General features: G+C 44.5%; 45 protein-coding genes and 1 tRNA gene (1 of these 46 running past the window's edge). 18 read left to right on the top strand and 28 right to left on the bottom strand.

Annotation, left to right across the window (positions count from 1 at the left end; genetic code table 11):
* Positions 1-828, top strand: the 3' portion of a protein-coding gene (locus DXD65_RS17850) for a carbon-nitrogen hydrolase (protein ID WP_005827821.1). 60 nt of this gene lie to the left of the window's left edge; the window shows 828 of its 888 coding nt (coding positions 61-888); the start codon falls outside the window, past its left edge; the stop codon is at positions 826-828.
* A gap of 26 nt (positions 829-854) precedes the next feature.
* Here DXD65_RS17850 and DXD65_RS17845 read toward each other — a convergent pair whose 3' ends face one another.
* The 3 genes from DXD65_RS17845 to DXD65_RS17835 all read right to left on the bottom strand — a co-directional run bounded on the left by DXD65_RS17845 (position 855) and on the right by DXD65_RS17835 (position 4189).
* On the bottom strand, positions 855-1235 hold the full coding sequence (locus tag DXD65_RS17845) for a GtrA family protein (protein ID WP_005827823.1): 381 nt from the start codon (positions 1233-1235) through the stop codon (positions 855-857).
* Between the two features lie 21 nt (positions 1236-1256).
* Positions 1257-3014: an aspartate--tRNA ligase gene (aspS, locus tag DXD65_RS17840; RefSeq protein WP_117887842.1), complete on the bottom strand. Its 1758-nt coding sequence runs from the start codon at positions 3012-3014 to the stop codon at positions 1257-1259.
* A 131-nt stretch (positions 3015-3145) separates the two neighbouring features.
* Positions 3146-4189 carry a diacylglycerol/lipid kinase family protein gene (locus DXD65_RS17835; protein WP_005827827.1) on the bottom strand — a complete coding sequence of 348 codons (1044 nt, stop codon included), beginning with the start codon at positions 4187-4189 and terminating at the stop codon, positions 3146-3148.
* Between the two features lie 207 nt (positions 4190-4396).
* Here DXD65_RS17835 and spt point away from each other — a divergent pair, with 207 nt between their 5' ends.
* The 3 genes from spt to DXD65_RS17815 all read left to right on the top strand — a co-directional run bounded on the left by spt (position 4397) and on the right by DXD65_RS17815 (position 7520).
* Positions 4397-5584, top strand: coding sequence for a serine palmitoyltransferase (gene spt, locus DXD65_RS17825; RefSeq protein ID WP_005837169.1), 1188 nt, complete (start codon positions 4397-4399; stop codon positions 5582-5584).
* Positions 5585-5683: 99 nt separating this feature from the next.
* The gene (locus tag DXD65_RS17820) at positions 5684-6490 is read left to right on the top strand and encodes a M48 family metallopeptidase (RefSeq protein WP_005827832.1); all 807 of its coding nucleotides are present in this window, start codon (positions 5684-5686) and stop codon (positions 6488-6490) included.
* A 343-nt stretch (positions 6491-6833) separates the two neighbouring features.
* The gene (locus tag DXD65_RS17815; protein WP_005827835.1) at positions 6834-7520 is read left to right on the top strand and encodes a hypothetical protein; all 687 of its coding nucleotides are present in this window, start codon (positions 6834-6836) and stop codon (positions 7518-7520) included.
* Here DXD65_RS17815 and DXD65_RS17810 read toward each other — a convergent pair.
* From DXD65_RS17810 to DXD65_RS17760, 11 genes are all read right to left on the bottom strand, one after another.
* Positions 7498-11850: a hypothetical protein gene (locus DXD65_RS17810; protein WP_117887845.1), complete on the bottom strand. Its 4353-nt coding sequence runs from the start codon at positions 11848-11850 to the stop codon at positions 7498-7500. The genes DXD65_RS17815 and DXD65_RS17810 overlap by 23 nt on opposite strands.
* Positions 11847-13889, bottom strand: coding sequence for a hypothetical protein (locus DXD65_RS17805; protein ID WP_117887841.1), 2043 nt, complete (start codon positions 13887-13889; stop codon positions 11847-11849). The genes DXD65_RS17810 and DXD65_RS17805 overlap by 4 nt, the downstream gene beginning before the upstream one ends.
* A gap of 13 nt (positions 13890-13902) precedes the next feature.
* Positions 13903-14298, bottom strand: coding sequence for a hypothetical protein (locus DXD65_RS17800; protein ID WP_022402415.1), 396 nt, complete (start codon positions 14296-14298; stop codon positions 13903-13905).
* Positions 14299-14322: 24 nt separating this feature from the next.
* Positions 14323-14610 carry a RyR domain-containing protein gene (locus DXD65_RS17795; protein ID WP_005837162.1) on the bottom strand — a complete coding sequence of 96 codons (288 nt, stop codon included), beginning with the start codon at positions 14608-14610 and terminating at the stop codon, positions 14323-14325.
* 159 nt (positions 14611-14769) lie between these two features.
* Positions 14770-15444 carry an ABC transporter ATP-binding protein gene (locus tag DXD65_RS17790; RefSeq protein ID WP_005837161.1) on the bottom strand — a complete coding sequence of 225 codons (675 nt, stop codon included), beginning with the start codon at positions 15442-15444 and terminating at the stop codon, positions 14770-14772.
* Positions 15445-15481: 37 nt separating this feature from the next.
* Positions 15482-17839: an ABC transporter permease gene (locus DXD65_RS17785; RefSeq protein WP_117878577.1), complete on the bottom strand. Its 2358-nt coding sequence runs from the start codon at positions 17837-17839 to the stop codon at positions 15482-15484.
* Between the two features lie 23 nt (positions 17840-17862).
* Entirely contained in the window at positions 17863-20262 is a 2400-nt protein-coding gene (locus DXD65_RS17780; RefSeq protein WP_008664546.1) for an ABC transporter permease, read from the bottom strand.
* Between the two features lie 18 nt (positions 20263-20280).
* A complete protein-coding gene (locus DXD65_RS17775; RefSeq protein ID WP_117887840.1) occupies positions 20281-22656 on the bottom strand; it encodes an ABC transporter permease in 2376 nt (791 codons plus the stop codon).
* 11 nt (positions 22657-22667) lie between these two features.
* Positions 22668-25073, bottom strand: a complete 2406-nt coding sequence (locus DXD65_RS17770) for an ABC transporter permease (protein ID WP_057097904.1) — start codon at positions 25071-25073, stop codon at positions 22668-22670.
* An 11-nt stretch (positions 25074-25084) separates the two neighbouring features.
* Positions 25085-26335, bottom strand: coding sequence for an efflux RND transporter periplasmic adaptor subunit (locus tag DXD65_RS17765; protein ID WP_005837154.1), 1251 nt, complete (start codon positions 26333-26335; stop codon positions 25085-25087).
* A 169-nt stretch (positions 26336-26504) separates the two neighbouring features.
* Entirely contained in the window at positions 26505-27992 is a 1488-nt protein-coding gene (locus DXD65_RS17760; RefSeq protein ID WP_008664553.1) for a TolC family protein, read from the bottom strand.
* A 218-nt stretch (positions 27993-28210) separates the two neighbouring features.
* Between DXD65_RS17760 and DXD65_RS17755 the strand changes: the two genes are divergently transcribed.
* Both DXD65_RS17755 and DXD65_RS17750 read left to right on the top strand, forming a co-directional pair.
* A complete protein-coding gene (locus DXD65_RS17755) occupies positions 28211-29584 on the top strand; it encodes a sigma-54-dependent transcriptional regulator (protein ID WP_034532868.1) in 1374 nt (457 codons plus the stop codon).
* Entirely contained in the window at positions 29581-30546 is a 966-nt protein-coding gene (locus DXD65_RS17750) for a sensor histidine kinase (protein ID WP_057281063.1), read from the top strand. Before DXD65_RS17755 ends, DXD65_RS17750 begins: the two co-directional genes overlap by 4 nt.
* 61 nt (positions 30547-30607) lie before the next feature.
* Here DXD65_RS17750 and DXD65_RS17745 read toward each other — a convergent pair.
* Both DXD65_RS17745 and DXD65_RS17740 read right to left on the bottom strand, forming a co-directional pair.
* A tRNA-Pro gene (locus DXD65_RS17745) sits at positions 30608-30682 on the bottom strand.
* Positions 30683-30768: 86 nt separating this feature from the next.
* Positions 30769-31476 (bottom strand): tRNA1(Val) (adenine(37)-N6)-methyltransferase, encoded by a 708-nt coding sequence (locus DXD65_RS17740; RefSeq protein WP_005825467.1) that lies wholly within the window; start codon positions 31474-31476, stop codon positions 30769-30771.
* Between the two features lie 171 nt (positions 31477-31647).
* Between DXD65_RS17740 and lon the strand changes: the two genes are divergently transcribed.
* The 3 genes from lon to DXD65_RS17725 are packed head-to-tail and all read left to right on the top strand — an operon-like array spanning position 31648 to position 36388.
* Entirely contained in the window at positions 31648-34128 is a 2481-nt protein-coding gene (gene lon / locus DXD65_RS17735; RefSeq protein WP_035448539.1) for an endopeptidase La, read from the top strand.
* A complete protein-coding gene (gene tgt, locus DXD65_RS17730; protein ID WP_005825470.1) occupies positions 34125-35255 on the top strand; it encodes a tRNA guanosine(34) transglycosylase Tgt in 1131 nt (376 codons plus the stop codon). The genes lon and tgt overlap by 4 nt, the downstream gene beginning before the upstream one ends.
* A complete protein-coding gene (locus DXD65_RS17725) occupies positions 35252-36388 on the top strand; it encodes an LptF/LptG family permease (protein WP_005825471.1) in 1137 nt (378 codons plus the stop codon). The genes tgt and DXD65_RS17725 overlap by 4 nt, the downstream gene beginning before the upstream one ends.
* Positions 36389-36661: 273 nt before the next feature.
* On the opposite strand, the gene DXD65_RS17720 is transcribed toward DXD65_RS17725, so the two are convergent.
* Positions 36662-37162 carry a thioredoxin-like domain-containing protein gene (locus DXD65_RS17720; protein WP_005825473.1) on the bottom strand — a complete coding sequence of 167 codons (501 nt, stop codon included), beginning with the start codon at positions 37160-37162 and terminating at the stop codon, positions 36662-36664.
* Between the two features lie 276 nt (positions 37163-37438).
* Here DXD65_RS17720 and serB point away from each other — a divergent pair, with 276 nt between their 5' ends.
* A complete protein-coding gene (serB, locus tag DXD65_RS17710) occupies positions 37439-38665 on the top strand; it encodes a phosphoserine phosphatase SerB (RefSeq protein ID WP_005825474.1) in 1227 nt (408 codons plus the stop codon).
* A 57-nt stretch (positions 38666-38722) separates the two neighbouring features.
* Entirely contained in the window at positions 38723-40012 is a 1290-nt protein-coding gene (locus tag DXD65_RS17705) for a DEAD/DEAH box helicase (protein WP_117887839.1), read from the top strand.
* 36 nt (positions 40013-40048) lie between these two features.
* Here the strand turns inward: DXD65_RS17705 and DXD65_RS17700 are convergent, their stop codons facing one another.
* The 4 genes from DXD65_RS17700 to DXD65_RS17685 are packed head-to-tail and all read right to left on the bottom strand — an operon-like array spanning position 40049 to position 44175.
* Positions 40049-40849: a DUF4738 domain-containing protein gene (locus DXD65_RS17700; RefSeq protein WP_117887838.1), complete on the bottom strand. Its 801-nt coding sequence runs from the start codon at positions 40847-40849 to the stop codon at positions 40049-40051.
* A gap of 37 nt (positions 40850-40886) precedes the next feature.
* Positions 40887-42200 carry a UDP-glucose dehydrogenase family protein gene (locus DXD65_RS17695; RefSeq protein WP_005825480.1) on the bottom strand — a complete coding sequence of 438 codons (1314 nt, stop codon included), beginning with the start codon at positions 42198-42200 and terminating at the stop codon, positions 40887-40889.
* A 3-nt stretch (positions 42201-42203) separates the two neighbouring features.
* Positions 42204-42752, bottom strand: coding sequence for a dTDP-4-dehydrorhamnose 3,5-epimerase (gene rfbC / locus DXD65_RS17690; RefSeq protein ID WP_008664570.1), 549 nt, complete (start codon positions 42750-42752; stop codon positions 42204-42206).
* A gap of 4 nt (positions 42753-42756) precedes the next feature.
* The gene (locus tag DXD65_RS17685) at positions 42757-44175 is read right to left on the bottom strand and encodes a capsule assembly Wzi family protein (RefSeq protein WP_005837139.1); all 1419 of its coding nucleotides are present in this window, start codon (positions 44173-44175) and stop codon (positions 42757-42759) included.
* A gap of 233 nt (positions 44176-44408) precedes the next feature.
* Between DXD65_RS17685 and DXD65_RS17680 the strand changes: the two genes are divergently transcribed.
* Together DXD65_RS17680 and DXD65_RS17675 are read left to right on the top strand one after the other, a co-directional pair.
* The gene (locus DXD65_RS17680) at positions 44409-45563 is read left to right on the top strand and encodes an SPOR domain-containing protein (protein WP_117681603.1); all 1155 of its coding nucleotides are present in this window, start codon (positions 44409-44411) and stop codon (positions 45561-45563) included.
* A 50-nt stretch (positions 45564-45613) separates the two neighbouring features.
* The gene (locus DXD65_RS17675; RefSeq protein ID WP_005825486.1) at positions 45614-46147 is read left to right on the top strand and encodes an FHA domain-containing protein; all 534 of its coding nucleotides are present in this window, start codon (positions 45614-45616) and stop codon (positions 46145-46147) included.
* A 108-nt stretch (positions 46148-46255) separates the two neighbouring features.
* Here the strand turns inward: DXD65_RS17675 and DXD65_RS17670 are convergent, their stop codons facing one another.
* Together DXD65_RS17670 and DXD65_RS17665 are read right to left on the bottom strand one after the other, a co-directional pair.
* Entirely contained in the window at positions 46256-47704 is a 1449-nt protein-coding gene (locus tag DXD65_RS17670) for a tagaturonate reductase (RefSeq protein ID WP_117887837.1), read from the bottom strand.
* Positions 47705-47743: 39 nt separating this feature from the next.
* Positions 47744-48805: a substrate-binding domain-containing protein gene (locus DXD65_RS17665; protein WP_117887836.1), complete on the bottom strand. Its 1062-nt coding sequence runs from the start codon at positions 48803-48805 to the stop codon at positions 47744-47746.
* A gap of 397 nt (positions 48806-49202) precedes the next feature.
* On the opposite strand from DXD65_RS17665, the gene DXD65_RS17660 reads away from it, so the two are divergent.
* Positions 49203-50438: a site-specific integrase gene (locus DXD65_RS17660; RefSeq protein ID WP_002561011.1), complete on the top strand. Its 1236-nt coding sequence runs from the start codon at positions 49203-49205 to the stop codon at positions 50436-50438.
* 12 nt (positions 50439-50450) lie between these two features.
* Entirely contained in the window at positions 50451-50813 is a 363-nt protein-coding gene (locus tag DXD65_RS17655) for a hypothetical protein (protein ID WP_002561010.1), read from the top strand.
* Positions 50814-50915: 102 nt separating this feature from the next.
* Here the strand turns inward: DXD65_RS17655 and DXD65_RS17650 are convergent, their stop codons facing one another.
* The 5 genes from DXD65_RS17650 to DXD65_RS17630 all read right to left on the bottom strand — a co-directional run bounded on the left by DXD65_RS17650 (position 50916) and on the right by DXD65_RS17630 (position 55047).
* Positions 50916-53039 (bottom strand): DEAD/DEAH box helicase, encoded by a 2124-nt coding sequence (locus DXD65_RS17650; protein ID WP_004355287.1) that lies wholly within the window; start codon positions 53037-53039, stop codon positions 50916-50918.
* The gene (locus DXD65_RS17645; protein ID WP_002561007.1) at positions 53023-53964 is read right to left on the bottom strand and encodes a DUF1837 domain-containing protein; all 942 of its coding nucleotides are present in this window, start codon (positions 53962-53964) and stop codon (positions 53023-53025) included. Before DXD65_RS17645 ends, DXD65_RS17650 begins: the two co-directional genes overlap by 17 nt.
* 52 nt (positions 53965-54016) lie before the next feature.
* On the bottom strand, positions 54017-54220 hold the full coding sequence (locus tag DXD65_RS17640; RefSeq protein WP_002561006.1) for a helix-turn-helix transcriptional regulator: 204 nt from the start codon (positions 54218-54220) through the stop codon (positions 54017-54019).
* Positions 54221-54410: 190 nt separating this feature from the next.
* Positions 54411-54716 carry a helix-turn-helix domain-containing protein gene (locus DXD65_RS17635; protein WP_002561005.1) on the bottom strand — a complete coding sequence of 102 codons (306 nt, stop codon included), beginning with the start codon at positions 54714-54716 and terminating at the stop codon, positions 54411-54413.
* 31 nt (positions 54717-54747) lie between these two features.
* Entirely contained in the window at positions 54748-55047 is a 300-nt protein-coding gene (locus DXD65_RS17630) for a helix-turn-helix domain-containing protein (RefSeq protein ID WP_019131010.1), read from the bottom strand.
* Between the two features lie 280 nt (positions 55048-55327).
* Here DXD65_RS17630 and DXD65_RS17620 point away from each other — a divergent pair, with 280 nt between their 5' ends.
* Genes DXD65_RS17620 through DXD65_RS17610 form a run of 3 tightly spaced genes read left to right on the top strand, consistent with a single transcriptional unit; the run spans position 55328 to position 57627 of the window.
* A complete protein-coding gene (locus DXD65_RS17620) occupies positions 55328-55684 on the top strand; it encodes a helix-turn-helix domain-containing protein (protein WP_002561004.1) in 357 nt (118 codons plus the stop codon).
* A 3-nt stretch (positions 55685-55687) separates the two neighbouring features.
* Entirely contained in the window at positions 55688-56038 is a 351-nt protein-coding gene (locus DXD65_RS17615; RefSeq protein ID WP_004291454.1) for a helix-turn-helix domain-containing protein, read from the top strand.
* A gap of 20 nt (positions 56039-56058) precedes the next feature.
* The gene (locus tag DXD65_RS17610) at positions 56059-57627 is read left to right on the top strand and encodes a DUF3945 domain-containing protein (RefSeq protein ID WP_002561002.1); all 1569 of its coding nucleotides are present in this window, start codon (positions 56059-56061) and stop codon (positions 57625-57627) included.
* Positions 57628-57671: the final 44 nt, after the last annotated feature.

Raw genomic sequence — 57671 nt, 5'->3', positions numbered from 1 at the left:
AATTTAATGAATTTGGCCAAAAGTATAGAGGCATGTGCGGCGCATGGGGCTCAATTGGTTGTTTTGCAGGAGCTGCATAACTCTCTGTATTTCTGTCAGACGGAAAACACGCAGTTGTTCGACTTGGCAGAACCGATTCCCGGTCCTTCTACGGGATTCTATTCAGAGTTGGCTGCTGCCAACGATATTGTGCTGGTCACTTCTCTCTTCGAGAAACGCGCTCCCGGATTGTATCATAACACAGCGGTTGTTTTTGAACGTGACGGCAGCATTGCCGGGAAATACCGGAAGATGCATATTCCTGATGACCCCGCCTATTATGAGAAATTCTATTTTACTCCCGGTGATATAGGCTTCGAACCTATTCAGACATCTTTGGGCAAATTGGGAGTTTTGGTGTGCTGGGACCAATGGTATCCGGAAGCAGCACGTCTGATGGCGCTGAAGGGAGCTGAAATACTAATATATCCTACGGCTATCGGTTGGGAAAGCAGTGATACGGATGATGAAAAGGCGCGTCAGCTCAATGCTTGGATTATCTCCCAGCGTGGACATGCTGTGGCCAACGGCTTGCCGGTTGTTTCAGTGAACCGTGTGGGACATGAGCCGGATCCTTCCATGCAGACCAATGGTATCTTGTTTTGGGGAAATAGTTTTGTGGCCGGACCGCAAGGCGAGTTCCTGGCCCAAGCAGGAAACGAACGGCCGGAAAATATCGTTGTAGAGGTGGACTTGGAACGCTCGGAAAATGTACGCCGTTGGTGGCCTTTCCTGCGCGACCGCAGAATTGATGCCTATGCCGGATTGACAAAACGATTTCTTGACTGATAACGACGGGGATCTCTGGGGGAGAACTAACGGAATGTCACCCGTTTGTTCATCAGGAAATTGACACTTCCGTAGATGAATAATCCCAGGAACTGGGCAAGGTATTCATTGCAGTCCAGTCCCTCCACCAGCCCTATGAGGAAAAGGAATTGCGCTCCGTAAGCCATTCCGAAAGCTATGGAAAAGAGCAGCACTTGTCGCCAAGTGTTGCTCTTTTTTTCTGTAGGGAATATCCAGTACTTGCACCAGATGAAGTTGTGTATCTGTGCAAGTATATATGCGGTTACATTGGAGAGCATATAGTTGATGTCCAGTTCGTCCATCATTACCCAAACGGTAACAGCCATAATCAAGGCATTCAGCGTGCCGATTACCGCAAAACGAAAAATGCGTGCAGACTCTTTCACTCTCCTACTCCGTACCTGCTTTTACTCTTTCACTTCAACAATCAGATTCAGTTCATCCAGCTGCTTCTGGTCAATAGCCGAAGGTGCATCCAGCATTACATCGCGTCCACTGTTGTTTTTGGGGAATGCAATGCAGTCGCGGATACTGTCGAGACCTGCGAAGATGCTGACCCAACGGTCCAGACCGTATGCCAGACCACCGTGAGGAGGTGCACCGTATTTGAAGGCATTCATCAGGAAGCCGAACTGCTCCTGAGCCTTCTCGGGAGTGAATCCGAGAATCTCGAACATTTTGGCCTGCAACTGTGCATCGTGGATACGGATGGAACCTCCACCCACTTCAATACCGTTGCACACCATGTCGTATGCATCTGCACGGACAGCTGCCGGGTCTGTATCCAGCAAAGGAATATCTTCGTCTTTCGGATGAGTGAACGGGTGGTGCATAGCCATCAGGCGGCCTTCTTCATCGCTCCACTCAAACATCGGGAAGTCAACCACCCAAAGACAGACGAACTTATTCTTGTCGCGCAATCCCAGTTGGTTACCCATTTCAAGGCGCAACTCGTTCAGTTGCTTGCGGGTCTTCATGGCGTCGTCACCGCTCAGAATCAGAATCAGGTCACCCGGCTTGGCGTTGAAAGCAGCCTTCATCTCCTGCAATACTTCCTGCGCATAGAACTTGTCGACACTTGATTTTACGTTGCCGTCTGCCTCTACGCGCGCGTATACCATACCTTTGGCACCGATTTGCGGTCTTTTCACGAATTCGGTCAGTACATCCAGCTGTTTGCGGGTATAGTGTGCGGCGCCTTCTGCGCAGATACCGCCGATGTAGGCGGCATTGTCGAATACCGGGAATCCGTGTCCCTTCATGATGTCCATCAGTTCCACGAACTTCATGCCGAAACGGAGGTCGGGCTTGTCGCTGCCGTAATATTTCATGGCGTCTGCCCATGGCATGCGCATGAACGGCTCGTTCATCTCTACGCCACGGATTTCCTTGAACAGATATTTGGCCATGCCTTCGAAGAGGTTGATGACGTCATCCTGCTCCACAAAAGACATTTCGCAGTCAATCTGTGTGAATTCCGGCTGGCGGTCGGCACGCAGGTCTTCGTCACGGAAGCATTTGGCTATCTGGAAGTAACGGTCGAAACCGGAAACCATCAACAACTGTTTCAGTGTCTGCGGGCTTTGAGGTAAGGCATAGAATTGTCCCGGGTTCATGCGTGAAGGAACGACGAAATCGCGTGCACCTTCGGGTGTGGAGCCTACCAGAATCGGAGTTTCCACTTCGATGAATCCCTGGCTGTCCAGGTATTTGCGTACTTCAATTGTCATTTTATGGCGAAGCTCCAGATTGCTGCGTACATTGGCACGGCGCAGGTCTAGATAACGGTACTTCATGCGGATATCGTCGCCACCGTCCGTATTTTCCTCGATGGTGAAGGGAGGGGTCAGCGATGAGTTCAGAACATCCAGTTCCGATACGATGATTTCAATGTCTCCCGTCGGGATATGCTGGTTTTTACTGAAACGTTCGTTTACGGTACCTTTAACCTGGATTACGAATTCACGGCCCAAGCGGTTGGCACGCTCGCAAAGTTCGGCATTCACCTCTTCGTTGAACACTAATTGGGTAATTCCGTAACGGTCGCGGAGGTCAATGAAAGTCATGCCTCCCATCTTACGGCTGCGCTGTACCCAACCTGCCAGCGTCACTTGCTTGTTAACATCGGAGATACGGAGTTCTCCGCAGGTGTGTGATCTATACATCTTTTTATTTACTGTTTGACGATTTACTTATTTACTATTTTGGCTTTGCAAAAATACATAAAACATATTATATGACGCATCAAAAGGGGAAAGTTATTTTCAGAAACTCCTTTAGTACCTTTTTTACAACATTACATTTTTGTCAGTTTCTTGAATTGCCTTTTGCCTTTATCCAGTATCATCTTGTTTTTATGGGCGATGTCTTCCACAAAAGCATCATTAATTTGTTTCAGTCCGTTGATATAGTCTTGTGCCCGCTGCAAGACATTCGAAGTGTCTTTTTCCGCATCCCGGGGAACAATGACCTGCAGTCCTTTCTTCATAATCTTTACATCTACATTCTCTCCCATCATCATCGGGTCGCCGTCAAAGTGGACTACCCCCGGTTTAGAACGGTGAATACGGAGTGTCTGGCAACGGAACGTCTTAATCCGGCTGTTCTGGTCAATGGTCTTGTTGAAGAGCTGGAAAGAGAGCGACGGTACATCGAGCACAGTGAACGGCTCGAGTATGGTGACGTCCAGCAGTCCGTCGTTCAAGGTGGCTTGTGGGGCAATATACGCATTGTTTCCATATTGCGATGCGTTTCCGCAGGCTATTAGGAACGCCTTGTATCGCAGGGTGCTGCCGTCCATTTCCAGTTCATAGGTTTCCGGACGGTACTTCAGGCTTTCGAGCAGAGTCTTTTCCAGATAAGTGAGTGGTCCTCTCCTTCCCGCCTTGGAGAATTGCAGGCTTACAAATGCGTCGAATCCCACGCCGCAGGTGCAGAAGAAAGGCACATCGTTGATTTTTCCGTAGTCAATGATGTCTATCAGTCCGTCATTGATGATGTCGATGGCCTTTTTCGGCTCCATCGGAATCTGCAGATGGCGGGCAAGTCCGTTGCCGGAACCGCAGGGAATGATGCCCAAAGCGGTTTTTGTATGTACCAGTGAGCGAGCTATCTCATTGATGGTGCCGTCTCCTCCTATGGCGATGACGGCATGTGCATCTTCTTGTGCCTTCTGTGCCGCTATCTCTACGGCATGGCCTGCCCGTTCGGTATAAATCACTTCTTGTGCATACCTTTCCTTATCCAGCTTTTCATCGAGCCACTTCAGTATCTGCTCCTTACTCTGAGTGCCGGATATGGGGTTTATGATGAATGCTATTTTCTTCTTGTTTTCGTTCATGCAAGGGTTGTTGCTATGCAGGTTTTCCAACTGGCAAAAGTAATATAAATATCTGAAAAATTAACCACATAATTCTTTTTAAAATAAGTATAAGTAGTTTTTTTAATGTAAATAGAACATATACCGACATATTTTGCTATCTTTGCCCCCTGTTTTTTAAGACTTGTATTTAATAGAATTAAATATTCATTATATAAAAGATATTTCATGGGTTTACTACAAGACAAATTTGCGAAATACGACCTGCCGCAGCAGTTTATGGCAAAAGGCGTATATCCTTATTTCCGCACAATTAACAGCCATCAGGATACAGAGGTAATGATGGATGGTAAAAAGGTTCTGATGTTCGGCTCTAATGCATATATGGGACTGACATATGACAAGCGTATCATTGATGCCTCGATAGCTGCCACAGAAAAATATGGCACCGGTTGTGCAGGTTCCCGCTTTCTGAACGGAACACTCGATATACATGTTGAACTGGAGAAGGAATTGGCTGAATTCGTAGGAAAAGATGAAGCACTCTGTTTTTCTACCGGATTTACTGTAAACGAAGGTATTATTCCTGCCGTTGTAGGCCGTGGGGATTATATTATTTGTGATGACCGTGACCACGCTTCCATTGTAGATGGCCGCCGTCTTGCATTTGCCACTCAGTTGAAGTACAAGCATAACGATATGGAGGCTTTGGAAAAAGAACTCCAGAAATGCGAACCGGATGCTGTAAAGCTGATTGTTGTGGATGGAGTATTTTCCATGGAAGGTGACTTGGCCAATCTGCCCGAAATTGTCCGCCTGAAGAAGAAATACAATGCCAGCATTTACGTGGACGAAGCTCACGGCTTGGGTGTATTCGGAAAACAAGGCCGTGGTGTGTGCGACCATTTCGGTGTTACCGAAGATGTAGACCTGATTATGGGTACATTCAGCAAGTCATTGGCTTCCATCGGTGGTTTTGTTGCTGGAGACAAGGCGGTAATCAATTGGCTGCGCCACAATGCCCGTTCCTATATATTCCAGGCAAGTAGCACACCTGCTGCTACGGCTGCAGCCCGCGAGGCGCTTCACATCATCAAGTCCGAACCTGAACGCATCCAACGTCTGTGGGACATCACTAACTATGCCTTGAAGAAGTTCCGCGATGCAGGCTTCGAAATCGGTGAGACAGAATCTCCTATCATTCCTCTCTATGTGCGTGATACAGAGAAGACATTTATAGTAACGAAGCTGGCTTTTGACGAAGGTATCTTCATCAACCCCGTTATTCCACCTGCATGTGCTCCACAAGATACACTGGTGCGTGTAGCGTTGATGGCTACCCATACGGTCGAACAAGTGGATTATGCTGTAGAAAAATTGACTAAATGTTTCAAGGAATTGGGTATCATCAAGTAAACTTGATTTAAACAGATATTCGGAAAACCGTTTAATAATGATTAGGCGGTTTTTTTTATAGACAAAGCGAAGTAGGATTAAAATTAAATCGTAAAGTACATGAAAAAGAACTTCTTCATCATTACTGCTGTAGTATGTGGAATGAGTTGTACCACCACTGCCTATGCGCAGTTCAAAATCGGTGGAAAGAAAATCAATGTGAACAAAGTTGTCCAAGCTGGTACAGATGCCGTCAAGGCCATTTCATTGTCCGATGCTGACATTGCAGCGATGAGCAAGGAATATATGGAATGGATGGATACGCACAATCCGCTGACAAAGCCCGATACGGATTACGGCAAGCGCCTGGAGAAGCTGACCGGAAATATCAAGGAAGTGGACGGCTTGAAGGTGAACTTCGGTGTTTATGAAGTAATAGATGTGAATGCCTTTGCGTGCGGTGATGGTAGTGTACGCATCTGTGCCGGACTGATGGACATCATGACGGATGATGAAGTGATGGCAGTTGTCGGCCACGAGATAGGTCACGTCATCCATACGGATTCCAAAGATGCGATGAAGAATGCTTACCTTCGTTCGGCTGTGAAGAATGCTGCCGGTGCGGCAAGTTCTACGGTATCCAAATTGAGTGATTCTGAACTGGGTGCCATGGCCGAGGCATTGGCAGGTGCTCAATACTCCCAGAAGCAGGAGACGGAAGCGGATGATTACGGCTTTGAATTCTGCATCAAGAATAATCTCGATCCGTATGCCATGTACAATGCTTTGAACAAATTGCTTGAACTTTCAGCGGAGGCACCGAAGGAATCCAAGTTCCAGAAGATGTTCTCTTCTCATCCGGATACAGCCAAGCGCGTGGCACGTGCCAAGGAGAAAGCGGATGAATATATGAAGGATAAGAAATAACTATCCGTTGCTTACTATGATGAAGTGGGATCAGAGGTTTCTCTGAATCCCACTTTTTTTGTGCCGAGACTATGATATGGGCTTCTGAGGAAGCTAATGGGATAGTTCGTTAGTTCACAGTGCTGAACACTTTGTTTTAGCTATAGAAAACAAAGTGTTTTCTTATAGGAAACAAACTGTTCTTTTAAGGGAAACGAAGTGTTCTCTTTAATGAAACACACTGTTCGGTTAAGGGAAACACTTTGTTCTGTTTGGTAAAACTTCTTTTATTTACTTATTTGCTTTTAAATTAGAATAATTTTAGTATGTTTGCCACATTATTTATGAAAAACATGACTTTTGTATGAAAAAACAAGACTTCCTCTTTATTTTTGTTCTGGTGATAATATTCCTGCCATTCTTTGTGAGTGAATCCATCTACAATTGGTATAAGTCTTTCAACGCTGCACATGGCATGGTAATGAGTTTCGTTAAATTCGGAATTCTTGCTACACTGGGTGAGATGCTGGGACTTCGTATCAGTGCCGGAGTCTATAACCGAAAAGGATTTGGCGTACTGCCGCGTGCCGTAGTGTGGGGACTGCTGGGAATGGGTATCAATGCGGCCATGATAATCTTCTCCAAAGGTGTGCCGCAATTTATGGAATATATGGGAATGGCAAATGCCGCCGCCATTATAAACGGAGAATTCTGCCTGGACAAATTATGGATAGCCCTCGCCATTTCAGTTGCTATGAATACCATTTTCGCTCCGGTATTCATGACATTCCATAAGATTACGGATACGCATATCCTGGATTGTGGCGGTTCGCCTCGCAGCCTCCTCACTCCTATCCCGATGACCCGCATCATTACGCATCTGAATTGGGATGCACAATGGAATTTTGTCTTCAAGAAAACAATTCCTTTCTTCTGGTATCCGGCACACACCATCACATTCCTCCTGCCGGGAGAAATGCGGGTGCTGTTTGCAGCGATATTGGGTGTGGTGCTCGGGGTATTGCTGGCTATTGCGGCTCGGATGAAATAATCCGGCCTATATATTCTCGAATGATTTCAAGCAAGTCTTGCGGATAAGGTATAAAGAACTTCTCTATCATTTTCGGATACTGAGGTACAAAGGGGTTGGGTATCATTGTGACAAGGGTATCCAATTCTGCCTTCCGTTGCTCTTCAGTCTCTGAGACGGCGTAGCGGATAGTCCACCAGAACAAGAAAGTCTGGTTAAGATACCCTTTGGGGGTGATGACTTGCAGTTGCTTGTAGCGCTCGGACTGTAACATGATTTTAATTCTTTTCTCCTGCTCTTTCTCACTGATGGAACATAGAATGTCATACCATTCATCAAACTCCTGACGCAAGCAGGCGACAAATGCCCATTCGGCAATTCTATATTTGGCAAATTCTGGAATCTTCTTTAGAAGTACGAAGATATGTCCTATATTCAATTCGCCTTTATATAAACCTTTGACTTTTGTATAGTCTTCAATGGAAGTGATTGTGTGTAAAAGGGAGTAATATATTTCCGGACTCATCGGCACATGGTGTTCATCGATGAATTTCAGAGTATTCTGAAGCACCAGTTTTTTGTTTGTTCTGTTGTTGGCCATGCGGCTGATGACATTGTTCCAGTAGATTTGTGTGCGTGCAATGGAAATATGTAAATCATCTTCCATCTCTTTTATACGGCTTTCGGCTTCTTCGAAGGTCATGCCGCGTTCCCGCATTTGATAGCATATGTCCTTCATAATTGGATAATGTTCGACAAATAGGTAGGGTTTGGGAATGACGGCTCCTAACTTTTTCAACATACAATATGAATCGTAATTGATAAAAACCTTTTTATTGATTGCTTGCTCTTGCAGCCGTTGGGCGTTTTCCTTATCATTCTGACGGAGCAATGCCTTCATGCAACAGAAGATAATTCCTCCATCATATACGCCCACGTCCAGCAGACAATACACATATTCCAGAATAGTGCTTTCTTTAATTTTCCACCCTTCCGATGTATAAATGGGAAAAGGCTGCGGAACGTTGTCTTGTGCTCTTCCGGCATAGTATCGCTGGATAAGCATTTGCTTCAATACATCCTTTGGCGCATCCAGGCTTTTCATTATTTCCTCATTTATAATCAGTTGTATTTCTTCCGGAGGAAGTGAATCTTGGGTGTGGTTGGTCAGGTGATAGAGTAAATGTTTATGTGTATAACTGTTCTGTTGTACGGTGTATTTTTCGGACATCCGCTTTATCATGTCCACTTTTTGTTCATAATAGGGATATATGAACCGGTTATTGATAATGATATTCAAGATATTGGCATCAGGATGATTGAGCAGTGACTTGTCCAGCCGGTTCTCGAAGAAATCCCTTGCGACTCCTCCTTCTTCCGGAGTCTTTACCTTATTGAACATTTCGGAGACAACGTAGGGCGAATGATTCAAAATCTGTTGTTCTTCCGGAGTAATACAATCGGGAGTTTCTCCGAACAGTGCCTGATACGCCTCTTCATAATTTGATATTTTCAGAATGAATTGTACGATTGTTCTTATATTTCGAGATTCATCGCCGTTTTGGGGACGATGTCTCTTCATATGTGCCTTGATTTCCTTTAGGGTCATGCGTTGGTATAGGATACCTTGTGTGTGCTGGCTCGGGTAATCCAGTAAAGACTGGTCTGCTTCCAGTAAATGGTATTTATGGAACAGTTCCTCGCATTCCTTAATCCCGCTATAAGTGGAGGTCGTATCCAATAAGTCGTTCAGGTAGATTTCACCCACTTTCAGTTTGGTCTTGTTTTCTTCTTCTTGCTGCTCCAACCTTTCCATAAAAGTGTTGAAGATTCCTTTGGCTTGCTCAAAATTTTTAGCCTTTTGGAGCATAAAGTTCAATGAGTAGCCATCACAGTTATTCCCCATACGGTTCCATAAATCATAGGCATAAGAGGACGGTATGTTTTCGAGTGCTCCATTCAACACTTCGGTCTTGTTCAGGAACATACTGGTATCCTCTTTTTTGTCGACAGACAGTTCTGTCAGTTCGTTGAAGAATGCAACCAGCTTTTCCGGCTGGCTGAATCTTTTGAAAACTTCCAGCCAGGTGTAGGGAGCAATAAAGTTGAAGAAAAAGACTGCATCGTCGTGGGGAACTACCCCTTTATCATTCTTCTGCAAGAAGTTCTTGATGTCGTGTATGTCAGCCAGAGTCTGTGCTTTATGCATAAGCTGCCTGGCGAAATTACGTATTCTTTTCTCTTTCAGTTCTGTCAGATAAGTCTCATTGTTGCTTTCCTGCCCATGGGTGCTCTCTGCAGAATCAGAGAAGAAATCATCTATGTCGTCATCATCGGCACTTGGGGAAGCTTCGTATATAAAGGAAGCGTTGAGGTATATTTCTTTGGCTTCGTCCATGTCGAGGAACCGTACCAATTCTGTCTGAAATTCAATATACGAGTTTTCTATATACTTGTCTTGCATTTGCCCTTGTTCATTGAGCAAATCCTTGTGTACAATGTCCTTATCTTGTTGTGTCTGCAGTCTGGGCAAAAGCCACCGCAGCACATTCAGCTCTCTCCTATTATATTTTTTTGTTAATTTCCAAATATGGATGGCCTCTGCATTGGTAGGAGCAAAATTGGCTATATTGCCAATATAGGCGTCCACCCAATCAATGGAAACGCCTTCCGGGTTTGTTCCCAGTTCCTTGCTTGTATATAGCGTTTGTTCGTTTTTATAAATGCGGCTTACAACATCATTGATGATATACTGTTGGAGTTCGGGGGCATTTACCGAACAGTTTTTCACCCGATGCAGAATCTTGGTTGTATTTTTGAAAAAGTTCGGTCTGTCTTTGTAGTAGATATAGCGGAATATGCCCTTTATGGCTTTCTTTTCAGTAGCCAGTAGGTCATCGGACGGTTCACTGCTATAGTACTGGAAAACCTGGGTTACTATGATGTCTTCAACTTCAAATGTGTCCTTTTCAATGTCCTGATAATAAATCAAATCATCTACTTTGCCTGCCAATTCACAGATGGTGCTTCTGTCGGCCTTTTCGTAACTGTTCTCATAGGTGAATTTGAGGAAATCGAGCAATAGGTCTATTTTATTGCGGCTTCTCTTTTTCCACATCCACAAACATTTTATGGCGTGGCAGAGTTGTCGAAGCATGGATTTCTGCAGGTTGCTTAAATTACTGTTCTGGAACTGGTTGTTATATCTGGTCTTGATTCTGTCTATGTCGAAAAACAAGGAACCGATAGTCATGCCGGCTTCGGGTCGGAGTTTAAGATAGCCGTATGTCCTGAGCTCGCGGGCATATTCATTTATTTTCTTGAAGGATAAAGGTTTGATGCCCACTTCGACTATGGCCGGAGGAACCATTTCATTGAAAGTAAGCATGGATTTCACTTCCTTGAAGCTATAGCTTGTAGTGGCAATAACCTTGAAGTCCGGATTGCCGATGTGAAGGATTTCCGACAACTTGCGAAGTAATTCTCTGTCAATGGGTATCGGCTTTTCATTCTCTTCTTTCCAAAACAACAGCTGCAAATCGTCCAGTAGAAGAATCTTTTTGCCATGCTGGAATTGGGATACAGAAAGCCGTTCTAACTGTTCTTTGGTCGTATCGGCATTCAAAATGACCACAGAATATTCCTGAGGGAGCTTTTTCAGCATTCGGCAAACGGCAATAGTCTTTCCCGAAGTGGATTGACCGGTGACGATGATTGTCTTGTTTGTACTGTCAAACTCCTCTTTAAGTTTGTTGTCTACTTCCGGACGGATAAAATAGTAGTCCAGGTTGCCTCTGCGACGGTTGGCTTGGCTGTTGGGAATAATTTTATCATACTCCATCTTATGGCAAGAGATTGCGCAAAAGGGATTATTGAGAAAACTTTCACGATCCTTGACCAACGCGTCCCTTAGCTGCTCCAGCGTATTGCACTGCTTCTCATACCGCTCGATAACGGTATCGTCGTCCAGGTGCTTTTGCATGTATTCCGCATAGAAGTCTTTCCATAAAGTAGTGTTTGTCCAGTCTTCTTGGGTGTATTCCAATGTCGGATTCTGATAGAAATAGATATGTTTGTTGGATGCATTTTCGATGGCAACATTAAACTCTCCGATGGTCTTGGAGCGTATCCAGTTTCCGGCGAAGAAGATGATGACGTCACATTGCCTTATCTCTGAATTTATGATTTCCTGCGTATCGCCTTTAGCTATATCGTTGTCTCCATTTTTTTCGTGCCGGTGCACTACAATATTGAGTTCGCTGTTGTTTCTTTCCGTCAGGACTTTTTCCATTAAATCCCTTTCTTTCTGAAAACTCAGCGAAGAGGCTATAAATACATGGTATGTTTTCATAATATAGTGTTGGTTACTTTCCATGTGTTGTTGTTTATGACTAACGGAATGCCGGCTGTGATACATCTGTCATACGCTTTTGAGCTTTCCTTCAATTCATCATACGGACGTATATCGGGATGCACAAAGCGTTTCTTTTTGAAGATATCTCCCATTTCCTTGCTGCCATAGATTAACTCTTCTTCTTCGGCGGTGGGTTTACGGAAGCCAAGCAGCAGTTTCTCCATGTTCCAACGGTTATGTTCGACTTCGGCAAGCAATGTTATCTGGTCGTTGTCCAGTTTCACGTAACCATCCGTAATGCCTATGGAGCGTAGCTTGGGACTAATGGAATATGCACTGTACAAATTGGACCACTGAAGGGATACGGACAGTTTGTTCCATGAGTCTTTCAGCTCATTGTCAGGTGGGCATGATTGAGGCACATTTCCATATTTATTCTTGAAATCGTATATATAATTGATGATTTGTCCCTCCCTCCGGCTTTTTTTGTCCAAGTCGTAACAGTTGTCCAGCATTCCAAAAGGAAAAACATGGGAATATTTATGAATCGCTTCATCTTTCTTTTTACTGTTAAGCATATTGAGCAGTGCACTGGAGGTTTCCTGACGGACAAAAACTGGGATGTTTTCATCATATACATCGTCCGGCAGATATAATCCCATTGCCATGCTTTGAGGAGGATAATTGAGACAGACGGCAATCGTCAATACCTGGCCTGAGTCATGTACCCATTCTTTAATTAGGTTCTGGATGGCAGGAGTTTCCGCACGGCCTTTGATAAATTCGAATTCCACATCCAGAAAGTCTGCATCTTTTCCTTTAAAACGGGTGGGAAGGACAAATCTCTCGTGCCTTTCGTCCTTGCTCATGTCGTAATAATGGGTAGACGATATCTCGAAATAATGGCGGTATCGTCCACAAAAGAAATTCATTTCCCGGTCGGCATTTTCATCAATGAAGGTAATGACACTTTTTATGTTCTTGTCCCGGCAGAAGTTTGGAAAATGCAACAGATGGGCAGCTTCCACTCCTATTGCCACTCCCATACGGCTCATACCGATGATAACAAGATGAACATGTTTTTCGCTTTCGTAGGTTATTGCCTCACGGTCGAGAGGAGGATATTCAATGCAGTTCTCCCCTTTTCCGTATTGCCGGCTTACCAATATCTTTTGGGCCCAGCCCTCGTAGAAGTTAAAGGGATGGAATTCTATATATTTTCTCCATTCGGCAGACAAATCGGTCAGTTGGAAAGCGGCAAAAGTAGTCTGATATTCGAAAAGAACGGTGAATGGTATGAGGGAACATTTATTGCATCGTTTATGAATGTCAACTATCTTTTTCAGGCAGTCTATGTTCAGTGAGTCATGGTCATGTTCGTTCCTCTCTCCGATAAGGAATACTTCGCGCGCTTTGGTAGTATAGAGTTTTTCCAACTCCTCGATAGAGTCGCGCCGGGCACGCAGCACCACAATTCTTTTTTCATTTTTGGCATCCAGTTCCGTATGGATTTTGCTACGGATTTCTTGTGCCGGTTGGGTACTCTGAATCAGAATATGGCAATTCCCATAATGTGTGTCATCGCAAATTTGCTGGATAAGAGTGGGGACCATGTTGTCAAAACCGATAATGACGATGTGGTTTTGCAAAGGGTAAACGATATCGCCTTCACGATATCGCTCAACTCTGCGTTCCAGCATATTGGAGATTACGGATATCAATAATCCGCAGAACAAAATTAATCCCAGCACTACGACCAATAGAGAGAACCAACGCAGATAAGGTGGTACTTCCACAATATTCCCCGGATCGATGAACAGACAAATCAACTGAAGCAAACGCCCCATAGGTACGTCTTTATCAATACCGGTCCATTCTTCAAGAGACGGCTCAGGAAAGATAAATGCAAAACTTACCAGATATATCAATAAGAAAACAGTTACTATGACTCCGAAAAGCCAAGCAAGCTGCCTCCATCCTTTTCCGGAAAAAGAGCGGTCAAAATGAAGGGCAAAAAGTCTTGTTAGCAGATTCATATTTGTTTTGTCATTAGGCAGTTTCCTTTTTTTCAGTTTCTTGTTTCAATTCTTTTCTGATATTCTCTTTCAGTTTATTGATTTCTTTCTCATCGTTATTGATAATCTCCCGTTTTTCTTTTTCCTGATACAAGGATGCAAGAATGTTTCTTTCTTGTTCCAGATTCAATGAGAATACATCTATTAATCTCTTGATACATAGAAAAAAACAGATGCATACGCTAAGGGAAATGATGGCATGGAGTGTCATCAGGTAGGTCATTCCACGCGATGGAAAGAATTGAATAAGGTTTTGGAATGTAGTGCATGTCACAATCAATGCTGCAACCAGAAAGAGAATGATAAAGGCAGGAATCACGAATTTCCACCAGTGCCGGATAGGATAATACTTGTTCTCACTCGTCCTCATAGTACTATAATAGATATTGGATTATTATTTCTTCTGTATGTCGAATCCCAGTTTCATAATCAGTTTCAGTGTCTGTATGGCTGTTTGCCGGTCGTATTCTCGTTCTGAGTCCGGTAACTCTTCGTATGGTACAAGTCCGGGATGTGTCTTTAATTCATCATTGCGTGTCTCTCCGTATTTCCATCCTTCTTTCACTCTTCCCAAAGCCCATACTTCATGCACATTGCGTGCCATGGCTTCTGTGAGTTCCGTCAAATTATCCGGTAAAGTGATATTTTCTGCGTTCAAAGGGGACGGTGTGTATGTTTTCATTTTCTGTTATTTAAAATGTGGAAGTAAAAAGTTTATTGGTAGCAATATTAGGCATTTCGGACGACAGAAACAAAAAAAAGGAAAGCTATTTCCAAAAAAACATGCAGATTACAATGGAAAAAACATTGCAACCTGCATATAAATCGGGAGAAGCGTGAATTATAAGTTAGCTTCCGTCACTACCTGCCCGTCAAACAGATTGATGATACGTCCGGCAAATCCGGCATCATGTTGTGAGTGTGTCACCATGACAATCGTAGTGCCTTCCTTATTCAGTTCATTCAGTAGTTCCATTACCTCTTTTCCGTTCTTTGAATCGAGGTTACCGGTAGGCTCATCGGCAAGTATCAGTTTAGGGTTTGATACGACTGCACGGGCGATTGCCACGCGTTGCTGTTGTCCGCCGGACAATTGTTGCGGGAAGTGCTTGCTGCGGTGCATGATTGCCATACGCTCCATAGCGGTTTCCACCCGGCGCTTGCGTTCGGTGGCAGGAATGCCCATGTAGAGTAGCGGCAGTTCGATGTTTTCGTATACATTCAGCTCATCAATCAGGTTGAAACTTTGGAATACAAAGCCGATGACTCCTTTACGCAAGTTGGTACGTTGGGCTTCTGTATATTTGGATACTTCCGTCCCATTCAAGTAATATTCTCCGGATGTAGGATTGTCCAACAGACCGAGGATATTCAGTAAAGTGGATTTTCCGCAGCCTGAAGGTCCCATGATAGCAACAAACTCCCCTTCTTTCACTTCAATGTTTACGTCGTTCAAAGCCAGAGTCTGTACTTCCTCGGTCTTGAAAATCTTCTGTAAGTTTACTGTCTTAATCATAATGCTTTGTTTTTATGGGTTATAAATATATTATTTCTTACTCGGATTTGATGCAGTCAATCGGATTTGTTTTGTTCAGCAAATAACTTTGCAGACACACTGTGACGGCAGATATTATCCAGACAATACATAGTGGCAATAGAAAGTCCATAACGGTGAAGGGGGCTTTATAGGCAAACTGTTCATGCCAATGGTGCATGAGCCAATAGACAATGGGGACAGCTAGAATATATGCAAGCAGAATTTGCAGGCAGAATGGTTTATTCAGCAACAGCACGATTTGTCGGGATGTTGCTCCATGAATCTTGCGAATGCTGATTTCGCGGATACGCTGGCGAGTGGCATACCATGAAATGCCGAATAAGCCGAAGCAGGTCAATATCAAGCCAATCAGAGAATAGGCGATAAGGAGTTTGGAGAGAGACAAGACTTTACCATTGCGTTTCATAAAGTCTTGGTGCATGTCTGTGTATTGAAATATCTCCCCTTCATTCATCTTTTCCCATATTTGGGCTATTTGATGTAGTGTTTCTTGTTTATTGCTTTCAATCAGCTTAATCTGCAGATAGTTGGCACCCGACATTCTCTCTGTAGGTGGAAGGTAAAGTATGACCGGGGTAATTTCATTTTCCAATGAACTGAACGGGAAGTCCTCTAATACACCGCCGATGATGTATAAAGAATCGGCAGACTGGTCAAATTCTTTCAAAGGTTTTCCAATGGCATTTATTCCTGCTGGAATCAGCATTCTGACATAGCTTTCGTTGACCAGTGCAGGATAGGCATATTGTTTTTGCAGTTGTTCGGGAGCGTTGCCGGACAAGAGTTTGAATCCCATCGTTTTTACCAGATTGGCATCACTATACAGCATTAATAGGTAGGAACTTTTTTCCGTACCGTCGGCTTGTTTGATGGATAGCTCACGTATCCATGAATTCAATATGGAGCCTTGTGACAGGGCGATGGACTCTATTCCTTGTACATGTTTCTCCAGCTCTTCTTTAAGTATTGTAGCCGGTGCGGCATTGAAATCTCCTATTTCAATCTGATTTTCGTAACAGTAGGCCCGTTCCTTGATGAGATTGATTTGTTCATTGGCAACGAGAGTAGCGAATATCAGCCCTATAGAAATGGAAAACTGAAGAATGACCAGCAAAGCTATGAAACGTTGTTTCTTTTTACCTCCGTAAAGTGTCTTGTATTCGCTGAATGAGAGTTGTGAAAGTCTATGGCTGATATACCAGGCAGGGACAATGGACATAACTAGTACAAAGAGTACTAACAAGGGTAGCATCTGTAGGCTGAAAAAGAAATGTACGTTTAAATGGGATGCAAATAATCCATTGAAAAAAGACAGACAGTCGTTGATGATGAGTAAAGATAATCCGAATGCCAGCAGCACAGTGAGGAATGCATCACCAAACAGTTGGATGCGGATATCCTTCAAGCTGCTTCCCATCAGTTTCTCCACATGTATCATTTTGAGCTGTTGCAATACACGGCTCAGGCTCATGTTGGTATAGTTGCAGCAGGCTATGATAAGTACCAACAAGGCGGCAGCAAGGCTGATATACAATAATTGCACATTACTTTGATTGATATACGGCAGAGGTTGTTGTGTATCGTAGTCCGGTGTAGTAAAGTAGATGTCGGACAGAGGGTCGACGTAATATTGTGTCTTTTCCGGAATCAAAGTGGGAATCTTGTCGTGGTTGATTTTTTCGGTAAACTGTTGGGCATCGGTATTTGGAATTAGTTTCAGAAACGTCATTCCACCCCAAAAGTCTTTGTTATTCCCGGTAATCATGTCGAATTGGAGCAATGATTGTGACCGTGACTTTAATATGGCTGCCACTTCATAACTTTGGGTATCAGTCATGGTTTTTATTTCCAGCAATTCTCCTAATGGATTTTTATCTCCAAACAGTTTATGTGCAAAAGCTTCACTGAGTGCTACTTTGCCCGGTTGTTCCAATACTTGCTTTAAACTACCGGCAATGGGATGATAGTGGAAGAAATGTTGCAAAGTAGTATCGGCAGATATAAAGGTTATATCGTGGTAAATCTCCCCTCCATATTTACAATATTGTGGAACCAGAGAATTGATACGCAGGTAGTCTTCCACTTCTGCATATTTTTCTTTCAGCATAGGGGGAATATTGGCATCAGCATAGGCCACCTTGCTTCCGTCCTGCATCGGATTATCCTGACGCAGACAGAAAATACGGTTCTTGTCCCGATTGCCACTCTCTATATTGTAATCATGTACATAATAGGTGAACAGCAAGTTTGTACATGCTAGCCCTATAGCCAGACTGACTATAGAAATGAAGAAGAAAACTTTGTTTCTCCACCAACTGCGGGTAATTATTTTTAGGATTGTAAGTATGGTCATAATCTTTAGGTAAATATATTTTCTTATTCGTTTTTAATGACTTCTGCCGGATTTGTCCTTGCTATTTTCAGAATACGGAAAATAATAGTCAGAGTAGTAATGACAGCTACGATTATGAAGATTGAAATCCAAAATAGCGGGCCGTCATTAAAGAATACGATATACATGTTTTTCCATAACTGCAGTATGGCATAACATAAAGGAAATGCCATTGTTGCCGAGAGTACAAGCTGATAAATATACGTACGGGCAAACAATATGATAATCTGTTTCAATCCTGCACCATTTACTTTACGGATTGCCACTTCCTTTTGTCTGCGTTCCGTATCCAGTGTGATTGCCGAATAGACGCCTAATAAAGTGATTATAAGGCTGACAAATGAGAAGAATAAGATTATCCCTTTCATGTTGTTCTCGATGGCTTGCGCTTGGTGAATGTCTTCCTGCAAGGTCGAAATGTGTAATTGTATACTCGGTGGAAGATTCTCTTCCAGCATTTTCTTAACGAAAGCCTCTACTTCTTCTGCTTTTCCGGGTACACACTTCAAATAGCAATGACCTACATAATATTTGAAATCACAAGGCAGAAAGACGAAGCCCTGGCTCTGATTGTAAGTGTCGGCTACAAAATCGGAACAAATGCCGCATACCGTGTAGCTATCTTGATAATTGTACAAGGTGGTTCCCAGTAAATCCTTCTTTATACGTTCTACCAATTTACGGTCTGCTACCATGTCACTATTTGTCTTCAGGACATGCCCGGAGAGAATGGGGATATTCATAAACTCGAAAAAGTTATTAGGAACATTCATTATATTGACTTCAAGGCTACTTTCCCGGTTATCTTTTTCTGTCTGCATGCTTGTTCCCGAAATACCTTTCAGATAATTAATATCTGTCAGCATTTTATCTTTTATATCCGGATGTTGACTGATGCGCTCTATGAGAGCAAGCTTTTCGTCATTTTTCATAAAACGGTAATCCATAGGAATACTGATGATTTCGGACTTTTCTTTTTCTGTCAGTGTGTTGAACAGTGTGGAACCGGTCTTGTTAGCCTGCAAATATAAAGCGACTGTAAAGACTATGAATAACCAACAGATGAAAAATTGGATACCCAAAAGACAATTTCGTATCTTCTGTTTGTGGCGTTTGGATTTGTTCTTGTAAATACTTGACTGGATGGAGGCATGCTTCATCCTCCATACGGTAAACAAGCAGAGTAATAAGCATAGTAAAATAACGCCTGCCATATATTCTATTGTCTGTATCAATAATAGGTCCCGTTCAATGACTAATGTGAAATCAAATAAAGAGAATGAAAGGTAAGGGGTAAATATTTCTATCAGACAGAAAGTCAATAAGAAGGCTATGAACGAAATGATAATGGCTTGGGTAAAAAGTAACCAAAATAGTTTGTTGCCATTACTTCCATTCACTTTACGAATGCCGAACTCGTGCGAACGGTTCAGATAACTCCCCGTCAAAAAATGAAAAAAGTTGAGTAGACCAGTCAGTAGAATCAAAAGGCCGACAATGAATGTGATTCCGGCAAAGTAAGGGGCAACGGATTTCTCCCGAAAAAGTTTTCCGAAATTCGAGGCTGATACGGTATTTTTCTCATTGAATATTGTGTGCTTCAAGTCCATTGCACGGAAACTGGCTTCAAGTTGCGCGGATGTTTTGCCCGGACGAAGAAGAGCAAAAGTAAGTCCACCGGTCATACTGTCTCGTCCATCGAATTGTATAAGTCCTTCGCTGTCGTTCAAGATTAACATATCAATCTTTTGGAGAAAGCTAAGGCTGGTATTCAATGGAATATCTTCTATTATCGCTTGTATGGTATAGATGGTACCTCCTGTTCGTGGTGTGGTATCAGGTGAAGAGAAAAGCCGTTGTGCTAAGGTCATTCGCTTTCCTATCGGATTCTCTCCGAGACCAAATATTTTGTGTGCCAGAGAGCGTGTCAGTATCACGGCATTGGGAGTTTGCGATGCTACAGCCCATGAACCTTGTAATACTTCCGGGGTGAACACGCTATGGTAGGCTGTATCTACTTCCATAGCATATAAATCTTCGTAAGGCAGTTCTTCCTTGTCGATAGTTTCCACATTGTAGCTACGTGGGCGGGGATAGGCAACAAAAGTAAATGCTTCTACTTCTTGGAATTGCAATTGGCGCAGACTCTCAAACAACGTAGCGGGAGTTCCGGAATAAGGTTCTTCTGCTGGAGTGTATAGGTTTATGTCTGCAATGCGTTCCCAGTGGGTAAAGCACTTGTCGGTAGAATTTATATAGCGGCTGCAATATAGGCAGATACTAAAACAAAGTATACCTACCGACAGTCCGATGATAGAGATGATATTCTGTGCCTTGTACTTTAATAGGTTTCTGAATGCTGTTTTAATATAATGTCTTATCATAATAGTATCATTATTGTATTATTCGCTTTTGATTACTTCCGCCGGATTCTGTCGTGCAGCCTTTTTTACTTGATAAACCAATGTTAATATGGAAATTAATGATATGATGATTGCTGCAATAATGAACAACCAGCTGCTGATGTTGGCTTTGTAGGCAAAATCTTTCAGATAAATGGTTATTCCCCAATAAGATATAGAAATGGCAATCAAAAATGACATTGCTAATATGATAATGTATTTTTTGAGTAATAACAATAAAATTTCCTTATGTGTAGCGCCATGTACTTTTCGTATAGCTATTTCCCGGTATCTTTGTTGTATGTCAAATAAGGACAATCCAAACAAAGCTATTGAGGATATTAGAATGGCCATAAAGGCGAAAAAGGAATAGGTGATGGTTATTTGCTTGTCTGACTTATAGAGATTCTCAACTTCCTGTTTTGCAAAAGTATAATTGAAGGCTCCATCAGCATTGTCGTTGTGTAGGTTTTCCAGGAAGGCAACGGCATCTTTTTGATGTCCTGGAGCAATTTTAGCTTGCAAAGGAATTTGTGAAAGATATGTTTCACCGTATATAAAAGCTATAGGAAGAACCGGTTGGGATAAATGTCCGCAATAAAAATCTTCGACGATACCTATAATCTGATAAGGGTTCAAATCCCTACGCGGCCATAAAGGTTGTTGGGGTTCCAGCCGGGCATTGATTGCGCTTTCGAGTCCGAAGAGTTGCATGGCTTTTTGATTGAGAATCAGTTTGGCTTCACCTTCATGGTCGATGTCGGCATCCCATAAACGTCCCTGGGATAAACGGAAGCCATGAAATCTTATTTCTTCTTCTGTAATGGGAATGCAATACAATTGTTTGAAATTGGTTTCTCCGAACTTGCGGAAAAGTACCGGAGATTCGGTGAAATATTCATAGGGGGATAAAGAGTAATTCCATGCCGTGAATAAAGGAGAGGCATTCATTGCAGTGGATATATTTTCTTTGGAGGCTTTGCGCAAGGAGGTCTGTTTCAGATATTCTGCTTCAGTGGTAGGCTGTTTGCGTTCATAGCGTTCAAAATGGACTTTAACGATAGAATCTGTGTCATAGCCTAAATCTATGTGAGTCATTTCATACAGTTGTTTGGCGAAGAACATGGAAACAACTATTAGAATGAATGCCACGATATACTGAATACTCAGATAGAGGTTTCTTACAACAGACGATTTTTCACCACTGCCTATTTTCCGTAATGAATGGATAGGCGTGTTGTATTTGAATTTAAAAAACGGATAGATTGAAGCTGTCAATGGCAGTAAAATCAGGATAGCTATGGTTATTCCTATGTCAAATATACCATTAGGCTGTTGAATGACATCAAAATATTTATTTAAGGGAAAGGCAGAAATCTCGACAAGGAACCAGGCTATAAACAATGATACAAGTGTCAGACATAAATTCTCGATATATAGTTGGGAGAATAGCTGTGCTGAATTGTTTCCAAAAACCTTCTTTAGTCCGAATTCTTTGCTTCGTTTCAATAATACAACCGTATAAAGACTCATAAAATTGAAGATGCCTACAATTAAAATTAGTACAGCAACAAGTGCCAATAGATGTAGCTGTGGTAAATTCCCCCTTTGCAGCATGTCCTGCCAAACATCAATGGCTGGATGAAAATACACTTCACGCATGGGAAGCAGTTGATACCTGAATTCAACATCCGCAGCACGTGGAGATTGCCGGAACGCTGCATGCCGTGCATTTATCTTCGTAAAGGAAGCCCCTTTATGAATTAATGCCATTTTCATCGGGAAACGGAACTCCCAATCCTTCTGCAATGTTTCAGGAACAAGCAAGTCGAAATGAAGCGAGCGTTTCCCTCTGTCTTTGCCGATAACTCCGGTCACCGTAAGAGGGTCACCGGTAGAGTATTCAATGGTTTTGCCGATAGAATTTATGTTCCCGAATAGTTTCTCACTCAGCTCTTCTGTGATAAAGGCGGTTTGTGGAGACGCCGCCCATGATTCGGCTTTTCCATATTTCATGGGAAAATCAGTCACTATTAGAAACAAGCTGTCTGCTACAATCGTTTCTACATCAATATGTTTTTCTTCCTTTATGATATAGTCTTTATTGAACCATACGAAAGTGGACATCGCTTCTATGTCTGCATCTTCGAGGGGACCTCCGATAACTGCCGTTTTATTGTTGTCATCTTTGTATTCCTGCACCATGATGCCTATCCGGTCTTTGTTGGGACTATAACAATCTACATCATTTTCCTGCTTCACGTAGCGGAATATAATAATGACACAAGCCAAGCTCAGTGCCAGTCCGATAATATTGATTACCGTATATACTTTAAACCTACTTAATGTTCGGATATATAATAGTATGAGTTTCATATTCGTGTCTTTTATTCGTTTTTCATAATGCTTGCCGGATTGATGTTGGCAGCCTTGCTGATTTGCCTAATAATAGTCAACAAGGAGATGGCAGTTGTTATGGCTACTGCTACGGCAAACAAGTCGAATGTCAAAGGGGCTTTGTGGGCAAAATCCTGCAAATAGAGGGTAATGGCAATCCATGACAAGGGTATGGATAGCAAAGTGGCGACTCCCATGACCGAGAGATACTTTTTAATGAGTAAGGGGTAAATATCCTTTGCTTGCGCACCGTTCACTTTGCGTAAACCTATCTCACGGTAACGTTGCCGAATATCGAACAAGGATATTGACAATAATCCCAATGAAGAGATGAAAATGGCTATTCCGGCAAAGAGCGTATAAATGTTCACCACTTGACGGTCTTCACGATACATCTTTTGGAGTTCATCTTCTATCAGCGTATATTCAAAGTCGGTTCTTCCCGTAGATTCTTCGTATAAGCGGCGCAGGAAATCAATGACTTTGGCTTTATTCTCGTGCTTATACGAGGCTGTAACAGTATAAATTCCGCCTATGCTTGCATCGTGATAATAGATGACAACCGGTTGGATGGATTGTGAAAGGTGCCGAACATTGAAATCCTTTATGACCCCTACTATCTCGCAAGGTGGATTGTAGAAATCCGGTAAGCTGCTTGAGGCGTAGTGTGGTTCTTCAGGTTGCAGCTTGTCTTTGGTGATGTCTTTTATTCCATAGACTCTTTTAGCGGTTTCGTTGATAATTACCTTGAAACTGTTTTTGGTGAACGCTTCATCTATGGAGTCGTTCCATAGGCGCCCCTCTACAAGTTGAAAATCGTATATTGCCATGGAGTGGGTCGTTAAATGTGCAGATAATGCCGGATGGAAACCGTTTTCGGCTCTGTTGAGCGCAAAACTGTCAAAACGGAAGTCGGTGAACAGCAAGTCGTTTCCTCTGCTCCAATGCTCAAACAGAGTGCTTTCACTCATTCGTTTATTGACCAAAGCATTACTTATATACTGTCTTTTTCCTTCATCCAATCCCTCCTCTTTAGTTGTTTTATATAAGCCCAATTTATCGACATACATCCGGCAAGTTATCACATCGTGCGAGCGGAAACCGAGGTCGGCGCAGAGCATATACTCCAACTGCCGTACAAAGAATAGAGAAACGGTTATTATAAAGATGGTTACGACATATTGAAAACACAGTAATATCATGCGTGACCGTGTGGAAAAGCGTGAAGATGCCAGCTCGCGTATGGAGTTGACGGGTCTGCTACATGTGTATTTCAAGAACGGATAAACAGTAGTCAGCAATGGCAATCCTAAAAGTACGATGGCAGAGACCTTCCGGTCAAAGCCGGAGTCTGTTGTGGTAGGTATATAAAGTTCATGGAAAAAGAAAAACCTGGTTATTTCTATTAAAGCCCAGCAAAGGAGTAATGCCAGTCCCGTCAATAAGATGTTCTCGGCATATATTTGCAGGAAAATGTCTGTCCTGCCTGCACCGAACACTTTTTTCACCCCAAACTCTCTTGACCGCTTGGACATGATGACAGTGTAGATGTTGATGAAGTTCAGCAGCCCTATGATACCTACCAGGAAGGCTACTACCATCAATACCCGGACATAGCTTTGGTTGCCATATTGATAGTTCTTGTTTTCTTTTCCGTGGTCTTTATCGTAATATAAATCTTTCAAAGGCAAATACTGATAGCGTACTGTCTCATAAGTGCTCCATTTGCTGCGGGGGTGTTCTTTTGAATACTTTTTATTCAGCAGTGCAATGTCTGTATCCGGTGCCATCAGCATGGCGTATATAGGGTCGAAAAAAAGGAATTCGTCCAGTTCATCCGACATAAATATATCCGGCATCCATGATGTCTTGGTATCGGGGTCGTCCACCACTCCTATAATAGTGAATTTATTCCCTTTTGTGTTTTTGAAAGTAGCGCCTATGGCATTCTTCCCTCCCAGCTTCTTCTTCCAAAAAGAACGGGTGATGACAACATCCCTCGGGCGGACTATTCTTCCGCTTCCGGCAATCACCCTATATGGAAAGATTTTGAAGAAGGTGCTGTCTACGGAAAAAGCGTTCGCTGCAATTTCTTGTTCACCGAACAGAACGGGCATATCTGATATTTGATAAATCACCGTAAATTGTTCTACGGCAGGATCCTTTTCCAATCCCGACCGGTAGCCTCCCAAGAAGTTCTCACCACTGCTGGTAGAGGTTTTTATCAGGCAAATGCGTTTATATTCGGGAAAGCATTGGTTCACTGTATTTTCTTGGTGGATATATCGGGCTACGGTGAGTACGCAAGCCAAACTGCACGCCAGTCCCAATACATTGATAAGGGTGTATGCTTTGAATTTCAGCAATGCATTGATGGCTAAGATTATTTGTCTCATAGTGCGTAGTTTTATTTCATTATCAATTCTTCCGCCTCGCCAAAGGTATCATATCCCGTTGTAATTACCCAATCTCCGGGCTGCAAACCTTCCGTAATCTCGTATTGTTGCGGATTTTGGCGACCGATGCCAAGCGGCACGCGCACGGCTTTTGTCTTTGCGGCGTTCAGTTTGTAAATCCATTGTCCTCCGGTACTCTGGTAGAAGTTGCCGCGCGGAATGACGAGCGCCTCCTCCGGCTGGCCGAGTTCTATCTGTACCCGGAAGCTTTTGCCTACACGTACGTTGTCGGGCATGTCACCGGTGAAGACGAGGTCTACGTCGAACGTGCGGTCTTTGACTTCGGGAACCACTTTCGTGATGCGCAACGGGTATTTTCTTCCCTGATAATTGATGGTGGCAGGCAATCCGGTGATAATGCGGTCGATGTAGTATTCGCTCAGGGAAGTATGCACTTTATATTGGTCCAGCACCTTGATTTCCGCAATGCTTTCACCGGAAGCGACCTGCTGTCCCGGAGTCACCTTGACAAAACTGAGCTGGCCGGCGACGGGAGCTTTCACCACCAGGTTGCCGAGCCGTTCGCAGGCGCGTTCATACTTCTTCCGTTCCCGTTCGCGGTCGTTCCTGATGAGGTCTTTGCGGATGACGGTGACGGCAGAGTCATGACGGAGGCTTTCCCTTTGAAGATGGGCATTTTTCACTTTATAGTTGTATTCGTCCTCGGAAACTTCGAGCTGCGCCTTGCTCTTGATGCCCATGCGGTACTCCTCCTTGTCAAGGGCAAAACTCTTGCGCAGGCGGTTGAGGTCATAATCGGTCTGCAGGGCTTGTTGTTGCAGGTTCAGGCTTTTCTGCTCCATTTCAATTTCTTTTTCGCGGTAGGTGATAAGCTGCTTTTCCCAGTCGTCGCGCTGGTCTTCGATACTGCGCAGCAGGTCGGGGTTTTCCATGACGAGGATGGTATCTCCTTGCCGGAGCAGGCTCCCCTCCTCTCCTATGATGCGTTCCACGCTTCCGGCTTCACGTGCATTGACCTTGATGGTAAGGATGGGCTGAATCACTCCCTCCACATCTACATATTCCATAAATTTGCCGTTCTTGACTTCGGCTATCTGTATGTTGTCCTGCTCGATACGCAGTTTGCTGGGACCCAGCGAAAGGGTGACTACATAAATCAGGAAGGCAAGGAAGGCAACGCCTCCCGCCAGATAGTAGCGGTAACGGATGTACCAGGGTTTCTTTTCAAGTTTTATATCCATAATGCAATATTTTATATACTCTTTTTTTACTTTTCAGATACCCCCTTCAGAAGTACTTCTGAATAAGGGTTCCGAGTTTTACTAAAACTTTACCGGAGATTTAGTAAATCGTCACCGGAGTTTTAGTAAATCTCCGGCCAGTTTTTACTAAAACTATTCCACGATTCTATTACTGTATAGATTCTTCATTAGTAACCCTTTCCAAGTCTTCTGCCAGTGGCCTCTCTTTTTCAAAGTCATATAGCGTGATGCTTCTCAGTGCATAGTACAAACTCCAATAGTTGTACAAAGCCGTTATATAGCTTCTCCGGGCCGTATCTTTTTCCGTGATGGATGCATTGAGGTCGAGTACCGAGGACTTGCCGAGCAGATAGAGTTTTCGGGCTACTTCGGCGCGTCGTTGGGCTGTATGGTCCGTGCGGGCGGCTATGTTTACCCGTTGCGCCTGCAGGTTGAATTGCTTTACGAGTTTCCGTACGTTCAAGTCGAAATCCGTCTTGTCTTGCTCTACCTGCGTGTAGACAAGGTCTCGGTTAGAACGGGCCACGCGTACTTGTCCCCTTCCGCGCCCCCAGTCCAGGATTGGGAGGGTAATGCCCAAGCTGACGTACTGCTGGTCCAGTGGATTCCGGTAGGCATCTTTCAGCTTGTCGGCAGTTTGTGTCAAGCCGAAGCGCAGGTAGATGTCTGCCTTCAGTCCGGCATTGGCCTTGGCGCGCGACACGGCACTCTCGCTTTCCACCTTGCGGCGTAGCATGTTCTGTATCTCCGGACTGTTTTCGTTGGCAAGCATCAGCGCGGCATCCAGGTCGATGTGCAGGTCGGGCACGCGGTTGTCTATTCTCACCTTTATAAGGAGGTCTTCTTGGATGCCGAGGTAGGAACGGAGTTCCTGCATGCAGTTTTCCACTTCGATGCGGGCATTCATGCAGTTGGTTTCTTCGGTCAGTTTGTTGAGTTCGAGCTGCAACATTTCGTTTTCGCTGATGGTGCCGATGTTATATCGTCCTTGCGCATATATATATAAGGTGTCGGCATTGGCGTAGTTGGCGTTGGCTATTTCGTAGTTGCTTTGTGCTTTGGCCAGGTTGAAGAACTTCTCTGTGGCATTGGCGGCAACAAGCTCAAGGGTTTCTACGTAGGTTTTCTTGGCTTCGCGATAACGGATAGGTTCGATGCGCCGGTCCCACTTCAGGCTGTTGTAGCCAAACAAGGACTGGCTGTATCCGATGTTGACGGGTGAAGTCTGCCAGGAATAGGTGTCACTGCTGAAAAGGTCGAGGCGCTGCGCAGCCGTTTCAATGAAAAAGGTTCCTCCGGTCCACGGCACGTTTTGTGTCAGGCTCAGTGTTAGGTCAGTGCTCAGCAGGTTCTGCTCTATGAACTTGACGTTGCCATCGCTTTGGGTCACTTTGTTGATAGCACGGTCCAGATAGGGATTGGAAGTAAGCTTGAGCGTCGGCAGGTAGTTGGCACAGTAGTATTTGTAGTTCCAATAAGCGGAACGGAAGCTATGGCGGGCATTTTGGGCGTCGGGCGACTGCTGGCGGGCCTGCTCGATGGTTTCTTCCAAAGTCAGCTCCAACGTGTGCTCTTGGGCAACGGCACTCGACGTCAGACTGAATGTAATAAGCAATAAAAATATATTCCGGTGCATAGTTGTTTTCTTTACTCTATAAAGTTCAAATTCTATGCCATAAGTATAAGTTGTTGTATTATAAGTGTTTGTTGTGGTTCGAAGCTTTCCAAACGTGTGCAGTTGCGCACAAAAATAGTGCGATAATGCACGCACAACACATGGATATTATACTTATCTTTGCCCGTACAAGAGATGTGGGATTGTGTAGGCCTTGCCTGCACGAAAAGAAAACAGATATGGAGCAGTTTGGTAAAATATTGATTGTAGATGATAACGAGGATGTGCTTTTTGCACTGAACCTTCTTCTCGAACCCTACGCCGAGAAGATAAAGGTGGCGGTGACCCCCGACCGCATCGAGCATTTTATGACCACTTTCCGTCCGGACATTATTCTGCTGGATATGAATTTCAGCCGTGATGCCATCAGTGGTCAGGAAGGTTTCGACAGCTTGAAGCAGATTCTGAGTATCGACCCGCAAGCAGTGGTCATCTTCATGACTGCCTACGCGGATACGGACAAGGCAGTGCGTGCCATCAAAGCGGGGGCTACGGATTTCATTCCCAAGCCGTGGGAGAAGGAAAAATTGTTGGCGACCCTTTCTTCGGGCATGAAGTTGCGCCGTTCGCGCACCGAGATAAATCTGCTGAAAGAGCAGGTGGAAGTACTGAGCAATGCCACAACGGGAGGCTCCGAAGAGATTATTATCGGTGATTCTCCCGTCATGCAGCAAGTTTTCTCTACTGTGGAGAAGTTGCGCGATGCGGATGCCAACATTCTTATATTAGGTGAGAATGGAACTGGAAAGGATGTGATTGCCCGTATGCTTTACCGCAATTCTCCCCGCTATGGAAAGCCGTTTGTCACGATAGACCTCGGCAGTATCCCCGAACAGTTGTTCGAAAGCGAGTTGTTCGGCTACGAGAAAGGCGCCTTCACCGATGCACGGAAAGCGAAAGCTGGACGTATGGAAGTGGCAACCGGCGGTACGCTTTTTCTGGACGAGATAGGTAACCTTTCCCTGCCCATGCAGGCCAAATTGCTGACTGCCATCGAAAAGCGTTGTATCAGTCGTTTGGGAAGTACGCAGGCTACGCCCATTGATGTGCGGCTCATCTGCGCCACCAATGCAGACATCCGTCGGCTGGTGGACGAAGGAGACTTCCGCCAAGACCTGCTGTATCGCATCAACACCATCGAGTTGCATATTCCACCTCTGCGGGAACGCGGAAACGACATCCTCCTGCTGGCAGAGTATTTCCTGCAACGGTATGCCCGCAAATATCAGAAAGAGATGCGCGGGCTGACCCGGGAGGCGAAAAACAAGTTGTTGAAATATGCCTGGCCGGGTAATGTACGTGAGTTGCAGCATACAGTGGAACGTGCTGTCATATTGGGAGACGGTTCTCTGCTTCGTCCGGAGAACTTTATGTTCCAAGCTTCTGTTTCCCGTCAGAAGAAGGAAGAAGAAGTCCTCAACTTGGAGCAATTGGAACGGCAGGCTGTGGAACGTGCCATGCGGCTCAGTGAAGGAAATGTGACCCGTGCCGCCGAATACTTGGGCATTACTCGCTTCGCCTTGTACCGGAAACTTGAAAAACTGGGCTTATGAAACGATATTCATTGATTGTGGCACTGCACATCATCGGCATAGCCTTCCTTTCGGTCGGCGTTTATCTGCTGGTGGATGCCGGACTGTGGTTCAGTGCACTGATGGCTTTTTTGATATTGCTGGCGATTGCCGTTCATCTGTACCGCCTGCAGATGATGCAGGTGCGCATGATGCGCCATCTGGCAGAGAGCCTGCGCTATGACGACATGATGCTGTCGTTCCGTTCTCCCTACAAGAACCGGTCTATGGAGGATATGGTGGACGAGCTTTCCGAAGCGATGAGGAATTTCCGTACCCGCGTGCTGGAACGCAATGAGATGGAAGCGTGGCAAAAGCTGATACGTGTGCTGACGCACGAAATAATGAATTCAATCACTCCCATCATCTCCCTCTCCGAAACCTTGAGCGAGCGGGAAATGTCGGAAAAGAACTATCCCGTCATGCGGCAGGGAATGCAGACTATCCACCGCCGTAGTAAGGGGTTGTTGGAGTTTGTGGAGAATTACCGGAAGCTGACAAGACTTCCCGCCCCCGTCCGTCGTCCGGTTGCCGTCCGCGAGCTGTTGCAGGATTTGCAGAAGCTGTTTTCGGAAGAGTATATCCGGATAGAGCTTCCGGAGACCGACCGCATACTCCAGATAGACCGGACACAGATAGAACAAGTACTGATTAATCTGATTAAAAATGCCAAAGAGGCATGTAGCAGGAAAGAGCATCCCCGGATAGAAGTGAAGATGCTACCCGCCCTCTCGTGGCAATGCCTAATCACTGTCAGTGACAATGGTGAAGGCATTCTGCCGGAAGTGCAAGATAAGATTTTTGTACCGTTCTTCACCACCAAGCCTTCCGGTTCGGGCATCGGGCTCAGTTTATGTAAACAAGTGATGAACCGGCATGGAGGGAATATCACGGTGCAGTCTACTGTGGGAAAAGGGAGTTGCTTTACGCTGCTATTTGGATAAGTGGGAAAGAGGGTATATACAAAAATAAGCTACTGAAAAATCAGTAGCTTATTAATTTCTGTCGGGGTAGCGGGATTCGAACCCACGACCCCCTGCTCCCAAAGCAGGTGCGCTAACCGGACTGCGCTACACCCCGAATACTTTACTTCTGAAAAGCGAGTGCAAAGGTAAAAACAATTCTGATACCAACCAAACATTTAGGCAAGTTTTATGCAATTAAAATTACATTTTCAGATAGAAATCTTTCGTTAAAGCTACATATTCAGGGGTAAACTCATTGTGATTCACCTCAATACAGAGTTTCTCTTCTCTACACTCTTTTGCTTCAAAACCAAAGTTCAGCAATACCCGTCTGCACGGTTTTCCGGGCTTGGTGAAGACTTGCACACGATGCAATGGAAACAACTTATGGTTCCAAGCTGTATCCACAACCGTTTTTTCAGCTTCCGCTGGAATAATGATGCTTACGACTCCTTGCTCTTCAAGCAAAGATGCCGAACGATGAAACAGTAAATCGTAATTCAAATTGCCCGCATGCCGTGCTGTGCACCTTTGTTCGTCAGGACATTTCAACGCATCTATAAAATAGGGAGGATTGGAAACGATGAGGTCAAATCTGTTTTCCGGCTGATAATCTCGGAAATCATGACATATGACCTCTACTCTATCGGCCCATGGAGAGTGAGATACATTTTCTGTGGCTTGTCCGGCTGCAGCCGCATCTATCTCGATTGCAGTAATCCGGGCATGCGGATTCCTTTGCGCTAACTGTAAGGCTATTAATCCGGTACCGGTTCCAACGTCCAGTATACGCTTTGCTTTGTCTGCCGGGGCCCATGCCCCAAGTAGTACACCATCTGTGCCGACCTTCATGGCGCATTTATCATGAAATATGGTAAATTGTTTAAACTTAAAAGATGATTTTGGCATGTTTATCTTCTTTAATTGGGCTCAAAAATAATCAAAGCCTGCATATTTGTCATAAAATTGGCACTGTTTTTGTCTTTTTAAAGGGTGAAGAACGTTTATTTATGAAGAAATAGCTTAACTTTGCAGGCGCTTTATTGGCCTGCCAATATGACATAAACTAAAAAGAAAGAAATGAAGAAAAGAAATTACCTGAGTGATGTCGAAGATAGAAGCGGAAACGCTTTCTCTGTAATTGCTGATTTTGAGGGGAATGAAGAACAATTGATGGACATTGAGGTAGAAGAGGTTTTACCGATATTGCCTCTCCGAAATATGGTATTGTTCCCTGGGGTGTTTATGCCGGTATCTGTAGGAAGAAAATCTTCCCTCAAATTGGTGCGTGAAGCAGAAAAGAAAAATTCTTATATAGCTGTTGTATGCCAAAAGGTGGCTGAAACAGAGACACCTCTGTTTGAGGATTTACATACCATCGGTACAGTTGCCAAGATAGTACGTGTGCTTGAAATGCCAGACCAGACAACTACAGTCATTCTGCAAGGCTCCAAACGTATGGAACTGAAGGAGATTACGGATACGACTCCTTATCTGAAGGGACGGATAGCTACGCTGAATGAAGAACTTCCGGAGAAGAATGACAAGGAATTCCATGCATTGGTAGAGGCGTGTAAAGACTTGACAGTACGCTACATCAAGTCATCCGATATGTTTCCGCAGGATTCGGCATTTGCCATCAAGAACATTACCAATCCAATGTTTTTGGTAGACTTTATCTGTACGAACCTGCCACTCAAGAAAGACGAAAAGATAGAACTGCTCCGTATCGACTCTTTGCGGGCGCGTACCTACCGCCTGCTTGAGATTCTGAATCGTGAAGTGCAGCTTGCCGAAATCAAAGAGTCTATCCAGATGCGTGCACGTGAGGATATAGACCAGCAGCAGCGTGAGTATTTCCTGCAGCAGCAGATTAAAACCATTCAGGATGAGCTGGGTGGCGGCGGTCAAGAGCAGGAAATAGAGGAGATGCGTAAGAAGGCGGAGACCATCAAATGGAATGATGAGGTGAAGGCTACGTTCCTGAAAGAGGTGGATAAGTTGGAACGTACCCATCCTCAGTCTCCCGACTATAGCGTGCAGCTGAACTATCTGCAGACGATGCTTAGTTTGCCGTGGGGCATTTATACGACGGATAATCTGAGCCTTGTCAATGCAGAAAAGACACTGAACAAAGACCATTATGGTTTGGAGAAGGTGAAGGAACGCATTCTGGAACATCTTGCTGTATTAAAGCTGAAAGGCGATATGAAATCACCCATCATCTGCCTGTATGGCCCTCCGGGTGTGGGAAAAACCTCTTTGGGGCGTTCCATTGCTGCCGCCTTGAAGCGTAAGTATATCCGTATGTCGCTGGGAGGCGTGCATGATGAAGCTGAGATTCGCGGTCATCGTAAAACCTATATCGGTGCCATGCCGGGACGGATTATCAAGAATCTGATAAAGGCAGGCTCCTCCAATCCGGTATTTATTCTGGATGAAATAGACAAGGTGAGTGCCGACCGCCAGGGAGACCCCTCCTCTGCCCTCCTCGAAGTGCTCGACCCGGAACAGAACACTACATTCCATGATAATTTTCTGGATGTGGACTATGATTTGTCCAAAGTGATGTTCATCGCTACTGCCAATAATCTGAATACCATCCCCGGACCGTTGCTGGACCGTATGGAGCTGATTGAGGTAAGCGGCTATATCACGGAAGAAAAGATTGAGATTGCCCGCCGCCATCTGGTTCCGAAGGAATTGGAGGCAAACGGTATGAAAAAGAATGATATCAAGATTCCGAAGAACACACTGGAAACCATTATAGAGAATTATACCCGTGAGAGCGGCGTGCGCGAACTGGAAAAGAAAATCGGAAAGATACTCCGTAAATCTGCACGCCAATATGCTACGGACGGTTATTTTGCGAAGACCGAAATAAAACCGGGAGACTTGTATGAATTCCTGGGTGCACCCGAATATACCCGGGACAAGTATCAGGGTAATGAGTATGCAGGGGTGGTGACCGGTCTGGCGTGGACTGCCGTAGGTGGTGAAATACTTTTCGTGGAAACCAGCCTGAGCCGTGGCAAGGGTGGACGTTTGACATTGACCGGCAATTTGGGTGATGTAATGAAAGAGTCGGCCATGCTGGCATTGGAATACATCAAGGCGCATGCCTCCCTGCTGAATCTTGACGAAGAGATTTTTGATAACTGGAACATCCATGTCCATGTGCCCGAAGGCGCCATTCCGAAAGACGGTCCGTCTGCCGGTATCACGATGGCTACCTCCCTCGCTTCTGCCCTCACCCAGAAAAAGGTGAAGGCCAATCTTGCCATGACGGGAGAGATAACACTTCGCGGTAAGGTACTTCCGGTAGGAGGCATCAAGGAGAAGATACTGGCTGCCAAGCGTGCCGGTATCAAGGAGATTATCTTGAGCGACGAGAACCGCAAGAATATAGAAGAGATACAGGATATATATCTGAAAGGACTGACTTTCCACTATGTGAAAGATATTAAGGAAGTGTTTGCCATTGCGCTGACTGATGAAAAAGTAGCCGATGCCATCGACTTGTCCGTAAAGAAAGAAAAGACCGAAAAGAAAGAGGAATGACATTCGAGTTACAATATACAGACAGCAAGACCAATGCACGTGCCGGACTGATTACTACTGACCACGGGCAGATTGAGACACCTATCTTTATGCCGGTAGGTACAGTGGGAACAGTGAAAGGCGTGCATCTGCCTGAGCTGAAAGAGGATATAAAGGCGCAGATTATATTGGGTAATACCTATCATCTTTATCTGCGTCCGGGACTGGAAGTGATAGAGAAAGCCGGTGGACTGCATAAGTTCAACGGCTTTGACCGTCCTATGCTGACAGACAGCGGCGGTTTCCAGGTATTCTCGTTGTCCGGTATCCGCAAGTTGCGCGAAGAAGGTGCGGAATTCCGTTCACACATCGACGGTAGCAAGCATATCTTTACACCGGAGAAGGTGATGGATATAGAACGGACTATCGGTGCAGACATCATGATGGCCTTTGATGAATGTCCTCCGGGGGATTCGGACTACGAATATGCCAAAAAATCACTGGGATTGACACATCGCTGGCTGGACCGTTGTATCAAGCGTTTCAACGAAACAGAACCGAAATACGGTTATCAGCAATCCTTATTCCCCATTGTGCAGGGTTGCGTCTATCGCGACCTCCGCGAGCAGTCGGCAGAGTTTGTCGCCTCTAAAGGTGCTGACGGTAATGCCATTGGCGGTCTGGCTGTGGGCGAGCCTGTAGACAAGATGTACGAGATGATTGAGCTGGTGAACGGTATTCTTCCCAAAGACAAGCCTCGCTATCTGATGGGAGTCGGGACCCCGGTAAACATCCTGGAAGGCATTGAACGCGGTGTCGATATGTTCGACTGTGTGATGCCTACCCGCAACGGACGCAACGGCATGTTGTTTACCAAGGACGGCATCATGAACATGCGCAACAAAAAATGGGAAATGGATTTCTCTCCCATTGAAGCAGACGGTGCCTCCTACGTAGATACCATGTACAGCAAGGCATACTTGCGCCATCTGTTCCATGCACAAGAGCTGCTTGCCATGCAGATAGCATCTATCCACAACTTGGCTTTCTATCTGTGGCTGGCAGGCGAGGCACGTAAGCATATCATTGCAGGCGACTTTGCTACCTGGAAACCGATGATGGTGAAACGCGTATCGACAAGATTATGAGAAAAATGAACTGGAGGATATGGAAGAATATAAAGCTGCCGAGAGGTAAATTCCTGAAGCGGCTGGACTGGTACATTATTAAGAAGTTCCTGGGTACATATGTCTTTGCCATTGCATTGATTATCTCCATTGCGGTGGTGTTCGACTTCAACGAGAAGATGGACCGCTTCATGTCTCATGAAGCGCCGTGGAATGCTATTGTCTTTGATTATTATCTGAACTTCATCCCCTACTTTGCCAATCTGTTCAGTCCGCTGTTCGTGTTTATCGCCGTAATCTTCTTTACTTCCAAACTGGCGGAGAACTCGGAAATTATTGCCATGTTCTCTACGGGAATGAGCTTCAAGCGTATGTTGCGTCCTTACATGGTGTCTGCAGCAATCATTGCGGTAGTAACATTCTGCCTCGGGTCCTATGTCATTCCCAAAGGCAGTGTGACACGTATCAATTTTGAGGACAAGTACTACAAACCCCGTAAGGCGAATACGGCACGGAACATCCAGCTGGAAGTGGATTCGGGGGTAATTGCCTATATCGAACGTTTTGAAGACTACAGCAAGACCGGTTATCGCTTTTCTTTGGACAAGTTCAATGACAAGCAACTGGTCTCCCACCTTACAGCCCGTTCCATTACCTACGACACGACGGCCGTGCATAAGTGGAAAATCAAGGATTATATGATTCGCCAGATGGATGGCATGAAGGAGAGTATCACGAAGGGTGACCGCATAGACACTACCCTTTTTATGGAGCCTGCCGACTTCCTGATTATGAAGAACCAGCAGGAGATGTTGACCAGCCCTCAGCTAAGCGAGTACATCAACAGGCAGCGGCAACGCGGCTTTGCCAACATTAAGGAATTTGAGATAGAGTACCACAAACGCATTGCCATGTCGTTTGCCTCCTTTATCCTGACGCTGATTGGAGTGTCTTTGTCTTCCAAGAAAACGAAAGGTGGAATGGGATTGCATTTAGGTATAGGCTTGGCATTGAGTTTCTCTTATATTCTGTTTCAGACCATTGCTTCCACATTTGCCGTGAACGGCAACATGCCTCCGGTCATCGCTGTGTGGATACCGAATATAATGTATGCCTTCATTGCATTCTATCTATATAGGAAAGCGCCGAAATAAGCATTCTAAACCTCTACTTCAGCTTGCTCAAGTTGAGGTTTGGCGTACTAAAGCAGAGGTTTAGGATGTTTGTCTCTGGAAGCCCATTAAAATAAGAAGCCCCTCCCACTTTTGCGTTGTACAAGTGCGGGAGGGGCTTTTTGTTGTATTCATTTTCCTCTTTTGTTCTGTTCCCTTTTTTGCCGGAAAGAGACGTCGGTTTCTAGGGAACACCCTCACTTTCGTCTTACAGGTTTTTTAAGTTGCTGTTGTATGCACCGGGCATCAGCAAGCTTAATTCAAGTAAGCGGAAAGTTCTGCAGCAGAGATGTTTTTGGCAATAATTACACCATTATCATCCAGTAAATAGTTAGTGAATCCGCGGCCTAAGCGATATTTCTTAAAGAGGCCGGAATATTCGCCTTTAGTTTCCACGAAACAAGTGGGCGTAACTATTTGGTCCTTACGGATGGTTTCTTCAAAGATTGACTGATACTCATCGAATGAAACTGAAACCATCTTCACATTGTTGCGGGCAGTAGAGCGAAGCGCATTGCTCAAACTTGCGTTTTGCATCCGGGACTGCGCGTCGTAACTTGCCCAAAAACTGAGCAATACATACTTTCCTTTCAAGTCTGAAAGTTCGGTTTGGGATTGCTCTGCCGACATGGTTTGGATTTTGAAATCCGGGGCCATGTCACCCACATTCAAACCTCCGGTAGGTTTGTCTTTTTCTACAAAAGAAGTCAAGGAACTTATTAGTAATACAACAAAAATCCATTTTGCATATTTCATGCGGCACGGTTTTGGTTAATACTATCCGGGACTGTCCTTCAACAGTGATTTCTTCCCGGAACATCGTCTTGTCAAAGCCTTGAATAGTGATAAAGATACTGATAATCAAAGCTTTTAATTCTGAAATCGGGTGCAAAGGTAAGTAATTCCTAAACAAACTTCCAAATAAACAAGCATTTTTCTTACTTTTTAAAGTCATATTTTTATGTTATTTAGCATAAATAGCGGGAATTTTCCTTACTTTTGTAGCCTATTATTCTATCAAAAAGATGACTTATGCAACCATTGAACACTGAACTCATCCTGATACGTATTACGGGTGAAGACCGTCCGGGACTGACAGCTTCCGTAACGGAAATTCTGGCTAAATACGATGCTACCATTCTGGATATTGGCCAGGCAGATATTCACAATACTCTTTCGTTGGGCATTTTGTGCAAGACGGAAGAACAACACTCGGGGTTCATTATGAAGGAACTGCTTTTCAAGGCTTCCTCCCTGGGAGTGACTGTCCGTTTCTACCCCATTACTACCAAAGAGTACGAGGATTGGGTGAATATGCAGGGAAAGAACCGCTATATTCTTACTTTATTGGGGCGTAAGTTGTCTGCCCGTCAAATATCTGCCGTTACCCGTATTCTTGCAGAGCAAGGCATGAATATCGATGCCATCAAGCGCCTTACAGGGCGTATCCCGCTGGACGAATGCGAATCGCGTACACGCGCCTGCATCGAATTTTCCGTTCGTGGCACTCCGAAAGACCGTATTGCCATGCAAGAGCAGTTGATGAAACTGGCAACCGAACTGGAAATGGATTTCTCTTTCCAGTTGGACAATATGTACCGCCGGATGCGCCGCCTCATTTGCTTCGATATGGACTCTACGCTGATTGAAACAGAAGTAATTGATGAATTGGCCATACGTGCGGGTGTGGGCGACCAGGTGAAGGCCATTACCGAACGTGCCATGCGTGGTGAGATAGATTTCATTGAGAGCTTTCGCGAACGAGTGGCTTTGCTGAAAGGATTGGATGAGTCCGTGATGCAGGAAATTGCAGAAAATCTTCCCATTACGGAAGGTGTGGATCGCCTGATGTATGTTTTGAAGAAATACGGTTACAAGATAGCTATTCTTTCGGGAGGGTTTACCTACTTCGGGCAGTACCTCCAGAAGAAGTACGGTATAGACTATGTGTATGCCAACGAGCTGGAAATAGAGGATGGCAAACTGACCGGCCGCTATCTCGGTGATGTAGTCGACGGTAAGCGTAAGGCAGAGTTGCTGCGTTTGATAGCTCAGGTGGAGAAAGTGGATATTGCGCAGACTATTGCTGTAGGCGACGGTGCCAACGACCTGCCCATGCTGGGAATTGCCGGCCTTGGAATCGCTTTCCATGCAAAGCCCAAAGTAGTTGCCAATGCCAAGCAATCCATCAACACCATTGGTTTGGACGGGGTACTTTACTTCTTAGGTTTCAAGGATTCATACATTGATATCCATTAATTCATTAGTACATTCAAAAAAAAGTCCTATCTTTGTGCTCAAATTTAAAAGAGATACATGAAGTTTTCAGAACTACATTTGAATGGCAATGTGCTGGAGGCACTGGATGCCATGCGCTTTGAAGAGTGCACCCCCATACAAGAACAATCAATTCCCGTTATACTTGAAGGCCGAGATTTAATAGCGGTGGCACAAACCGGAACGGGAAAAACAGCTGCATATTTGTTGCCTATATTGAACAAGCTTTCAGAAGGTGGACACCCTGCCGATGCTATCAATTGCATTGTCATGGCTCCTACCCGTGAGTTGGCACAACAGATAGACCAGCAGATGGAGGGCTTCTCCTACTTCATGCCGGTTTCCAGTGTGGCAGTGTATGGCGGTAATGACGGAGTTCTGTTCGAACAGCAGAAAAGAGGTTTGACATTGGGTGCAGATGTTGTCATTGCCACTCCGGGACGTCTGATAGCCCACCTCAGTCTTGGCTATGTAGACCTTTCGCGTGTCTCTTATTTTATTTTGGATGAAGCAGACCGGATGCTGGATATGGGATTCTATGATGACATTATGCAGATTGTCAAGTTTCTCCCTAAAGAGCGGCAGACCATTATGTTCTCTGCTACCATGCCTGCCAAGATACAACAGTTGGCTGGCAACATTCTGAACAATCCCGCCGAAGTGAAGTTGGCGGTTTCCAAACCAGCGGAAAAGATTGTGCAGGCAGCCTATGTCTGCTACGAGAATCAGAAGCTGGGCATCATCCGTAGCCTCTTTGCAGAGGAGACGCCGGAACGCGTCATCATTTTTGCTTCTTCCAAACTGAAAGTGAAGGAAGTGACCAAAGCCTTGAAGCAGATGAAACTGAACGTTGGTGAAATGCACTCCGATTTAGAGCAGGCACAGCGCGAAGAAGTGATGTACGAATTCAAGACAGGACGTATCAATATCCTGGTAGCTACAGATATCGTTGCGAGAGGTATTGATATCGATGACATCCGTCTGGTGATAAACTATGACGTTCCCCACGACAGTGAAGATTATGTGCACCGTATCGGACGTACGGCGCGTGCCAATAATGACGGCGTAGCCATCACCTTCGTTTCCGAAAAGGAGCAAGGTAGCTTTAAGAATATCGAAAAATTCCTGGATAGGGACATCTATAAAATACCGGTTCCCGAAGAGCTGGGTGAAGCACCCGAATACAAGCCGAGAGCATTTGACGGAGGAGGAAGACGGGGCGGCCATGGAAACGGACGTAAGCCAGGAGGAAACAAGAACGGCCGTAACAACAGTAAAGGTGGAAAGCCCAGAGCCAAACGTCCACAGAATGGCGGCGAGAAGAAATAAACATTGTGGTGAAGAAAAGAAATAGAAAAAGCGGATTTATTCCGCTTTTTCTATGTTCATTGTATTGTCAAAACCAATAATCATATTTACCAAATTGTATACGGAACTTTCGGGTATGCCGAGGGTTGCCTGATAATGGTACCCCTTACTATCCACACCCATGAAATTCATATCGGCAAGAATGGCCTGGTCCAGCATTTCGGCAGGGAATATATCCGCAAACATCTTTTTAGTGATGTCCTGGCCGTAAAGTATCTTCTTCCCTTCGTATACACAGATATGGATTACATTATCATAATACACATTGTCCACACTGATTCCATTTTCAGAATAGGAAGTCTTGAAAACCTTCATCTTTGAGGGGTTGATATATACATATCCCCTATACCTTGTATTCTTGTATATTACGATACTGTCTTTCTTTATCACTTCCGGAGTAGTGGAAATGACCTCTACTTCCCGGCTGGTGAAAACCAAAGAATCTTCCGCATTCTCTGATTTATGCAGTTTAATTACTTCGTCGGCCAGCGAGTGGAACCAGAAGCTGTATTCCGTTTGACGGTCTATCTTATAGGCCACCGGTTTATTGCTGTATATGTAGATTGTATCGTGAACGACCTTGAAAGATACGGGAGCGCTTTGCGGGTTAGCATAATATACCGTATCCCCTTCGATGCGCATCAACGGCATTTCTGTTTCATCGTTCACCCAGATGCCTTGCAACAGTTGTTTTGCAGTAAGGTCTTCCTTGACGGAAGCCTCCCCGTTTTGTCTGTTGCTGCATGATGCCAATGAGACAACAAGTACAATGAGAATCGCACTTCTTTTTATTGTCATAACGTCCCTATTTATTTCTTTTCTTTTTTCTGCAACTTTATTTTCCGATGCAATGATATGTGAAACCTTGTTCTTCCATATCTTTCTTGTCGTAAATGTTACGTCCGTCCAATACCAACGGCTGTTCCATAGTTTTCTTGATGACTGCCCATGAAGGCAGGCGGAATTCTTTCCATTCGGTCACCAGCATCAGTGCATCTGCGTCCAGTGCGGCATCATACATATCTGTCGCATAATAAATACTTTCTCCTATGCGGCGTCGGCATTCGTTCATGGCAGCCGGGTCGTAGGCACGTACTTTACAACCGGCCTTCAGCAACTCGTCAATCAATACCAGAGCCGGGGCTTCACGCATGTCATCTGTTTCGGGTTTAAAGGCCAGCCCCCAAATGGCAATGGTCTTTCCCTCCAAATCATTATTGAAATGCTTCTGCAACTTTTCGAATAAGATACTCTTCTGTTTCTCGTTCACCTCCTCTACTGCATGGAGTACACGCATCTTGTAGCCGCTCAGTTCAGCCGTTTTAATCAGTGCCTTTACATCCTTAGGGAAGCATGAACCGCCGTAACCTATCCCCGGATAGAGGAACTTGCGTCCGATACGGGTATCCGAACCGATACCACTGCGCACCATGTTTACATCCGCTCCCACTAATTCGCACAAATTGGCAATGTCGTTCATGAAGCTGATGCGGGTGGCAAGCATGGAGTTAGCTGCATACTTTGTCATTTCTGCAGAAGGGATGTCCATAAAGATGACACGGAAGTTGTTCAGCAGGAATGGTTTGTAGAGCTTGCTCATTATCTTCTTGGCTCGTTCGGACTCTACTCCCACCACTACACGGTCGGGACTCATAAAATCGTTGATAGCATTACCTTCTTTCAGAAACTCGGGATTCGAAGCGACATCGAAGTCAATGTTCATCCCTCTCTTATCAAGTTCTTCTTGAATGGTAGCCCGCACTTTTCTGGCAGTACCTACGGGAACGGTACTTTTGGTTACCACCAACACATATTTCTGCATATTGCGTCCAATGGTGCGGGCAACTTCCAGCACATAGCTCAAGTCGGCACTTCCATCCTCATCGGGTGGTGTACCTACGGCACTGAATACCACTTCCACCTCATTCAGACAACTCTCCAGAGACGTGGTGAATTGCAGGCGTCCTGCTTTCACATTCCGGCTAACCATTTCTTCCAGTCCATTTTCATAGATAGGAATAACACCCTTTTTCAGTGACTCTATCTTTTCACTGTTCGTGTCTACGCAAATAACGTTGACACCGATTTCCGCAAAGCAGGTTCCGGTTACCAAACCGACGTATCCTGTACCGACAATGGCTATTTTCATATTTTATTCATAATAGACCGCATCCTTGAACGATACGGCATGTCCGTCTTTATCTGATAATAGAAGCTGTTCCGTAGCAACGGGCCATTCAATACCGATGGCTTCGTCGTCAAAACGGATGGATGCCTCGGATTGTGGTGCGTATACGTTGTCTACCTTGTATGTAAAGACAGCTTCATCGCTCAGCACCAGAAAACCGTGGGCAAAACCACGCGGAATGAAGAATTGTCTTTTGTTCTCCTCACTTAGCTCCACACTGACATACTTTCCGAAAGTGGGAGAAGATTTTCTTAAGTCGACAGCCACGTCCAGCACTTTTCCCTTAATGACACGTACCAGTTTGGCCTGGCTGCAATCACCCTTCTGGTAATGAAGACCACGTAATACACCGAAAGAGGATTTGGACTCATTGTCCTGGATGAAGTGAACGTTTCCGACATGTGCACGGAACTCTTCTTCCTTAAATGCTTCCATAAAGTATCCGCGGGCATCATGGAATACTTTCGGCTCAATCAGCCATACGCCGTCAATCTCTGTTTGTATGTAGTTCATTTTCTTAAAATGTTTTATGTACTTTCAGTTGGAATCCAAAATTGTCTCCATATATCTCTCCCATATCCAATGCAAGGGACGCGTTGAAGCACCAGCCCTTCCATTTACGGGGAATATAGTAAAACGATGCAAAAGTAGAAAAATTTTCTAATATATCGGGTATTGGACGATGAGGAGTTCCCCAAGTTCTGTTGTGGGACAATTTTGCCACATATCTCCACTCACTGCTGATGTCGCCGCTCCATCCCAGATGCAGGGCCTTAACGCGATTGTACTTGAAACTCATATCGCCATCCTTATTATAGATAGGCGATGCTATCAACGGATTGGCTATCGCCATACCCCAATGTGCCCATCCTGGGTAGTAACCGTTGTTGTAGTAGTTGTCGGCTCCTCCGGTCTTACCTACTACAGAATTTTGCAAACCGTGCAGAGGACCGCTCATATTGGTAGTCTGGAGATATTCGATAACGATTCCGTTGATGGCTTGTCTATGGTTGGATTTATATTCCACACCCCATAAGCCATCCCAACCGTTGAGTTTGGCCATGGCGGAGAAGTCATCGAAATGATTGTCCAGATAGGCGCTGATGGAGAAATCTTCCTTAGGACGATAAGTCATTTTGATATATTCGCTACCCAGAAAATTGCCTTGGAAAGCCAGATGTTCACCTACCGGTCCGTCCTCACGCCCGTGGCCGGGGAAGAATACGCGTACGTAATCCTTCCATCCGTTGCCCAAGTCTCCCGATTCGGAACCTCCAATCTTGTATCCTCCGAATTGGGTGTCGAGGGTCATTCCGAGTTCCAGTTGCCATTTTCCTTTGGGTATACCGATACGCAGGAACCCTTCTTTATGATGGTATTTGATACTCTTGGTGTACCAGTATTTTTCTCCGACTTGCTCCCGCTGGTATTTGTTATCTGTAAACCATCCGTACGAGATTTCTCCTTTCAGGCCTAAACGGGGTAGCAACTGTACATACTCGGGTATGCCTATCTGTACTTGTGGGATGGGACGCGCATTACCCGACCAGGTCATGCCACCACTGCTCAGCTCTTGATTCAGCAATGGAGAATTCTGTTCCCGGCTTCCGGCAAAGAATCCAAACCACTTGTAACGGATGTCTACGTAAGCCTGCTGTACAATGAAGGAGGTCGTGCTGAATCCGGCTGCTGCAACCAAATCCAGTGCTTCTTCAAACTTCCATTTTCCAAGTTGGTGTTTGTAGGATATTCCTCCACGTATGTAAGTATTGTTGTCGAGCGAAGTGAGTCCTTGCTGGTTGCTGACCTGCCAAAGAGGAGTATTGTCACCGGTATGCAGGGCTGCTCCATATTCTACGAATGAGGACAGCTGCTGTGCCAGCATCGTGTTCTTTCCTATGAACAAGAAAACCATCAGACAGAAAATAATACGCATAATAGTCTTTTGTTAAGTGTTTAGGTTTGTATACTCTTGCGAGGGCAATTGTCCTTCTATTCTTGACGAGTATAGTTAAACGGTACAAAAGTAGAAATTTTTCCGGTAAAAATTCCTTCTCTTGCCAAAAAACCTTTTTCAAATACATTTTCAATGTGCAATGTTCATAATTTGTTGATAAGAAAAATGCTCTGAAACTAGCGTATATCCGATATTTCCGCTACTTTTGTAGCATGATTGAATTAGCACAGCACATAGAAGTATTGTTATTGGAGAACGATTGTGTCATTGTTCCCGGTTTGGGAGGATTTGTAGCTCATTATACTCCGGCAATGAGAGTAGCGGAAGAGAATGTTTTTCTGCCCCCTACCCGTATTATCGGTTTCAATCCTCAACTGAAGATGAATGACGGCTTACTTGTACAATCCTATATGGCTGTCTATGATACTGATTTTTCTGATGCTACGCGGATTGTAGAAAAAGAAGTGGCGCATATATTCACTGCTCTCCATGAAGAAGGTAAGGTGGATTTGCCCAACATTGGCGAATTGCGTTACTCCATTCATGGTATTTATGACTTTGTTCCCTATGACCACAAGATAACCACTCCTTACTTATATGGGTTGGATAGTTTTGAAATGCAGGAACTGGCGGAACTGAAGAAACCGTACATGGAAAAGACCATCCGTTATTCTGTTTCAGTTGTGCCGGAAGACAAAAAGCGAAGGTTTGAGATTAAATTCAACCGTTCCTATTTGTCGAATGCGGTTGCCATGATTGCAGTGGTTGCCTTGTTTTTCTTTTTGTCTACACCGATAGAGAATACGGAAGTGGTTGAAGGAAATTATGCGCAATTACTTCCGAATGAACTTTTTGAGATGATAGAAAAGGAATCCCTTGCCATTAATCCGATTGTTGTTAGCCGGAAGGCCGACACTCCGAAAGCGTCGGCTCAAAAAAACACGGGGCAGAAGGCAAAGAAAAAGGTGGTTCCGGTTGCCGTAAGAGAGGTTAAGGTGGGCCAAGCTAACGCGCAGAATGCTCCGGTTGTTTCTCAGCCTAAGCAGCAGGCGGCAGAAGTGTCCTCTTCAACATCTGTAACAACAAAGAGTGAAATTCAAAAGACCACAGCAGGGACTGTCGCCCCGTCACTTGTCTCTACACAGAAATACCACGTCATCATTGCCAGTGTAGGTACTGAGAAGGATGCCGAAGCAATGGCAAAGCAACTGATTGAAAAAGGTTACCCTCATGCAAAAGCAATTGTTGGAGATGGTAAAATGCGTGTCAGCATTGAGTCTTGTGGCACAGAAACAGAAGCATATCAGGCATTGAACAGAGTTCGCCAGAATGAAACGTATAAGAACGCTTGGGTATTAAAGAAGTAGAAAGTAATCTACCCTTGCTTTATTTTTTAATTCTTTAATTTTTAACTATCATGAAGCGTATCCGTTGTCCCAAATGTGAGAATTACTTAACATTCGATGAAACCAAGTATACCGAAGGCCAATCACTGGTCTTTGTATGTGACCAGTGTAAGAAGCAGTTCAGTATCCGTTTAGGTAAATCAAAGATGAAAGCCCCTCAAAAGGAAGAACGTCCGGATGAAGCGGAGTTTAAAGAGGCTTTTGGCAGCATCACGGTCATTGAGAACGTGTTTGGTTTTAAGCAGGTACTTCCATTGCAAGAAGGTGACAATATCATAGGCCGGCGTTGCGTGGGGAATGTTATCGATGTGCCGATTGAGACTTCGGATATGAGTATGGACCGGCGTCACTGTATCATTAATGTAAAGCGTAATAAGCAGGGAGTGTTGATTTATACCTTACGCGATGCTCCCAGCCTGACGGGAACTTTCCTTAATAATGAAATTTTGGGTGACAAAGACCGTATTCGCATTGAGGATGGAGCCATTGTAACTATTGGTGCCACTACTTTTATATTGCGGGCAGCAGAGCAGGAAAGCCTTTAGACAAAAAAGAAAACTGTGGCTTAATTATTTCCCATCAAATGTGGTATAAATAAAGCAGACCGTATAAAAACTCCTTTTGTACGGTCTGCTTGTTTAAAATCATAGGAATTAAAGAATACCTTTTACTGTTTCCTGCATGCCTTTTTCTTGGATGGATTTTAAGAAGCAGGTAATCATGTCTGTCAATCCTGGAACGGTATTCAAGTCTCCGTGTTCCCCCCAGATAAGGTCTTTGGCTGCCAATACGCCTTCTGCCACTTTGCGGGTATCCCCCGTTGCCCAAAGGTCTTTCAATAACTGCATGATTTCGGGAGCATCATTCGGGATGATTTCTGTGCCGTCTGCGCGGGTACCTCCTTTGTAGTACGTGATGATGGCAGCCAGTCCCAATACCAGACCTTTCGGCAGTTCTCCTTTACGTTTCAAGTAGGTTTTCAGGCCAGGAAGGTCACGGGTTTGGTATTTAGGGAAAGAGTTCAGCATAATACTGGTTACGGCATGGTCAACAAACGGATTGTTGAAGCGCTCCAATACATCTTCTGCAAACTTTTTCAATTCGTTTTTCGGCAGGTTCAACGTTTCCATCAGCTCGTCAAACATCACTTTATGGATGTATTGTCCGATTATAGGATGCTGGCAGGCATCGCGTACAATATTTACCTCCGACAGATAGGCTACTGGAGACAATACGGTATGAGGTCCATTCAGCAAGGTTACTTTTCTTTCGTGGTAAGGTTCTTCAGAAGGAACAAACAATACATTCAGTCCGGCTTTGTCGGCAGGGAATTCTTCGGCGACTTCTTGCGGAGCCTCGATGACCCATAAATGGAAAATTTCAGCCTGCACTACCAGATTGTCATCGTACTGTATCTTTTCTTTTATAGCGGCAATGTCTTTGCGGGGGAATCCTGGAACGATACGGTCCACCAGTGTTGCATACACACCGCAGGCTTCCTCAAACCAAGCTCTGAACTCATCACCCAATTGCCATAATTCAATGTATTGATAGATTGTCTCCTTCAACTTGTGGCCATTCAGGAAGATGAGTTCGCAAGGGAAGATAATCAGTCCTTTGCTCTTGTCGCCGTTGAATGTCTTGAAGCGGTGATACAACAGCTGTGTCAGTTTGCCCGGATAAGAAGACGCCGGTGTATCTGTCAGCTTACAAGCAGGGTCAAAGGCTATACCTGCTTCCGTCGTGTTGGAAATGACAAAACGCATTTCCGGTTGTTCGGCCAATTTCATGAACTCATCGTTTTGAGTATAGGGGTTTAAGGCACGGCTGATTACATCTATCATAGTCAGACTGTTGATGGTTTCTCCTTTATCCAGACCTTGCAGATTTACATGATAAAGGTCATCCTGGGCATTCAGCATGTTAACCATACCTTTATCGATGGGTTGGACTACTACCACATTGCTGTTGAAATCGGTCTTTTGATTCATGTTATAAATAATCCAATCCACAAATGCGCGAAGGAAATTACCTTCGCCAAACTGGATAATGCGTTCCGGGCGTTGTGCTTTGGGAGCAGTTTCTTTGTTTAATGCTTTCATTTAAAAAATGATTTAAATGGTTGATATGTAATTTTTTAATTATTCAAACTCAAAGTAAAAGTCTATGTTTTCCTTCATCAATATGTCGATGGGCATGTATTTCACTGCAGTGACCGGTCTTTTAAATACCACGTGGTTGCATAAAGTCTTTACGCCACAATAGCCTTGCAGGCCTGGACGTTGACCGATGAGAAAGGTTACTTCACCGGTTTTCAGGAGCTCTGTATTTTTGTGTAAAAGGTCATATCCCACAAGTCCTGCCAGCTTCCACCCCTTTTCGTGCAGATAACTTGCCACTTGATAAACACGGGAATTAAAAACAGCTCCCAGTACGGCTTGGGGATGTTCTTTAAAAAAAGCATCCAATATCCGTCTGTTGCCGTCAGTATCTTCCTTGTGCAACACAATGTCATGGATAGTCAAATCCTTATGTTCCTCGGAAAGGTATTGCATGAACCCCTCGAGGCGGCGTTGCATCTGGATTTCTGCTGGATTGTTTTTCTGATTGTTCAGGAATAACACAAGCTCCTGCCCTTTTTCATAGCTACGCATCAGAATCTTGGCAGCGATGTATCCGCTGGTTTTGGAATCTTGTCCGATATAACACAAGGCATGCGTCTGTTCAATATTGAAGTCTATGAATGCATAGGGAATATCCGCTCCCTCCAAATAAGCAGTGAGTTTTATGGTCTCCTCTCGGAAATTCGGGGCAACAAGTACGGCGTCGGTATTTTCCTCCCGGAGCACAGCACATGCTTCTTTATAGGAGGATTTGTCCGCATGCCGATAGTACAGATAGCTAACTCCAACATTGAACGGCCGTAATTCTTGTGCGGCACGGTCAATTCCCGCTACTACAGCATGCCAATAATCATGTTCTATATAATAAGGTATAATGCAGACAATATGATAGCGCTTTTTAGCCGCCAGCCCGATGGCAAACATATTGGGATGATAATCTATCTCATCGAGTACTTTCTGGACTTTTTCCCTACTGGAAACGGATACGTCTCCGCGGTTGTGCAGTACGCGGTCTACAGTGCCGGCAGAGACGCCGGACATGCGTGCTATGTCTTTAATGGTATAGTTCTTGTTTTCCATCTTGAGGTATGCTGCCTAAGGCAGTAAAGGTGAGACGTCTGAAGCTTAAATATTATAAATATTCGATGCAAAGTTACTACAAAAAAGTGAAATGCGGAAAGATATAGTGATAGAATTGAGTTACAAGGGTTTTAGTTAAAGTGGCGATAATTCGTGAAGCCATTACAATCCTTGCCGAAGCCAAATCTTGACGCCGCAACGTTACTTGTTCGTAACCATGTCCGAAAATGCGACAAACGGGTACGAATGGCGAAACAAGACACTATGTTATAGTGAGTTACCCACAACTCACGTAACAAATACGGTTACGGAAAAAAGATTGCGCCGTTCCTCCCCGTTTTGCGTACCGACACCGGACTCTTCACCAACTAATTTTGAAATCCAAAAATTAAGAACGATGAAGAGTACATTTTCAGTAATCTACTACCTCAAGCGTCAGGTAGTGAAAAAGGACGGGACGGTTCCCGTCATGGGACGCATCACGGTGGACGGCAGCCAGACGCAGTTCAGTTGCAAGTTGAGTGTCGATCCGAAGCTGTGGGACACCAAAGGGGGACGTGTCACGGGCAGAAGCGCGGCGGCACTCGAAACGAACCGTATGCTTGACAAGATGCGGGTGCGCATCAACAGACACTATCAGGAAATCATGGAGCGTGACAACTTCGTCACGGCGGAGAAGGTAAAGAACGCCTTTCTCGGACTGGAACACCGCTACCACACGCTGATGCAGGTGTTCCGTCGGCACAACGAGAACTATGAGAAACAGGTGGAAGCAGGCATGAAAGCAAAAGGTACACTGGAAAAGTACCGTGTCGTTTACAAGCACCTGCAAGAGTTCCTCGACATCCGCTACCATGTGAAGGACATCGCCCTAAAAGAGCTTACTCCCGCTTTCATCTCCGACTTCGAGATGTTCCTGCGCACGGACAAGCACTGCTGCACCAATACCGTGTGGCTGTACGTCTGCCCGCTACGGACAATGGTGTTCATAGCCATCAACAACGAGTGGCTGACACGCGACCCGTTCCGCGAGTATGAAATCAAGAAGGAGGAAACGACACGCAGTTTCCTGACCAAAGACGAAATACGCCTGCTGATGGAGGGGAAACTGAAAAACGCCAAACAGGAACTGTACCGCGACCTCTACCTGTTCTGTGCGTTCACCGGATTGTCGTTCGCGGATATGCGCAACCTCACGGAAGAGAATATCCGTACCTATTTCGACGAACACGAGTGGATAAACATCAACCGCAAGAAAACGGGCGTGGTGTCCAACATCCGCCTGCTTGACATCGCCAACCGCATAATCGGCAAATACCGTGGGCTATGCGAGAACGGCAGGATATTCCCCGTTCCGCATTATAACACGTGCCTTGCCGGTATCCGTGCCGTCGCCAAGCGTTGCGGCATCACCAAGCATATCACGTGGCATCAAAGCCGCCACACGGCAGCCACGACAGTTTTCCTTTCCAACGGCGTACCCATCGAAACGGTCAGCTCCATGCTTGGACACAAGAGCATAAAGACGACGCAGATTTACGCGAAGATAACCAAAGAAAAACTCAATCAGGATATGGAAAACCTTGCCGCAAGGTTAAACAACGTCGAGGAATTTGCAGGTTGCACCATCTAAAAAAGAGGAGCCATGAAACGTGACATAATCATCATAGAGGACAAGGCGGTCAGCGTAACCGGTAACGATGTGTGGATGACCGCCACCGAAATAGCCGGACTGTTCCATACGACCGTCCCGGCAGTGAACGCCGTCATCAAAGCCGTCCGCAAGTCTGACGTGCTGAACGACTACAAGGTGTGCCGCTACATGCAGCTTGAAAACGGGCTGTACGCGGACGTGTACGCGCCTGAAATCATTATTCTGATTGCTTTTCGGCTGAACACCTACAACACCTACCTGTTCCGCATGTGGCTGGTAGGAAAGGTTCTCTCACAAGAGAAGCGGCAAACATACGTGATGTTTATACAGAACGGAAAAACTGCGTACTGTTGAAGATATCAAATGAAAATTATACGAAAGAATTTCTATATGGATCCTTATCTAAATAGCCATATCATATCTCAAAAAATATAGAGGTAATAATATGGCTATTATTTAATTCTTTTGATTTGTCGTTATGCAACGAATTCCGTTCATAAAATGTTTTAATATATATTTGTCAAATGAATGGAGATTAGGTATTTTTTGTTCAAGGTATTCAATTCCTATCGTGTTAAATTCCTGTATAACGATTGTAATCTCTTTAGAATCGTCTTCAAGATTTATAAGACCTGCATTTTGTATCTTTTTACTAATCATCCTCGGTAATCCGTATTCTTCAAGTTGAAATACAATTTTAGGTAAAAAGGCATTTGATGCTTTATATACAAAATTGGCGATATTTGAGGAATTAGGATAAAGTTCTTGACGTATAATATTAATTACCGCAATAATAGATGAGAGATTAAAGGATACATATCTTTCAAATGTAAATATATCCTCATATGTAATACCATAATCTTTTACTGTGTTATATAGCTCTTTTATAGTCATTTTCCATCCATTACTACATGCACATGCATAATACCGTAAATGTCCTTTTCGATGATATTCCAAAATTTCTATGATATCTCCTAAAGCATCCCTCCATTCCCATGTATTATTGTTTTGTAAAGCATCGCAATTTGTTGGCCAATTGGAATCAGTTTTCAATTTTTCCGCAATTATCTTTAACATTGATGGTTTACAACTTCTGATTTGTGGTATTCTTTCAATTCTATGCCAAATATCCGTTCCAAGAAGTTCTATCATTTCATCTTGATATCGTTGAATTTTTACATATTGTTCATTATTCAATTTTATACCGGGGTCATTTCCATCAAGTTTTTTTACTACATCATCAGGAAACTCTAATCTCAATTTAGTATTTTCTTGACTTGGTGGCTCTTCAAGCATATAGACACGACCTACAAAATAACGAAACATTCTGCCTGCGCGTCCAATGATGTTGCGAAAGGTAAAATAATCAATCTTATGAGCCCCGTTCTTATTTGACCATAAAACGACACTCTCTGCTTGAGTATTTACTCCTTCAATTATAGACGAGGTCGATACCAAATAATCTAACCCATTCTGTTCTTCAAATAGTTTTATTTGAATTTGACTAAGAGAACGATGTAGCTGACCATTATGAATACCAATACCATGTTTGACTAAATCTTTAAGAATATACTTTTCTCCATAATTGCATTCCAGCCAATCAGAAAAATTAGCAAGCAGTTCAGAGTCTTTATTATATAAATTTCTGTTAAGAATTGTTGTTACTTCTTCAATTCCCTTATATGTGCCGGTATATATCAAAGCTTTACCTATACCTGTATTTATTAATTCAATAAGTTTACGTGTCTTAAAACTCTGTTTATCTTCATTCTTTGGTCTGCTTTTATATAACCGCCATGCATGCGTTACAACGGTCTTAAAATCCATACGCAGAAATGTCATCCCTTCAGTGAATACATTTTCTTCTATTTCATGGATATTTGGGGCAAGATAATATCTTTGTTTAGCTTTCTTTCCGAGTTCTACCATTGAACTGAGTAAAGTGGAGCTTCTTTCAAGATCAAAATTTGTACTTGCCTTATAAAACTCATCAACGATTAGAATATCAATTGAAGGAAGTTTATCTATATAGGCAAAAGCTCTTTCTTGCGGAAATACCAATATGTTTTTCTCCGCAAGTTCTACATCTGTTGTTGTAATTATTTTATATTGATGAGAGAATTTTCGGCAAATTCGTCTTCTTGTTTCATCTGCAAGAGCAACCGTAGGTACTAATATTACAACATTAATTGGTTGTTTAATCGCAATAAATGCATCAATAACAAAACTTTTACCAAAACTTGTAGGAGCACTCACCGCAACGCTTTTCCCTTCTAATAACTTCTTTAATACCTGTGATTGAGCAGTATGTAAGACACAAGGTTTTCTTTCTCCAATATTAACTTTAAAAACTTCACATACAAACCGATCTTCCCAAGATGCAGTATATGTATCAATATACGGTAAAAGCCCCACTTCACGAATAAGATGGTTGACTAATTCCATATATGAATTATTGTTAGTACCATTAATCTCATGAAGTAATGTAATTACTTTGGATCTTGCATTACTTATATCACCAGCATTTAGAACATTACTTATATCTAAACATGTATTATATATATCATTCGTCTGCATCATTTTTGAGATTTTTTGCTTGTGAAATAAACCAGTTTACTATTTTTGTTTTATCAGGAACAGGAAAAAGAATCAAATGAAAGTTTATTTCCGAATACTTATGAACAGAACTAAGCTTGTTGATCTGCTTCTTAAAAAACGAATGAGCACGATCTCTATGAAAAGAAATAATACTATTTTTATACTCATCACTCATTTCAGTAGTACTTGCTGTTATCTGGCATTCATGTAATAAAAGAATAGGTATATGTAGTTTGGGTTTTATTTCGTCAATGGAAGTATTCTCATCGAAACATTCTTTTATCTTTTTAAGTAATGTTTGGTTTTCAATTTGTTTATCAAGTTCATTGAGATTGGTCATTATTCCGCATTCCTTTTTCATAATAGGTTTGCGCAACATTTGTTCAACAGAATTTATTGGTTCGTATAATCGCGCATCCTCAAGAGAATTATAAAATTTAGCTTCTCCTAACCAAAGTTGAAAGCCTCCATTTGGGTCAATTACAATGTGTACAGAATCAGAGCCCTTTGCATTATCATTATCATTCTGTTTATAAAAAATTTTAGGTATTGCAGATAAGGCTTTATAATGGTTCTTCATTATGCCATATAGAATAATTTCCGCTATTTCACTTCCCTTTCCATTCTGCTCTTTGTCAACAAGTCGTAAATGTTTGGCAGCCTCAATAAGCCTACCGTAATCATTATCTATTAATTTCTCTCGTTCTTGTGCAGACAAAGCTGTTTCTGCAATATTACTGAAAACAAATTCTTTGAATTGACGATATCTCCAACTGCCATCTTCAAAGCCATTAGCAACTGATAATAACCTGTCATTATGATCTGGATTTATTTCTTGCTTTTTTGTATTAAAATTAACAAAACAATCATCAACTAATATATCAAAATTCCAAATTTTATTGCTCATACACTTTATTTACATGCTTAAAAATGGTGAAACATCTATATTCCTTTAGATACTATTTTTTTGTATGACAAATAAGTTCATGAACATCAACATCAAGCAAATTTGCAATACGAACAAATGTGTACAAATCAGGTTGAGAATGATTATTACACCATTTAGATACTGTTGCAGGATCTTTCTGTAATTGTTTTGCCAACCATTTGCTCATAACTCCTTTTTCTGATAGTACATTTTTAATGTTGTTTAAAATTGCCATTACAATTAATTTTTAGATTGCGTTAAATGCAAAGTTACAACTTTTTATTAACTATATGAATTTCTAACGATAGAAATTGGTTGGATCAATCAAAAAACTGGTTTTAAGGTCATTAAAACACCCAAGTATATAAAAAGTAAACGGGCAGCACCACAAAATGTCGCCCGTTTCCTTTTTCATGTTGGCCGCCTCACTCCAGCGGCTTGCGGTAGTTCGCTTCCAGCACCTCGCGCAGCCCCGTTTCCGGGTAAAGCACCTTCCCTCCCAAAAGTATGAAGGACAACACGCGGTTGTTGCGGTATTCCTGCAAGGTGCGTCGGCTGACACGGAGCAGTTCCGCCACCTCACCGTCAGTCAGGTAACGTTCCCCGTCCAGCGGAGGGCGGTAACTTTCCAGAAATACAGACAGCCATTTCGAGCCTTTGCGCATATCCTGCATCACAGAGGCTATCGGCTCGTCTTCCATCGTAAAAACATCGTTGGTCTCGTTCATCATAACTTCGGATTCAGTGGGTGAATAAATCAAATCATCTGCCGTGCGAATAGAGCGTGCCGATAAGCGGTATCAACCTCTTAACCTCCTCCGGCTTGTAATAGAACCTGCGGTTTATCTGCGAGTAGCCGATAAGCCGCCTGTCGCGCAGCGTCTGCAACGTGCGCGGGCTTATTCTCAACTGCCCGCAGACCTCCTCGCCCGTGAGCCATCTTTCCATGCGCCCCGTGTCGCTTTTGCGCCTTAGGGCGGCGACCTTCTCCGAGAGTGCGCCGAATGCCGCCACCATCATCTCGAAAGTCTTTTTCTCGATAGATACTATTTCCATATTCATGCAATTATCGGTTTGCCCGCAAAGGTAACGATGCAGCCCTTAACACGTACCGTTTTCCGCTGAAAGGCTGCCTGTTGCACCGTTTGACCGGGTTACGGAGCCATCTTCCGTAAAAATCTTACGTGAGTCACGTAGTGAGTTGTTAAAGCCCCTTTTGTTTATTGCCGAATTTTGTCGCAGAAACATAGAGCAAGCCGAGTGTAGAGCGTCAAACTTGCTTGAACGGTATGCCGAGGCGCAGCCTATGTTCATGAAAATAAACAAAAATAAAGGACTGAATATGAAAGTGATAACGATGGAAAGTTCTGCCTTCCGGTCATTGACGGAACAGATAGCGGAGATTGCGGCACACGTCCGTGCCGCCTCCGGCGACAAGAAAGCGGCATCGCCCGACAGGTTGCTCACCACACGCGAGGCGGCGCACCTGCTTAACGTGAGTACCCGCACCCTCCAGCGTATGCGCAGCGAGCAACGCATCGGTTATGTCGTGCTTCGCGGTAAATGCCGCTACCGGCAGTCGGAAATAGACCGCCTGCTTGAAGCGTGTGCCGTCAACGAGGACGCGGCGACACCGCAGGAATTGAAACGCAACCACACGCTGCGCACTGGCGGCAAACCAAAAGGAAGGAGGACATAGGTCATGGAACTGCTCACACGAAACAACTTCGAGGGCTGGATGCAGAAGCTGATGGAACGGCTCGACCGTCAGGACGAACTGCTGCTGGCGATGAAGGCTGAGGGGAAACAGCCTACTATCACGGAAAGCATCCGCCTTTTCGACAATCAGGATTTGTGCATGCTGCTCCAGATAAGCAAGCGCACACTGCAACGCTACCGCAGTGTCGGCGCATTGCCCTACAAGACACTGGGCAAGAAAACCTATTACAGCGAGGAGGATGTGCTGACATTCCTTTCCAACCATATCAAGGACTTCAAAAAAGAAGATATAGCCTTCTACAAGGCTCGTATCCATAATTTCTTTCATAAATAACCCATTAAAACATTTTTCAAATGGCAAAGAAAAAAGACGAAAAGGACGTGCTGGTAGTCCGTGACGAGAAGACGGGCGAGATCAGCGTGGTAGCCGGGCTGAATGCAGACGACACACCCAAGCGTACCCCTGCGAAAGCTGAGAACGCGCAGAGTTTCCTGCAATTCGACCGACACGGCGACGTGCTGGACAACTTCTTCAAGAACTTCTTCCGGCAGTGCAAGGAACCCAGCCGCTTCGGTTTCTACCGCATCGCGGCAGACCAAGTGGATTCCATGCTTGGCGTGATGAAAGACCTGCTTCAGCATCCGTACCAGAACAAACAAATCCTTGCACCGCACAAAATCGACACCTTCCCTTATCAACAGCAGGTGCAGGAAGAGATGGCGGCACAAAAGACAGAGAAACAAGAACCTCAAAAACAGGAAAACATGGAACAACAGAAAGAACAGCAGGAAAGCCCGCAACAGACGCAGGGCAGACAGGGCTACCAACCCATCAACGAGAGCAAAATCAACTGGCAGGAGCTGGAGGACAGATGGGGCGTGAAGCGTGACGACCTTGAAAAGTCCGGAGACCTTACGAAGATGCTCCACTACGGCAAGTCCGACTTGGTAAAGGTCAAGCCCACCTTCGGCGGCGAATCATTCGAGCTGGACGCCCGCCTCTCCTTCAAGAAGGACGGCGAGGGAAATGTCAGCCTCGTGCCGCACTTCATCCGCAAGGAGCAGAAGTTAGATGAGTACAAGGAACACAAATTCTCCGACGATGACCGGAAGAACCTGCGCGAAACGGGCAACCTCGGCAGGGTCGTGGACATTGTGGACAGGGAAACGGGCGAAATCATCCCCTCCTACATCAGCATCGACCGCAAGACGAATGAAATCACGGACATTCCGGCAAACAAGGTGCGCATCCCGGAGCGCATCGGCAAGACGGAAATCACCAAACAGGAGCAGGACATGCTCCGCGCCGGACTGCCCGTGCGCGACAAGCTCATCGAGCGCAACGACGGCAGGAAGTTCGTCACCACCCTTCAAGTGAACGTGGAGCAGCGCGGCGTGGAGTTCGTGCCGGGAACCGGAAGGTCGCCCCGTACCGCACAGACGCAGGAAGCCAAAGGTGACACCTCGAAAAGTCAGGCGCAAGGCGGGGAAAATGCCGCACAGACCAAGAAGGAGCAACGCCGCAACACGTGGATGAACGAGGACGGCAGCATCCGCCCCATCAGCAAATGGAGCGGCGTGAACTTCACCGACAAGCAGAAAGCCGACTACGTGGCGGGTAAAGCCGTGAAACTGGAGAACGTGACCGACAAGCAGGGCTTCCATGCCACGATGTATATCAAGTTCAACCCGGAGAAGGGCCGCCCGTACCGCTACGAAACGAACCCCGACAACGCCCAGCAGGTCGCCCCGTCCAACGAGAGCCGCACACAGGTGGCGGTGAACAACGAGGGCAAAACCAACGAGGCGACAAAGAACCTGAAAGAGCCTTTGCAGAAAGGTCAGACCGCCCCAAAGGACGACCGCCAGCAACAGCAGCAGGAGAAGCCGAAAAAGAAGAACAACAAAGGCATGAAAATGTAATCCCGTGTCCGCCACTGAATCCAAAATAAAATCCAAAGTATCAA

Origin of the sequence: Bacteroides sp. 4_1_36 (genome assembly GCF_003466325.1) — a bacterium.
GTDB classification, from domain to species: domain Bacteria; phylum Bacteroidota; class Bacteroidia; order Bacteroidales; family Bacteroidaceae; genus Bacteroides; species Bacteroides uniformis.
The sequence above is the reverse complement of the archived record's forward strand: the minus strand, read 5'-3'. Positions and strand labels throughout refer to the sequence as shown.

What these genes read in the sequence shown, in the direction of transcription:
- DXD65_RS17815 (WP_005827835.1), top strand. Translation starts at nt 6,834, where the DNA reads ATGAAAAAACAAGACTTCCTCTTTATTTTTGTTCTGGTGATAATATTC.
- DXD65_RS17640 (WP_002561006.1), bottom strand. Translation starts at nt 54,220, where the DNA reads ATGGCAATTTTAAACAACATTAAAAATGTACTATCAGAAAAAGGAGTT.
- DXD65_RS17835 (WP_005827827.1), bottom strand. Translation starts at nt 4,189, where the DNA reads ATGAACGAAAACAAGAAGAAAATAGCATTCATCATAAACCCCATATCC.
- DXD65_RS17620 (WP_002561004.1), top strand. Translation starts at nt 55,328, where the DNA reads ATGAAAGTGATAACGATGGAAAGTTCTGCCTTCCGGTCATTGACGGAA.
- DXD65_RS17695 (WP_005825480.1), bottom strand. Translation starts at nt 42,200, where the DNA reads ATGAAAATAGCCATTGTCGGTACAGGATACGTCGGTTTGGTAACCGGA.
- DXD65_RS17720 (WP_005825473.1), bottom strand. Translation starts at nt 37,162, where the DNA reads ATGAAATATGCAAAATGGATTTTTGTTGTATTACTAATAAGTTCCTTG.
- DXD65_RS17665 (WP_117887836.1), bottom strand. Translation starts at nt 48,805, where the DNA reads ATGGAAAACAAGAACTATACCATTAAAGACATAGCACGCATGTCCGGC.
- DXD65_RS17675 (WP_005825486.1), top strand. Translation starts at nt 45,614, where the DNA reads ATGAAGCGTATCCGTTGTCCCAAATGTGAGAATTACTTAACATTCGAT.
- DXD65_RS17635 (WP_002561005.1), bottom strand. Translation starts at nt 54,716, where the DNA reads ATGATGAACGAGACCAACGATGTTTTTACGATGGAAGACGAGCCGATA.
- spt (WP_005837169.1), top strand. Translation starts at nt 4,397, where the DNA reads ATGGGTTTACTACAAGACAAATTTGCGAAATACGACCTGCCGCAGCAG.
- DXD65_RS17615 (WP_004291454.1), top strand. Translation starts at nt 55,688, where the DNA reads ATGGAACTGCTCACACGAAACAACTTCGAGGGCTGGATGCAGAAGCTG.
- DXD65_RS17770 (WP_057097904.1), bottom strand. Translation starts at nt 25,073, where the DNA reads ATGAGACAAATAATCTTAGCCATCAATGCATTGCTGAAATTCAAAGCA.
- DXD65_RS17705 (WP_117887839.1), top strand. Translation starts at nt 38,723, where the DNA reads ATGAAGTTTTCAGAACTACATTTGAATGGCAATGTGCTGGAGGCACTG.
- DXD65_RS17765 (WP_005837154.1), bottom strand. Translation starts at nt 26,335, where the DNA reads ATGGATATAAAACTTGAAAAGAAACCCTGGTACATCCGTTACCGCTAC.
- DXD65_RS17610 (WP_002561002.1), top strand. Translation starts at nt 56,059, where the DNA reads ATGGCAAAGAAAAAAGACGAAAAGGACGTGCTGGTAGTCCGTGACGAG.
- DXD65_RS17775 (WP_117887840.1), bottom strand. Translation starts at nt 22,656, where the DNA reads ATGAAACTCATACTATTATATATCCGAACATTAAGTAGGTTTAAAGTA.
- tgt (WP_005825470.1), top strand. Translation starts at nt 34,125, where the DNA reads ATGACATTCGAGTTACAATATACAGACAGCAAGACCAATGCACGTGCC.
- DXD65_RS17785 (WP_117878577.1), bottom strand. Translation starts at nt 17,839, where the DNA reads ATGACCATACTTACAATCCTAAAAATAATTACCCGCAGTTGGTGGAGA.
- DXD65_RS17795 (WP_005837162.1), bottom strand. Translation starts at nt 14,610, where the DNA reads ATGAAAACATACACACCGTCCCCTTTGAACGCAGAAAATATCACTTTA.
- DXD65_RS17820 (WP_005827832.1), top strand. Translation starts at nt 5,684, where the DNA reads ATGAAAAAGAACTTCTTCATCATTACTGCTGTAGTATGTGGAATGAGT.
- DXD65_RS17780 (WP_008664546.1), bottom strand. Translation starts at nt 20,262, where the DNA reads ATGATAAGACATTATATTAAAACAGCATTCAGAAACCTATTAAAGTAC.
- DXD65_RS17700 (WP_117887838.1), bottom strand. Translation starts at nt 40,849, where the DNA reads ATGACAATAAAAAGAAGTGCGATTCTCATTGTACTTGTTGTCTCATTG.
- DXD65_RS17655 (WP_002561010.1), top strand. Translation starts at nt 50,451, where the DNA reads ATGAAACGTGACATAATCATCATAGAGGACAAGGCGGTCAGCGTAACC.
- rfbC (WP_008664570.1), bottom strand. Translation starts at nt 42,752, where the DNA reads ATGAACTACATACAAACAGAGATTGACGGCGTATGGCTGATTGAGCCG.
- DXD65_RS17805 (WP_117887841.1), bottom strand. Translation starts at nt 13,889, where the DNA reads ATGAATCTGCTAACAAGACTTTTTGCCCTTCATTTTGACCGCTCTTTT.
- DXD65_RS17760 (WP_008664553.1), bottom strand. Translation starts at nt 27,992, where the DNA reads ATGCACCGGAATATATTTTTATTGCTTATTACATTCAGTCTGACGTCG.
- DXD65_RS17755 (WP_034532868.1), top strand. Translation starts at nt 28,211, where the DNA reads ATGGAGCAGTTTGGTAAAATATTGATTGTAGATGATAACGAGGATGTG.
- DXD65_RS17650 (WP_004355287.1), bottom strand. Translation starts at nt 53,039, where the DNA reads ATGATGCAGACGAATGATATATATAATACATGTTTAGATATAAGTAAT.
- DXD65_RS17645 (WP_002561007.1), bottom strand. Translation starts at nt 53,964, where the DNA reads ATGAGCAATAAAATTTGGAATTTTGATATATTAGTTGATGATTGTTTT.
- lon (WP_035448539.1), top strand. Translation starts at nt 31,648, where the DNA reads ATGAAGAAAAGAAATTACCTGAGTGATGTCGAAGATAGAAGCGGAAAC.
- DXD65_RS17660 (WP_002561011.1), top strand. Translation starts at nt 49,203, where the DNA reads ATGAAGAGTACATTTTCAGTAATCTACTACCTCAAGCGTCAGGTAGTG.
- aspS (WP_117887842.1), bottom strand. Translation starts at nt 3,014, where the DNA reads ATGTATAGATCACACACCTGCGGAGAACTCCGTATCTCCGATGTTAAC.
- DXD65_RS17725 (WP_005825471.1), top strand. Translation starts at nt 35,252, where the DNA reads ATGAGAAAAATGAACTGGAGGATATGGAAGAATATAAAGCTGCCGAGA.
- DXD65_RS17740 (WP_005825467.1), bottom strand. Translation starts at nt 31,476, where the DNA reads ATGCCAAAATCATCTTTTAAGTTTAAACAATTTACCATATTTCATGAT.
- DXD65_RS17800 (WP_022402415.1), bottom strand. Translation starts at nt 14,298, where the DNA reads ATGAGGACGAGTGAGAACAAGTATTATCCTATCCGGCACTGGTGGAAA.
- DXD65_RS17670 (WP_117887837.1), bottom strand. Translation starts at nt 47,704, where the DNA reads ATGAAAGCATTAAACAAAGAAACTGCTCCCAAAGCACAACGCCCGGAA.
- DXD65_RS17810 (WP_117887845.1), bottom strand. Translation starts at nt 11,850, where the DNA reads ATGAAAACATACCATGTATTTATAGCCTCTTCGCTGAGTTTTCAGAAA.
- DXD65_RS17685 (WP_005837139.1), bottom strand. Translation starts at nt 44,175, where the DNA reads ATGCGTATTATTTTCTGTCTGATGGTTTTCTTGTTCATAGGAAAGAAC.
- DXD65_RS17790 (WP_005837161.1), bottom strand. Translation starts at nt 15,444, where the DNA reads ATGATTAAGACAGTAAACTTACAGAAGATTTTCAAGACCGAGGAAGTA.
- DXD65_RS17630 (WP_019131010.1), bottom strand. Translation starts at nt 55,047, where the DNA reads ATGAATATGGAAATAGTATCTATCGAGAAAAAGACTTTCGAGATGATG.
- serB (WP_005825474.1), top strand. Translation starts at nt 37,439, where the DNA reads ATGCAACCATTGAACACTGAACTCATCCTGATACGTATTACGGGTGAA.
- DXD65_RS17750 (WP_057281063.1), top strand. Translation starts at nt 29,581, where the DNA reads ATGAAACGATATTCATTGATTGTGGCACTGCACATCATCGGCATAGCC.
- DXD65_RS17680 (WP_117681603.1), top strand. Translation starts at nt 44,409, where the DNA reads ATGATTGAATTAGCACAGCACATAGAAGTATTGTTATTGGAGAACGAT.